The following is a 56,144-nucleotide window of genomic DNA, read 5'->3' as shown; positions in this document are numbered from 1 at the left end:
GCTGGTGGCATCAGTCTGTTTGAACCAGCGGCGCTTTGCGGTGACGTAGGTGCCGTTTTCACCCGGTGTCGAGCAATGCGTGCCCGGTTTATAATCGTCGTTCCAGCGCTGGGGCAGCTCGAAGTCCCCACCGAAATCAGCGGCGTGGGCAACAGGAGCGGCCACCAGGCTCAGCGCCGCAAGGGCGCTGGCGATGGACGTCTTGCTCATGTTTAGCCCCAATCGTTGTTATCGCGAGTGGAAACCTCGACGTGGCGTTCCTTCGGCAGAGAAGCCGTGAAGGTGCCGCCATTAGCCTGCCACTTGTGGTCGGAGCCACACACGGTCTTCTGACCTTCGAAATCAGAAACAACCCAACCGGCGCGCAGCACGGCAGTCTTGCCCGGAGCAATGTTGTACGGACCAACCTGCTCGCCTACCTCGTAGGACTGGCTATCGGTGTAGCTGGAAGAGAAGGTGAAATTAATGAGATCCAACAGCTTGAAATCGACGCCAGCAGACACGTTCCAAGTCTTTGTCTTGGTCTCCTTGATAGAACGGGTGACAGGCAATGGCTCATCGTTGTAGTTGGACACAGTCCAGGAACCGGCGGAGCCATCAAAATAGGTGCGCTTGATCTTTACGGTCTGGCCGGTGTCACCTGGGTTGGAGCAGCGCTCGCCGATGGTGGTCGGGTTAGCTGGGCCTAGGTCGCGCTGTGGTAGGGCGTTAGCGGCCGGAGCGAAGATCAGGCCGGAGGCAACGGCGAGAGCCGCGGTGGTAGAAGCAATCTTGGATTTGAACATGGAACTTTCTCCTTGTGTAGGTGTGGTGGGGTTTAGTAGATGGTCTGGGTCGGAACCGGCAGGTCGCGGAATTCGTCCGGAGTGACGTCCTCAGTACGGGTATTGCCGGCCTTATCGGTGATCTTGGCCTCTGCCCAGAACCCACTCGGGGCGGAGGTCTGCTTGTAGTTAGAGGTGAGGTCGTAGTTTCCGCTCTTGCCGCAGTGAATCTCGCGGTAGTTGATGCGGGTCATGGTGGTGCCATACTCCACGCGCACGCGCTCGCCTGGCTTGAGGTCAACGTGCTTGAGCTCGGTGCCGACCGGCATGTAGGCGCGCTTTACGGCACCGACGGACTCAAGCCAGCCCTTCGGAATATCGCCGCGGTTGCCCTGCCAGTTGGTGTACGGGGCGTGCTCGGCGCCAACAACGAAGTCAGTCACCGGGGCGAATTCATAATCGCCCTTAGACCAGTTGAGGAAGTCGGTGGAGTAGCCGGCCTTGCGGTAGGTCGGCTTTACAGCGGTGATGTCCAGCGGGTACCAGGAGGTATCGCCAGCTTCACACTTATCGCCTTCCTTTGGCCAGGATGGATCGCGCTGCAGTTCCGCGGCCGGCTGCATGATCTCATCCTTTTTAGGATCGGCAATCTTTTCTAGGCTCGGGCCGGATACGGAGGTGTAGTTACCCTCGATCGGCTTGGAGTTTGCCCCCGGAGAGCGGGAAGGAATTTCCATGGCCAGATCGGACACGGAGCCATCTGCCTTAATGATGTAGGCAAAGGCGTAACGCTCGGCCGGGCCCTTACCGCGGATGACGTTGGCACCCGGGATGTTTTCCAGGCGGTCATCATTGCAGCCCACGAACATGGAGATGAAGTCCTTTTCGATGACCCCGTACTCGACGCGGAAGGACTCACCCGGCTTCAGCTTCACTGGGCCGAAAGTTTCTTTATCGCGCCAACCATTGGTCATCTTCAGACCAATATCGGACTTGGCGGTGGTGTCCCAACCAGAAGGCAGCTTGGCCTTAGAATTGGCATCAATCTCGTGATTGGTACCGGTTTCTACCTCGGCGGTGTAGGGCACTTCTTGATTGGTGGTGTTTTTGAACTGCAGGGTGCCATCGCTCATGTAGCGGCGGCCGGTTTCTGCAAAGCGCCATTCGCGCTCGACATTGTCGCCAGCGGCACTGCAGCTCTTATAGAGGTTGGAAATGGGATATGCCTGCGGCATCGGGGGAATATCTCCCGCGTGCGCCACTGGCGTGAAGAGAGTCGCTACGGCGAGCGGTGCGAGCAAGCGCAGTCCCTTTTTAATCACCAGAAGACCGTCCTTAATAGATCGTTAAAAAACAGGGGAAACATTCATGAAGACTCAGATAATAATAAGGGATTACAAGACTCACATCAATAGTTGAATGAAAACTTTTCTAATCTTTTTACCTCCCTTGAGGTGCAACAATTAGCGCTCACCTGCCCAGCGCCCTAAAATGTTTACACTGGTCACCACCCCCACAATAGGGTAAGCGAGCGGGGTGCCATTCAAGGAATTCCCAGGTTTAATGCTTAGTCCACGGTGCGGTGGCAAGTACCACATAAACGATTTTCACTCCTCGCTCTTGCTGCCTTTCATTCCGCATTGACCGGGGTGCGCTAGTAGTGTGGGGGCCTATGACTGACCTGAAAACCACCGCCGGCAAGATCGAGGACCTGGACGCCAAGCTTGCCGAGTCCCGCGCACCGCTGGGAGAAGGCGAGCCGGCCGCCCGCACCCGCGTGACGCAGCTGCTCGATGAGGGCTCCTTTGTGGAAACGGACGCACTGGCCCGCCACCGTTCCACCGACTTCGGCCGCGAGCATGACCGCCCCTATACAGATGGCGTGGTTACCGGCTACGGCACCATCGATGGCCGCCGCGTATGCGTCTTTAGCCAGGACGGAGAAATCTTCGATGGAACGATGGGTGAGGTTTATGCCGAAAAGCTCACCAAGATTTATGACCTCGCCATCAAGACCGGTGTTCCCGTTATCGGCATTTATGAATCCACCGGCCCGCGTGTACAAGAAGGCATCGTCACCATGGCTGGATACGCCCGCCTCATGGCGCGTGTCTCCCAAGCCTCGGGCCTCATTCCGCAGATCTCCGTTATCGCGGGCAATACCAGCGGCATTGCGGCGTTCGCGCCGACGTTTGCTGATGTCCTCATAGTGACCCAAGGCACCGCCCTCCACCAGGCTGCCAGCCACGTGGCCGGCGCGGAGCCAGAGACCTTTGGCGGCGCCGCAGCCCACGCAGAGTCCGGCACCGCTCACCTGGTGGCCAGCGACGACAAGCAGGCTTTGTCCCTCGTGCGCGACGTTTTGGCTTACTTCCCCGCCAATAACCGCGCGGAGGCGCCGCGTGTGGATGCCGGTAGCGTCGCGGACTTTGATCTCAATAGCGTCATTCCGGATACCGCCGCGCAGGCCTATGACATAAACGATGTCATTAAGGCTGTAGTCGATGAGGGGTCATTCTTCGAACTCTCTGCAGAAGCGGCCCAAAATATCGTCACTGGCTTTGCCTACATCGATGGCCGCACCGTCGGCATCGTTGCCAACCAGCCGCTAGCATTGGCCGGTGCACTGGATTCCGCCGCCGCAGAAAAAGCCGCGCGCTTCGTGCGCACGTGCGATGCCTTCAATACTCCCATCGTGGAATTCGTGGACTCCCCAGGCTTTGTGCCTACCCCGGAAGAGGAAAAGGCAGGCCTGCTTCGCAGGGCGTCGAAGTTTGCCTATGCGCAGGCCGAAGCGAGCGTCGGCAAGCTCACTGTAATTACCCGCAAGGCTATTGGCCCGGCCTACGTATTTATGGGTGCAAAAGACCTGGGGGCGGACCTGGTCTACGCGTGGCCCACCGCAGAAATTGCCGTCACCCAAGCCTCCCAGGCTTCCCTGGCCATCTATGGCTCTGAGGAAAAGGAAGAAGAGATGGACGAGCTCTTCTTGCACCCGTATGCCGCTGCGGAGCGCGGGCTGGCCGATAATGTCATCGAGCCTTCCGCCACCCGCCACTACCTGGTGGAAGGCCTGCGTCTGCTAGAGCGCAAGGCCGTGGCGCAGGTACCCAAGAAGCACGGAACTGTTTAGGAGGCGAGATGTCTACGCCTGAAATCAAGGTAGTAAAGGGCAATCCCACTGAAGACGAGCTCGCGGCCCTGCGCACGGTGTTGGCGCAGATGAGTGCAAAGCACTCGGGTGCTACCGGCGAGCGCAATGAATGGGGCAACCCGGCTGAGCGCTTCGAGCGCTTTGGGACGCAGCGCATTTATAATCCCTCCGCTTTCCATACAGTGCGGTACTTCTAATGCGGCTTATCCTCGCCTCCCAATCGCCCTCGCGTGCGTCCATCTTGCGCGGCGCGGGCGTAGAACCTGTCTTGGAACCGGCCGACATTGATGAACGCTCCCTTGAAGCCTCGCTCGCCGGCCGCCCACCGGCCGATATCGTGGCGGCCCTAGCGACAGCCAAGGCCGAAAAGGTGGCCGAGCGCTACCCCACCGAGCCCGTCATCGGCGGCGATTCTATGCTGTTGCTCGGCGGCGAGTTACAAGGCAAACCGCACACCGAGGAAGCCACCATCGAACGCTGGCACCAGCAAGCCGGCCGCACGGCCGAGCTGCTTACCGGCCACTGCCTCCTCTTTGGCGATAGGCGCCATGTGGAAACATCTACCACCACGGTTCACTTTGCCCACGCCAGCGAAGCCGATATCGCAGCGTATGCCCGATCCGGTGAGCCACTCCAGTGCGCCGGTGCTTTTACTTTGGAGGCAATGGGCGGCTGGTTCATTGACCGCATCGAAGGCGATCCTTCCTCCGTTATTGGGCTTTCCCTGCCGGTGGTGCGCCGCGCGCTGTATTCATTTGACCTTAACGTCTCCGATTTCTGGTAGCTGCGCGCCGGCGTCGCTACAGTGGGGTGGCATGGAAATGAAAGACATGCTTGCCCCGAAACCCATTGAGCTGCCTGCCGATCCCGGTGCGGACTCCACCTCGGATCTCGCCGCCGGCATCGTTGCCCATCCGGATTCTCCGCTGCTGTGGGCCTTGCTTGCTGAGCAAGAGCTTAAGCAGCAGGAGGGCGCTGAGCCAGCCGCTTTCATCACCGCCTACGCCTACGCGCGCACGGGCTACCACCGTAGCCTGGACCGCCTGCGCGGGAATGGGTGGAAGGGCTGGGGCCCGGTCCCCTTCTCCCACGAACCGAACCAGGGCGTGCTGCGCGCCATCGCCGCCCTCGGCCATGCCGCTAAGGCCATCGGCGAGGACGATGAGTACGACCGCATTCGCCAAATGCTTTCCGACGCCGACCCGGACAGCGTCGCCACCCTCCTCGACTAGAGTTGGAGAGCCGCCATGCCTGCCGTGCCTCCTCGCCGCTTACGGCGATTCTCTGCCGCCCTACTACTTGCCACCTCCCTGCCACTAGCGCTTAGCGCCTGCAGTTCCCAAGAAGATTCTTCTTCCTCCGAACAGCCAGTCTTTTCCAGCCAAGCACCGGCCGAGACTGAAGCATCCGCAGGAGACGAGGCCGCTGCTACTAAGGCGTCATCCCCGTCAGACTCAACCGACAAAGGTGAAAAGGCCACCACGCAGCAACAGGAAAAAGGCAAAGACCGCACATGCACAGAACTGCCCAACGACCCGCGCACGGTCTATGCCTCTGGCACCGCACCTGGGCGCATGCCCGCTGACGATGGCAGCGATTTCAACTTTTGGATCGGCGATATCGAGAACTCCTACGACCCCTGCGCGACGATTAGCTGGATTATTTTCCGCGGTTCAATGGGCGACGTGGAAGGCCCGGCAGGCACCGGCGCCTCGATTGCTGATGGGCTAGCTCTCTATGTCAATGGCGCCCCGGCCAAGGACATGTCCGCCTTCGACAGGGTAGAGAGCGTCACCCCAGTCTCCGACAACCAAGTCGATTTCACCTGGGGAGAGCGCAGCCGCTCCACCGCGGAGGGCATTACCGCGCACCACACCGTGCGCCTACAGGCACAAGGCGACACCATTGAACCAATTTCTGGTGAAGTCGAGGAATTCAACAAGATGTGGGTCAATCATCACAGCTATCAGCTGGGTACATACGATTAGCCTTTAGCCAGCCCGCAAAAGGCCTCGGACTCTACGACAAACGCCCCAGCACAATCTGCTGGGGCGCTCCTCATTTCTCGCATTGCTACTCGCCTTGTTCAGCGAGCCACTCATCGCAAAAGATTAGTCCATTTTGTCGAGGATATCGCCGGTGTTTTGGGCGATCCTCACGTTTGCCACCATGGCTTCTAGAAACAGCCTGATAGCCACCATAAAGGCGTAGTAGATAATGGTGCACAGGACTGCTAAGAAGATGAACGCGAAGATGCTTCCGAAGATGGCGGAGGCGGAATCCTCCTGGATGCCATAAATGCCCATGCCGGTAGCGAATAAGAAGGCCCCGAGAAGGTGCAGAATCCACATGATCCCGCCAAGAATCAAGGCGACCTTATAGATTTCCTTCACGTGGGTGATGGTCAAGAAGTGCTTGAACTCGAATTCAAAAAGTCCACCCAAGAGCCCATCCTTTTTGCCCAAGCTCTTGAGAGCACCGCTCATGCGACTGTTCTTATTACCCAGATCTTGGCCAGAATCGGCAGGAGCAGCGCTAACCGAAGGGAACTCTCCGAATCCTTGGCCCGTGCTCTGCTGTTGAGCGTAATCGCCAAAAGCCGGTTGCTCGTTCGTGGACTGGACGGAACCGAATTGGTTGCCGTTCGCAGCAGCGTCCGTTGATGCCGAATCCGTGAATGGGTTATGTGCACGGGAGGCAGCGCCCTGACCTGCGGCGGAGGACTGCATGGCCCAGAAATCGGAGTTGCCGGTACTTGGAGATGCCGCAGAAGCAGCCGAAGCATCCTCCTCGGCTGGCTTCTGAGAGGACAGATCCCGCGGGTTTCCAAAATCACCAGACGGATCAGTGTGACCGAATGACTTCGTTTCATCTACATCGAAAGAGCCAAACTCCTTGGTCTCATTCACCTCGGCAGCGCTGGCTCCCTCAGCGTTTTCCGCAGCATCCCCAGCGCGGTGGTGCGGAGTTTCGGAAAAATCGCGCGGGGAAAAATCCTTCGGGAAACCGGCGGAATTGAAATCATTATCAGCCATTATGCGGTCCTCAAAATGTTTTAGGGATGGTAGGAAAATGCCCCACGGTCTCCCGTGGGGCTACTTGGCAGGATACAGCGTGCGCTAGGCGTTCGCGTCCTGCACGCGACGAATCGCCTCGGCGGCAACCTTTTCTTGGATTCCCATGTCCAGCTCGGAAGTGAAGCCAACGCAGGAGCAGTTGATCTCGCCGAGGACGTAGTTGTCGGTGCCATCGGGGGCGTCGTCAAGCATGAAGTCCGCTGTCCAAATCAGCGGAACATCCTTGGTATCGCCGAGCTTCTCTGCGATAACGGGACGCGCCTTATCGAACATCTCCAGCAGCTCCGGCCACGATTCCGGCTTATCGTAGGTGTACTTGGCACCGGAGAAGAGCGTAGCGGAGAAGTTATCGCCGCCCTCCGCCGGCTTCTTGTGCACGATAAATACTGGCTCATTGCCCACGAGCAGGATGCGGATTTCGCCCTCTACAATGCGCGGCATAAAGCGCATATCCACCAGCATGCCGTTATCGCCCACAATGTACTGGTCACAGAAGTCCATGAAAGCGCCCAGCTTGTAGTCATGGGTCTGGTTATCCACTGCCTCAGTGCACTTCAAAGCGGTATCGAGCGGAAGTGCGGTCCCCGGTTCAACGGACTGGGCAAGATCCTGGTCCGCGAGGCGCACGCGCCAGATGCCTTCACCCGTGGAACCGCGGTTTTGCTTGAGCACGCGCTCGCCATAGGACAAGGAGGTGGGGAAGGTATTATGCAGCTCTTCTACCTCGTAGTACGCCGCAGTATCGTCCGGCACTAGCGGGGTGTCATTGAGCTTGACCAGTGCGTCCTTGGCGCCATAGGCCATCATATCCGCCGGAGTGGACATACCTACCAGGCCGGCATCTGCCAGCTTGCTCAGCAATTCGAAGTAGCCCTTCTCACCGCCGGGGATATTGCCGGGGTTGACGCGGGAAATATAGGCATCAAAGTTTTCAGAAACCTGAGTGTAGATCTCTTCAGACTTGTCCGGATGGAAGTAGATTACCTCTGCCTCCCAGCCTTGTTCCTTGATCGCATTGACGATTGGCATGGTGTCCTTGCGGTGGCCATCTGCGCCTTTATCCGAGCCGCCTTCTACCTCAAATACAACAATTGCCTTGTGCACTTGCAGTTCCCTTCATAGGTGGTGTTCATAGCACGTTGTCGCACCATATTCCGAGTTTATCCCAGCTTTTCTTCCTCCGCGCGCCCAACTGCCCCCTCCCTTTAACCCCGCCGGCCGGCGGCCCCAATCACCGGTTAAAACCTGTATCTCAGGCCACAGGAATAATGCCCGAGTGATCATCACGGGAAAAATCGGGTTAAAGTGGTAGGAACGAATTATTAACCCTTATATGAAAGGCAGGCGGACAGTGGCTGACGTTGATCCCTATCCCCCATTTCAGGAATACGCACACCCCGAGCGCCTCGTGTCTGCACCGTGGCTGTCCGCACGCCTAGGCATCAAAGGCCTGCGCGTTATTGAGGTGGATGAAGACTCGCTCCTCTATGACATTGGCCATATCCCCACTGCCACCCGCATTAACTTCCGCACGGAACTACTTAGCCCACTTACCCGTGATTTCATCGACGGAGAAGAATTCACTTCCCTAATGCGAGAGAAGGGCATTAACGCCGACGATACGATTGTTCTTTACGGCGACAAGTCCAATTGGTGGGCTGCCTACGCCCTGTGGGTATTTACCCTCTTCGGGCACAAGGACGTTCGCCTGCTCGATGGCGGCCGCAATGCGTGGATGGCCGAGGAACGCGATACCTCTTTCATGGTTCCAGACTTCCCAGCATCCGAATATCCCGAAGTAAGCCGCGATGACTCTATGCTGCGCGCCTTCGTAGATCAGGTGCGCGAGACCGAAGGCACGCTCGTAGACACCCGCAGCCCAGAAGAGTTTGCGGGCGAGGCCACCGAACACGATCCCAATGGCGATTCCGCCTACGGCACCACCATGCGCCACGGCCATATCCCTAGCGCGATCAACCTCGAGTGGGATCGTTCCACCTACCCCAACTCCTGCTTCCGCTCGGCCGAAGAGCTTCAGGTCAATTACGGAATGTTGGAGCCTGAATCTGCCACAATCCTCTATTCCCACGTGGGCGCCCAAGCCGCGCATACGTGGTTTGTGCTCACGCATCTTTTGGGATTCACAAAGGCGCAGGTCTACGATGGTTCGTGGTCTGAGTGGGGCAATATGGTGAAAATGCCGATTGAGCGTTAGTTTTTCGGTTTAGCCGTATAAGCCCATGTCCACACTGGATGTGGGTTTATTTTTGTTCAAAAATGTCCCCCTTGCGTGCGTGAAAATTAACTCATGCTTTTGTGTGCAAGAATAGATTGCGTATTCAACCTAATGTGTTCAGGAGGTTGCTGCCGTGGCAGTAGAAACCAAAAAGATCTCAAAGGTTCTCGTAGCGAACCGCGGTGAGATCGCCGTTCGCGTGATCCGCGCGGCCCGCGACGCTGGCATTGCTTCCGTCGCCGTCTACGCCGAGCCAGACGCCCAGGCACCCTTTGCCTCGCTTGCCGACGAAGCCTTTGCACTCGGGGGCACCACTTCTGCCGAGTCCTACCTCGTCTTTGACAAGATTCTGGAGGCCGCAGAAAAATCCGGCGCGGATGCCATCCACCCGGGCTACGGTTTCCTATCCGAAAACGCCGACTTTGCTCAGGCCGTCATTGATGCCGGATTGACCTGGATTGGCCCCTCTCCTGAGTCCATCCGCAACTTGGGCGATAAGGTAACCGCGCGGCACATCGCCGAGCGCGCCGAAGCCCCTATGGCCCCGGGTACTAAGGATCCGGTGGCTGGCGCCGATGAGGTGCAGTCCTTCGCCATGGAATACGGCCTTCCCGTTGCCATCAAGGCTGCCTTTGGCGGCGGCGGCCGCGGCATGAAGGTGGCCTACTCCGCAGAGGAAATCCCCGAGCTCTTTGAATCCGCTACCCGTGAGGCAACCTCCGCCTTCGGCCGCGGCGAGTGCTTCGTAGAGCGCTACCTGGATCGGGCCCGCCACGTCGAGGCCCAGGTGCTGGCAGATAAGCACGGAAACGTAGTGGTCGTCGGCACGCGCGATTGCTCCCTGCAGCGCCGCTTCCAAAAGCTAGTCGAGGAAGCCCCCGCGCCTTTCCTTACCGATGAGCAACGCACCTCCATCCACGAGTCTGCCAAGCGCATCTGCCGCGAGGCCGGCTACTACGGCGCCGGCACCGTTGAGTACCTGGTGGGCGCCGATGGCCTCATTTCCTTCCTGGAGGTCAATACTCGCCTGCAGGTGGAGCACCCCGTATCCGAGGAAACTACCGGCCTCGATCTCGTGCGCGAGCAGTTCCGTATCGCTGAGGGCCACGAGCTCTCCCTGCAGGAAGACCCCACCCCGCGCGGCCATGCCTTCGAGTTCCGCATCAACGGTGAGGATGCCGCCGCAAACTTCATGCCAGCCCCCGGCACCATCGTGAAGTACTCCGAACCAGCTGGTCCGGGCGTGCGCGTAGATTCCGGCGTCGTCCAGGGGTCCGTCATTGGTGGACAGTTCGATTCCATGCTGGCCAAGCTCATCGTCTGGGGGCCAGACCGCGAGACCGCACTGCGTCGCTCCGCCCGCGCCCTATCCGAGTACACGGTTGAGGGCCTGCCCACCGTTATCCCGTTTGACCAGGCTATCGTTGCTGACCCAGCTTTCACTGCAGTAGATGGCAACTTCGGCGTCTACACCAAGTGGATCGAAGAGGAATGGGATAACCAGCTTCCCGCCCACGATGATTCCACTGATGCCGAAGCCGCCGAGGCAGAACCTTCCCAGGTACACACCGTGGAGATCGACGGCCGACGTATCGAGGTAGCCCTCCCCGCGTCCTTCAGTGCCAACGGCACCCCACGTAAAAAGAAAAAGCGCAAGGGTTCCGGCGCCAAGGCCGCCGTTTCCGGCGATGCGGTTACCTCCCCAATGCAGGGCACGGTCATCAAGGTCAATGTGGAAGAGGGCCAGGAGGTCGCCGAAGGTGAGGTCCTCCTCGTTCTCGAGGCCATGAAGATGGAAAATCCCGTCAAGGCGCATAAGGCCGGCACCGTTACCGGTCTGGCAGTAGAAGCAGGCGCTTCTACCACCAAGGGCAGCGTGCTGCTGGAAATCAAGTAGCCTACCCCGCTAGCCTTGGAAGAATGACTGCTTCTTCCCTCGGCGTACGCTTGGCCAAGGAAGAGGATCGTGATTATCTCGCGGTCCTCTTCCCTTCTTATATCTCTGAGTGGTCCCCCATCGTGGACGGCGGTGTCCTCGCCTTGCCCATGTCCGCGAACGAGGATCCCACCACTGCTCCCCGCGGCGCCGCGCTTTTGCGCTACTACCCCGCCGCTGACAAAGGCCCAGCTTTCTTGGGCGATCCCTTAGCCCACCCGCTTGACGACGCCGCCTGGCTCACCCCCTTCGATCCCGAGGAAATCCCCGAGCTCGTCGTCGCCACCGACGATCCAGCCGCCCGCACCCTGCTCATTAGCAACGCCATCGACCTCGCGGCCGAGCAGACCGCTCCTGGTATCTCGTCGGCCACGCCCCTACCTGGTTTCGAGGAGCTTGCCCCAGGTAAATTCTTCCGCCGCTTTTAGCCCCCCAGGGTCCAGCCGCCTGTCTGCTAGCCTGGCAACAATGTTGACAATAGATGCAGACTACGGACATTCCGCCGCCTTGGGGCACCTAAATCGCAGCTTTGATGTCGGTCGCGTATACGGCCTGAAAGGCCCGAATGGTGCGGGTAAATCTACGCTGCTGCAGACGTTGAGCGGCGAGATTGCCCCACTAAATGGCACCGTTTTCATCGACGGTGCCGCGCCCGGTAGCGCTGCGGCGGCCGGTTCCGTCATCTCCGTCGGGGACCCAGTCTTTCTCCCCGACCTCACCGTGGGTGAGCACTTTAGTGTGCTATCCCGCCGGACCGGCGTGGACTTTACCGAGATCCATGAGCTCTGGGCCCTCGACCAAGCCATCCTGAATTCTGCGGTCAGCGATCTTTCCTCGGGCCAGCGCCAGCGCGTCTACCTCGCAGCCCAGCTCTATCAGCCGGCCAAAGCCCTGCTTATCGACGAGCCCGAACGCCACCTCGACCACACCTGGATCGACTTTTTGGCCGAGGAGCTACGCCACCTCGCAGCCGATGGCCGCTGTGTTGTACTTGCTTCCCATTCTCCAGCCATCTTCGATGCCTGCGACGAGGTGGTGGAGATTTCATGAAACTTCTCTCCACAGCCTCCTCAGCCATCTATTACACTTTCATCGCGGCACTTATCGCGAGCGTCAGCGTCTACGCCTGGCACAATGCTGCAGCGCTTCTGCCCTCGCTAACACAGCGCACGGCCGCTGCTCTGCCCGCAACCGCGACCATTGGCGCCGGGCTCGGCTCGATCGCCCTCATCGTTCTCCTCGAGGCGCTCTATCCGCTGCGCAGCCTTTCGCTCGGGCGTTGGGTCTATGCGGATAGGCCGCGGGGGCGCATGGGAGGCGTCGATAAGCTGTCTATTGCGCAGCTCGCCGGCGTAAGCCTCCTTGGCCTCGCCCTGTGCACGTCACTGCATCTTCCGCTCTATGCGGCGATAACCCTACCCCTGCTGCGGTTTGTCATCGGCTGGCGGTCCTTCGATCTCGCCTCGCTCCTTCACGCGGGCCGTACCCGTGCCATCGGCTCGTCCTCCTTTGGGCTACTGGATTCTGAGGTTTCTGCCGATGCCATCGCCTCCCAATCCGCGCGCCTGCGCCCGCGCTCGCATACCACGGCTTCGCTCAGTCTCCTCTTTGCTCGGCGCCTGTATCGCCGGTGGTACATCCCCCTCGGTGCGGTCGCCGTCATGGGGCTGACCCTAGCGCTTGCCCCACAACTCGGCAGCTTGGCGCTCATAGGATTCGCTGCCGCATGGTCAATTGTCGGCGCCGCCACCGGCCGCGCTGCATCCTTTGGCCGCATCACCGACGGCACCTGGCCCGACTGGGGGCTACCCTTGGCTGCTTCCGCAGGTGCCGCAGTTCTTGGCACCACCTTCATCGCCTTGGTGTGGAAGCTGTCTTTGATCACGCTCGCAGCGTGTTGTTTAGGGCTTACCTACGCCGCCTTTAAACGTTCCCGCCCCGCACGTGTGACCACCATGAATATCATCGATACCGGCGGCTTCGGCGCCTCCTTCTCTCCCGAGGTCTTCGGTTACTTCATGCGCGGGAGCTACGGTATTGCTGCCATCGCAGTAGCCCTTTTCCTCTAGTCTCCTCGCCTCAACGCCCCAGGTATATCACTGCTTTAAGTCACACATACCTGGGGTTTCTTTGTGATCTTATTTTGTATTACACTAAGCAATACAGATTGTGTTACTGTAAGTGATACAAAAGAGATTGGAGGTGACACATGTTTATTAACCTCAACCCCGAATCTGACGTCCCCGTATTTCAACAAATTCACGATGAAATCGTCGTGGCTATCGCTCGCGGACAACTTTCCGATGGCGACAAGCTAGATCCCGTCCGCCGCGTTGCCAAGGATATAGGCATTAACCCCGCCACCGTGAAGAAGGCCTACGACCTCTTGGTTTCCGATGGCCTCGTAAAAACCGCCGGCCGGTCCGGATCCATCGTCAGGCCTGGTTCTCGCACCGCCTCACAAGAAAAACAACTGAATGAGCAATTAAGCCGCGTAGTCGCACTCGCCCGCGCCCAAGGCTTTAGCCCAGATGAGCTCCACGCTCGACTCAGCTCCACCCTTAATGACCTGGAAGTATCACCATGATTTTCACACTTTTAATGGCCGCCACCACCCTTGCTATCACTTGGATTATGGCCCAAACGCCCTCCCTGGCCTCACCTGGCACACCGCTCGGCGTCCGCGTACCCAAGGCTTATCTTTCCGATCCTGCCGTTACCTCCGCCCTTGCCGGATTCAAGGTACGAACGTGGACCTGTGGCATTGCGGCGACGGTCCTGTCCCTCTTTGCCTGGAAACTACCGCTATTAGCCGCCGTACCTTCCCTCGTGGTAGCGCTCGGTGGCATGTGGGCTTATCTATCCCAGCGCCGCCGCATCATCGCCGCTAAAAAAGCGGGCGGCTGGTTCGACGAGGTGGAAACCACCATCGCTGCCCGTGTTTCCCACAAATCCATTGGCACGCCCAACTTCGACGGCTTCCCTACGCCGACTTTTCCATGGGTAACCATGCTCTCTTCCCTGTTGTGCATCGCGGCCGGTGCAATCATCGTCGCTTCCCACTGGTCCGCCATTCCGGACCCCGTTCCCGTGCATTGGAATGGCTCCATGGAAGCCGACAATTGGAGCGACAAATCAATCGGGAGCGTGTTTTTCTCCTCATTCGTGGCTCTAGGCGAGCTCTGCCTATTTGCCATTATCTGCTCTTTTATCGCGCATAGTGAGGTGTCCCCACGCTCTGAGCGCAGCATTAAAGCGCGGCTGCGTAACGAAGCCAACCTCGCTGTCACGAACACCGGAATGGGAGTACTTACTCTGCTCATCAGCGCCGGGATGGCCTTCATACAGGTAACCGGCCCTATCCCGCACTATCAACGCTTCCACAGCGCCGCGATCATCACAATGTTGATTCTCGCCATTGGTGGCAGCATCGGTCTAGTTGTATTTCTTCTCTACAAGCAATCCCGGTTATCCGAGCAATTGCGCGGCATTCCCTTTTCCGATGAAGACAAAGAATCACCGGACAATGACCACCTCTATAAATGGGGCGTAATGTATTACAACCCGGATGACCCAGCGGTACTGGTAGATAAGCGCTTCGGTACGGGAATGTCGTTTAATTATGCCCGGTGGCAGGCCAAGGTCTTTTTCGGCCTCGTGATACTCATCCTGGTCGGCTCGTTAGCATTGCCCGTCCTCCTTGGCTAAGGCAAACCTCCGCTATCATCGCGAATCAACGATTTCGTCCATCTAAAGCAAGGATTTCGTCGACGGATCTGGTCATTTGGATGGGCGAAATCGTTGATTTCTACCGCTGCTAGACACCAAGGCGCCCCGCTGCCTCGAGATAAATCGAGGGAAGCGGGGCGCTTGAGTGTGCAGACTAGTTGATTACAGCAATGAGGTCGCCGCCTTCAACCTTGGTGGCCTGGCCGATGGCCACGCGTTCGACCACGCCATCCTTAGTGGCGGAGATGGAAGCTTCCATCTTCATTGCCTCAATGACGGCAATTTGGTCGCCGGCCTTCACCTCGTCGCCAGGCTTGGCGGTGGGATTGACCACGCCGGCGAATGGTGCGGCGACATGTCCCTCGTTGGAAGGGTCAGCCTTTTCTACGGTGGCGACGGTGGACTCGGCGTTTTCGTCGCGAACCTTCATCGGGCGAATCTGACCGTTGACATTGAGCACGACGTTACGCATGCCCTTTTCATCCGGCTCACCCACGGCGTCGAGACGCACCACGACCTGCTTGAGATCGGCGCGATCGGTGGAGCCTTCTGGGAAGTAGTGGACTACCTTTTCTTCGCCTTCAGTCAGACCGTAGAAGAAGGTGGTATCCGTCAGCGCCTCGGTATTGCCGTACTTACGGCGGAACTCGTTGAACTCCTCGAACTGCTTGGGAAAGAGCAGGCGGTTCAAGCTGGCACGGCGTTCATCCGAATTATCGGACTCGAGGTGCGGCTGCTCCTCAGCAGGAACTTCGCTGATTTGGGCGCCGGTCGCCTCGCGACCGTCGAGCACCTTATCGCGCAGTTCCGGCCAACCACCAGGAGGGGTACCGAGCTGTCCGCGGAGGAACTGGTTAACCGAGTCCGGAATATCAAACTTCGTCGGGTTAGCGGCGAAGTCTGCAGGATCTACGCCCGCGCCAACAAGGTGCAGGGCAAGATCGCCCACGACCTTGGAAGATGGGGTGACCTTGGTCGGACGCCCCAGCATCTCATTGACCGCTGCATAGGTGTCCTCGATGACCTCGAAGCGATCCGCCAAGCCAAGAGCAACGGCTTGGGCACGCAGGTTGGAGAGCTGACCGCCTGGAATCTCGTGTTTGTACACGCGACCGGTCGGGCCAGGGATGCCGTTCTCAAACGGAGCGTAGAGCTGGCGCACGGCCTCCCAGTACGGCTCGAGATCGGAAACTGCCTGCAGGTCGATGCCGGTGTCGCGCTTGGATTGGGAGAAGGCCGCAATAAGCGCCGACAGCGATGGCTGCGAGGTGGTTCCTGCCAGCGGCGCGGAGGCGCCGTCGACAATGTCGGCACCAGAGAGCGCAGCCGCATAGTAAGTGGCCATCTGTCCACCGGCGGTATCGTGCGTGTGCACGTGCACCGGCAGATCGAATTCCTTGCGCAGCGCCATGACCAGCTTGGAAGCAGCCTCTGGGCGAAGCAGACCCGCCATATCCTTGATGGCGAGGATATGGGCGCCGGACTCCACAATCTGCTCGGCCAGCTTGAGGTAGTAATCCAGCGTGTACAGGTTCTCCTTCGGTGAGGAAAGGTCGCCGGAGTACGCCATGGCCACCTCAGCAACGGTGGTATTGGTCTCGAGGACGGCATCGATGGCGGGGCGCATCTGGGAGACGTCGTTAAGAGCATCAAAGATACGGAAGACGTCTACGCCGGACTTGGCTGCTTCTTGGACGAAACCGCGGCAGACCGAATCCGGGTATGGGGTATAGCCCACGGTATTGCGGCCGCGCAGGAGCATCTGGATATTTTGGTTCGGCATAGCCTCGCGCAGCATGTCTAGACGCACCCAGGGGTCCTCGTGGAGGAAGCGCATGGCGACGTCATAGGTAGCACCACCCCATGCCTCCACGGAGAAGAGATTCGGAGTCATGCGCGCAACGGCCTCGGCCGCAGAAACCAAGGCGGTACTACGCACGCGGGTGGCCAGCAGGGACTGGTGGGCGTCACGGAAGGTGGTGTCCGTAACCATGAGTGCGTGCTGCTTACGGATCTTTTCTGCCCACTTCTGTGGACCAAACTCGAGCAGATCATCGCGGGAACCGCGCGGTAGCGGCTCAGAAGAGTCCAGCTCGGGGAGCTTGTCAAAGGGACGCAGCGCCGTCGGGCGCTTGCCGTTGGGTTTATTAACGGTGGTCTCCGCAATGTACTCGAGGATTCGACCAGACTCATCGACGGCGGGCGGCGCCTTGAGCAGGTGCGGGTGCGCGTTGATAAAGCCAGTGTCCACACGGGTCTGAGTGAAGTCCGGCTCGCGCAGCAGGGCGCGCAAAAAGCCGATATTGGTGGCCACACCGGAGACGTGGAACTCGTTGAGCGCGCGTTGGGCGCGCTGCACGGCCTGCTCGAAATTGACGCCGCGGCAGGTCATCTTTACCAGCAAAGAGTCAAAGTTCGGCGATACTTCTGCACCCACAGAGGTTGCACCGTCCAAACGCACGCCAGCGCCGCCCGGCGAACGATACGCGGTCAGCGTACCGGTATCCGGGCGGAAACCATTATTCGGATCTTCAGTGGTAATGCGGCACTGAAGGGCAGACCCGGTGATGGAAATCTTGTCTTGGGCGAGGTGAATATCCTCCAGCGAGGCACCGGCCGCGATATTCATCTGGGCCTTCACGATGTCGACGCCGGTGATTTCCTCGGTCACGGTGTGCTCCACCTGCACACGCGGGTTCATCTCGATAAAGACGTGGTTGCCGCGCTCATCCACGAGGAATTCCACGGTACCTGCACCCTCATAGTTGATGTGTTCGCAGAACTTTACCGCATCTTGGCAGATGCGGTCACGCAGCTCTGGGTCTAACGTCGGCGCTGGGGCGATTTCCACTACCTTCTGGTGGCGGCGCTGGACGGAGCAGTCACGCTCAAAGAGGTGAATAACGTTGCCTTGGCTATCAGCCAGAATCTGCACCTCGATGTGCTGTGGCTTGATTACTGCGGTTTCAAGGTAGACGCTGCCATCGCCGAATGCGGCTTCCGCTTCGCGGGAGGCCTCGGCAGCCTTCTCGCGCAGCTGATCTTCGGATTCTACGAAGCGCATTCCGCGCCCGCCGCCACCGGCAACGGCCTTAACGAATACGGGGAAATTGAAATCCTTGGAGTATTCCACCAGCTTATCGACGTCCGTCGATGGTTCTGAATCCTGCAACGTCGGCAGCCCAGCTTCCTTCGCGGCGCTTACCGCTGCAGCCTTATCACCAGTCAAATCCAGCGTGGAGGGGGTCGGGCCAATGAACTTAATTCCATTGTCCTCACAGGCACGAGCAAGATCCGCCCGCTCCGAAAGGAAACCGTAGCCGGGGTAAATAGCATCCGCTTCCGCTTTCTTCGCGGCGCGAATGATTTCATCGATATCGAGATAAGCCTTTACCGGCTGCCCCTCGGTACCAATACGGACGGCCTCATCCGCAAACGCACGATGGAAGGAGTTACGGTCTTCACGAGGGTAGACCGCTACGGTCTTTGCCCCAGTTTCAAAGGCAGCGCGAAATGCACGCACGGCGATTTCGCCGCGGTTGGCTACCAGAATCTTTTTGAACGATGGAAGCGCGGGATTAGCCACTTCTGTGTTCCTTTCAGCTCGGAAGACGCCGCGATGCAACGCCTCCTGTTGGGTGATCCGCATCTCAGTCTAGAGGGCCACTCCTCAAATGTCTGCCCTTTTTAACGCCGAATTCGCCACACTTACCAGCCACGGAGCCACCTTGCGGACATTTCTACAGGTCGACCAGTAATAACAAGGTTGGCGATTCTGTAAATGTTGCAAATTTTTAATTCAACAACTTACACAGCGGGGACACCCGCTTTTACACCGCAGCTCCACCCCATATCACTCCTACCGTTGACCGCGGGCACCTTTCGTTATATGGTTACCCACATAAATGGTTAACCCATACACCGGAAAGGGAATCATATGCCACGAATCAGAGGGGCCGCAGGATGAGTGACACCCGGCCTATTTACCAGCAACTGGCAGGAGGGATTAGGGACATGATCATCAGTGGCGAACTGCCAGAGGGCGAACGCGCCCCCAGCACCAACGAGCTTTCCGCATTCCACTCCGTCAACCCGACCACCTCTGCCAAGGCGCTCACCGTCCTCTTCGAGGAAGGGCTGCTGGAAAAGCGCCGCGGCTTGGGCATGTTTGTACGCGAAGGCGCTCGCGAGAAGGTTCGCCATCAACGCCAAGAATCACTTAGGGAAGACTTCATCGTTCCCCTCCTGAAAGAAGGGGCCGCATTGGGATTAAGCGCCAGCGACATCGCCGACCTCATCGAAGCCGAAGGAGACCATCATGACGCACCTTAAGTTGAAAAACGTCACCTGCAAGCACCGCCTGCACGTGCCGCATCTCGATCTCAACTCCGGCATGTACGGATTGATCGGGCCCAATGGCGCCGGCAAGACCACGCTTTTGCGCACGGTAGCGGGGTTCCTGCCTACCAAGGGCAGCATCGATACCCCACTGGTGGCGATCGCGCGCACCGGCGCCGATATCTTGCTTTCCGGTTCTACTGTGGCCCAACACCTGCGGGCCGCAGAGCACGTCCGCGAAAGATTCGACGTGGGGTATGCGGAGGAGCTTTTGGATAGTTTGGGCGTCGATAAGCGCTACAAGAACCGTTCTTTAAGCACCGGTCAGCGCCAGCTAGTTGCCTGTGCCACTGCCCTGGCAGCGCGCACTCCGGTTGCCCTCCTCGATGAGCCTTTCAATGGCCTAGACGCACCGACGCGGACGCGCCTGCGAGAGCTCATCATCGCCCATGCCGCGGCCACCCCGGATTGGCTGCTCGTACTTTCTTCCCACCGAGCGGAAGACCTCGTAGGTTTGGTTGACCAGGTCATTACCGTGCAGGAAGGCACAGTCAATAAGCCCACAGATCTTGAATCTCAGCGGCCGCATTACCCCGTGCTCACAGGCAGCGCAAAGAACGTTGAGCAAGCACTCGCGCTTGCCGACGCCCTCCCCCTCCACCAATCCTCCCTCGGCTCCACCGCCAAGGTTCATGCCTGGTCCCCAGTACCGTTTCCAGCTGATACCGCAGCCGCCGCCCACGTCACTGTTTCCTACCTCGACGATGGTCAACTCATTGATTCCCTTGTCTCCCGCGCCCATGAATCCACCCGCACATCACAAGAGGAGTCCTAGTCATGAAGCTATTGAAGTCCTTCAACCTCAACGCCACCAAAGCGCTCATCGTTATTAGCATCATCGTCATTTTGCTGTGGGTTCTCCCGTATGCCGTCCCCAGCGATCCCTCTGCCATCGGTGCCAATCCGACTGGCTGGGGAATCTTCGCAGTCTTTATATGGGGTCTCTACTGCGCCTTCGCCGCAACCGAATACCGTTCCTTGCGTGGCCTGGGGATGCGACCCCGGCAATGGCTTAGCAGCATGCACGCGACACTGTGGCTAGCCGCGCTCATTTTTGGAGCCGTCGCCTGGACCGCTTACTACATCGCGCTGCAATCGGGTGCGTACGCGAATTCTTCGTGGGCAATCACCCCCGGCGCAGTAGAAGCCAGCCTTCCGTTTTGCTACGCGGCAACCTTCGGTAGCTTCGCCTGTGGTCACCTCATAACCGGATACATTGGCGCACTCATCGGTGTGGTAGTAAGTAGCGCAAACCAAAGCTCCCTATTCGTTCGGCTCCTGCTAATCGCCGGCATCATCATCGGCTTATTCCTAGCGGATGGCATCGTGATTACTCTCGCTGAATCATTTGGAGCTGTAGAAATCGGCGCCCCATGGCCCGGCATGTTTTTCTTCGCTGGTTTAGCTGTCCTTATCTGCACCGCAGCAATTCACATCCTGGCGCGGCGTATCCAGCCATAGCCCGACTGCAGAAAAACCACGACAGAAATGTCGGCTCCCCCCGCTCCGGCCAACTTGACGGTGCCGGAGTCTGGGGGAGCTGACACGTTTTAGAAGGACTTCGGTGGAACCGAACGCTGCTCCTCGCCGTTATAGGCGGAAAGCGGACGGATAAGCGAGTTATTCTCGTTCTGCTCTACGATGTGCGCAGTCCAGCCGGTAATGCGGGCCATGACAAAGATTGGCGTGAAGAATTCAATGTCAAAGCCCAGGATGTGATAGGCAGGTCCAGCCGGGAAGTCGAGGTTCGGTTTGATCTTGATGGAGGTGTTTTCCTCCATCGTCTTGGCCATGATGTCATACATCTCAACCCACTGGGTCTGGTCGTGCTGTTCGGCCAGCTCCTTAAACGCTGCCTCCATTGTTGGCACGCGGGAGTCGCCTTTTTTGTAGACACGGTGACCAAATCCCATGACCAATTCCTTGTTCGCCAGCTTCTTCTTGGTCCACTCTTCTGCCTTGGCAGGATCGGCAATCTCCAGGAAGTTTTTCATCACGGCCTCGTTGGCGCCGCCATGCAGGGGCCCCTTGAGCGCGCCGATGGCCGCGACGATGGCGGAATAAGTATCGGACATGGTCGAGGTCACCACGCGGGCTGCGAAGGTGGAGGCGTTAAAGGAGTGCTCCGCATAGAGGATGAGGGACTTATCAAAGGCCTCGATATCGGCTCGGTTGGTAGCTGGGGAGCCTTCCTCATCACCGAAGACCATCCAAAGGAAGTTCTCCGCAAAGCCCTTCTTGCGGGAGGGTTGGATGTAGCCTTCGCCGCGGCGACGTCGAATATCAAGCGCAATGATGGTGGGAATCTTGGCCATAAGCTCCAGCGCGGTGCGGCGGATATGCTCGGAATCCTTGGTGTATTCTTCTGGGTCTTGGGAACCGATATAGGAAATGGCGGTACGCAGTACATCCATCGGGTGGCACGATAGCGGCATGGACATGATGAGGTCGATGACGTGGCGCTCCAAGTGGCGCAGGGCCTTCTCGCGGGCGGAGAATCGAATAAGCGATTCTTGGCCTGGTAGTTTGCCGTTCCACAGCAGGTAGGCCACTTCCTCAAAGGAGCAGTAACGAGCCAGCTCTTGGACGGGATAACCGCGGTAGGTCAACGAGTTGGTTTCAGGAACGACCTTGGAAACGGCAGTTTCATCGACGACGACGCCGTATAGGCCCTTGCGGATTTCGGGGGTGTGGTTCTTATCAGACATGGTGGGAAATCTCCTTAGCTTTCAAAAGTGGGCTGGTAGGTGTCTTTGGAGTAGGTGAATACGGATTTATCGAAGTCGTTGTATTCCTCGTAGCGCACCAGTTCATAAAGGCGGGAGCGGTGTTGCATGCGCTCAAGCCAATCGGTTTGAATCCCGGTTTCTTGCATATCGCGCAGGAAGTCTTCGGTCGCCCCCATAGCCACGCGGAAAGAGGAAACGGGCCAAATAACCGCGTTATAGCCGAGGTCTTCTAGCTGTTGCGCCGAAAGCAGCTCGGTTTTGCCGAACTCGGTCATATTTGCCAGCAGTGGGGTATCCACCGCGGCGCGGAATTTCTCAAAGTCTTCCGGACGGTACAACGCTTCGGTAAAGATGAGGTCTGCTCCGGCATCGGCGTAGGCCTTGGCGCGGTCGATGGCATCATCGATGCCGTTTACTCCTGCGGCGTCGGTGCGGGCGCAGATAATGAAATTCGGGTCGCGCCGCTCGTTGACCGCGGCGCTAATGCGGCGGACCATGATGTCTTTATCCACTACTTCTTTACCATCGAGATGCCCGCAGCGCTTCGGGTTGACCTGGTCCTCAAGGTGGCAGCCAGCAAGACCAGCGTCCTCGAGTGCGGCGATGGTGCGGGCGGCGGACATGGGTTCGCCGAAGCCAGTGTCGGCGTCGACAAGCACGGGCAAATCCGTCGCACGAGCAATCTGCCCGGAGCGCTGCGCCACCTCGCTCAAGGTGGTCAGGCCAATATCGGGAAGACCCAAATCATTAGCCAGCACCGCACCGGAGACATAAACGCCGCCGAAACCACCGATATCCTGGATTAGGCGCGCGGTCAGGGGATTGAACGCGCCCGGCAGACGGGTAATGGTGCTGGATTCAAGGTGAGCGCGGAAATCCTGGCGCTTTTCCGCGGCAGTTTTCAAAGAGCCAAATAGTCCTGCCATTAGAAGATTCCTTCCGGTTTCTTAGGCGCGCTGGCCAGGTGAGCATCAGTCACCCGAACGTTGAGTTCGGTCAGGTCAGTGAGGTTTTCCAAGTTCTGTACGGCATTCAGGAAACGTTCTTGTTCGGCCTCCTCCACGATGCCGGCCGCCAGCTTGGTGAATTTCTCTACGTACTGCTCGCGGGCAAAAGGGCGCGCGCCCAGCGGGTGGGCATCTGCAACTGCGCGCTCATCTTCTACCACGGTGCCGTCTTTGAAGTTGATAACCGCCTTGCCGCCAAAGGCCTTTTCAGACAGGTCGTTGGAGTGATAGCGGTGGGTCCACTCGGGGTCTTCGACAGTGGAAATCTTGTGCCACAGCTCGATGGTCTCCGGGCGGTTGGCGCGCTCGGGTGCGTAGGAAGCCTCGTGGTCCCACTCGCCATCCTCGAGGGCTACGGCAAAGATGTACATGATGGAGTGATCCAGCGTCTCGCGAGAAGCGGAGGGATCCATCTTTTGCGGATCGTTGGCACCGGTACCGATGACATAGTGCGTATGGTGCGAGGTGTGCAGAACGATGGACTCGATGTCCAAAGTCTTCAGGCCCTTTTCCGCCAGAGTTTTCTTTAGCGCAAAGGCCATATCGATGGGCGCTTGGGCCTGGTATTCAGCCGAGTGTTCCTTGGTATAGGTATCCAAGATGGCACGCTTTTCCTCGCCAGGTTCAGGCAGGGGAACCGTATAGGTGCGCTCCGGCGAATGCAGCATCCATGCGATGAATCCATCCTCGCCTTCCCAGATGGGCGCCGGCGCACCTTCACCGCGCATCGCCCGGTCGACGGCTTCAATGGCCATCTTTCCCGCGAAGGCTGGGGCGTAGGCTTTCCAAGAGGAAATCAGGCCCTTACGGGATTGCCGGGTGGCGGTAGTGGTGTGCAGCGCCTGGCCCACCGCCTGGTAGATGGTGTCCCTATTTAGTCCAAGCATGGTGCCGATGCCGGCGGCTACGGAGGGGCCAAGGTGTGCCACGTGGTCAATCTTGTGCTCGTGCAGGCACATGCCTTTCACGAGGTTGACCTGGATTTCATAGCCGGTAGCGATGCCCCGGATAAGGTCTCGACCGTTAAGCCCCTTATGCTGGGCGGTAGCAAGCAGCGGCGGGATATTATCCCCGGGGTGCGAGTATTCGGCGGCCAGGAAAGTATCGTGATAATCCAGCTCGCGGACTGCGGTGCCGTTGGCAAGCGCGGCCCATTCGGCCGAGTAGGTACCATCCACGCCAAATACCGTGGCCCCTCCCTTACTTACCTGGTGCGCCTGGGCCATGACTCGGGCGGAGGTTACGGGACCGCGCGCCACGGAAGCCATGGCCACGGCCGCATTATCGATAATGCGGTTGATAATCATGTCGGTGGTCTCGGCGGGAACCTCTACGGGATCCGCGGCCACTTCTGCAACTTTGTACGCCAAGTGTTCCTCATAAGGGAAATCCTCGGCGGATTTATGGGTTCTTACCTCGTGATTCTTCACTAGATGGGTCCTCCTCCACTCTGTAAATGCGTTGTAGATCACACTAAATGCTTGAATGTGCCATGCGCTATAAGTATGGTGTGTGTAATCTAGCGGAATGAGTCAGTGAAATCTGCAAAGTTTGTGGTTTCTACTGCTCATAGCGGCGAAAGGCGGCACAGCAACCGATGACCAAGCATTATGCGGGGGCACGAATCCATGCACTGCGCAAGCAACGGGGACTCACACAGGTAGCGATGGCCAAACAGTTAGGGCTGTCCACCAGCTACCTCAACCAGCTCGAAAACGACCAGCGCCCGCTTACCGTCACCGTGCTTATGCAATTAGCCCAGCGTTTTAACCTAGACCCCGGCTATTTTGCGAACGACCGCGATGCACGCACCATTACCGACCTGCGCCGAATCTTTCCCGAGGCCACCGAAGACTCCCTGGCCGACCTCGCCTCACGCTTTCCGGAGCTCATGCCCCGCTTCGTCGATGTCGCCACCCGCGCTCCGGCGCGCGAGCGCTCCCCCTTTGAGCTCGTGCGAGATTTTTTCTACGACGCCCATAACTACATTCACGAGCTCGATGTGCTGGCAGAAGAGCTCGCCGGCCAGCTCGGTGACCGGGTGCTACGCCGTGGCCGCCTAGCTTCCCGCATGCACGAGGACCTTGGCGTTACCGTCCGCTTTTCCCGGCCGGGCCCACGCCGCAGCTTCAACCCTGACACCCGAGAGCTTGCGCTTCGCGACGGCCTCTCCGAAGCCCAGCTAGTCTTTGAAATGGCGCTCCAATATTGCCTGCTTGCCTACCGCGATGTCTGCGATAACCTCGTCTCCGAACTTCCGGCAGGCGAAGCCCAAGAACTAGCTACTTTAGGTCTCGCGCAATACTTCGCTGCTGCGGTCACCATGCCCTATCAACCGTTCCTCTCGATGGCTGAGGAAACCCGCTACGATATCGACCTTTTGTGCAACTACTTTGGCACCGGTTTCGAAACCACCGCGCAACGCTTGGCTACTCTCCAGCGCCCAGGCCTTAACGGCGTGCCCTTTTCCTTCATCCGCACTGACCGCGCTGGGAATATCTCCAAGCGCCAATCCTCCACCGCCTTCCACTTCGCCCGCTCAGGAGGCTCTTGCCCGCTGTGGATAGTCCACCGCGCCTTTGAAACGCCCAACCGCATCACTCGCCAGGTAGCCGCCATGCCAGATGGCCATGCCTACCTGTGGATAGGCCGCTTTGTGCAAGGAACCGCAAAATCCTGGGGCACCCCACGCAAGGAATTCGCCGTGGGCTTAGGCTGCGATATCTCTGAGGCCGACCGCATCGTCTACGCCGATGCTCTTAATCTAGATGTATCCGCCGCCACCCCTATCGGCCCTGGTTGCACCGCGTGCCCGCGTGAACATTGTCCCCAGCGTGCCCTTCCACAAGCAGATCGCCCCATCCAGGTTTCGCTCAATCGCACCGCCGAGCATTCCTACTCCACCTTCTAGCAGCGCATGCAAAAGCGCCCGCCCTAGGCTGGTTACCAAGGCGGGCGCAAAAGAAAGGAACCGAAAGAAACTTTACTCCAGATCGTCGTGAGCCACGAGGCGTCGCGCGGCCTCGGTAATGGTGCCGGACAGAGACGGGTAAACGGCGAAGGAATCGGCCAGCTGATTTACGGTGAGCTGGTTGGTCACGGCCATGGCGATGGGCAGAATGAGCTCGGAGGCGGTCGGTGCAACGATGACGCCACCGATAACGCGGCCGGAGGTCGCGCGGCAGAAGAGCTTGACAAAGCCGTGCTGGAGCGAGCGCATCTTGGCGCGCGGGTTGGTATTCAGCGGCATGGTGATGGTGCGGGCGGCTACCTCCCCGGCCTCGATTTCTGCCTGGGTAAAGCCTACAGCGGCAATCTCTGGGCGGGTAAAGACGGCGTTAGCCACGGTCTTCAGACGCAGAGGGGACACACCCTCACCGAGGGCGTGATACATGGCTACGCGGCCCTGCATTGCAGCAACGGAAGCCAACGGGAAGAGGTCAGAGCAATCGCCAGCGGCGTAGATGCCCGCGATATTAGTGCGGGAGACGCGGTCAACCTGAATGTGGCCAGACTTGGCGGTTTCCACGCCAACGTTCTCCAGCTTCAAGTCTTTGGTATTCGGGATGGAGCCAATAGACATGATGACATGGGAACCGGTAATTTCGCGGCCGTCTTGAGTGGTCACCAGCACATTGCCGTCCTCGGTGCGATTGACGGTTTCCACGCGGCAATTCTTTTCCAGCTCAACGCCGCGCTCGCTAAGCACGGTCTCGAGGACGTCGGCCGCGTCGGCGTCGTCATGCGGCAAAATGCGGTCGCGGGAGGCAACCATGGTGACCTTGACGCCGAGCTCCGCAAAGGCGGAGACGAACTCGGCACCGGTGACGCCGGAACCGACGACGATGAGGTGCTCCGGCAGCTCGGTGAGGTTATAAACCTGCTGCCAGGTAAGGATGCGCTCGCCATCCGGCTGAGCGCCAGGTAGCACGCGCGGGGTGGCGCCGGTAGCTACCAAGACGAGATCTGCGTTAATGGTTTCTTCGTGACCATCCTCGTTAAAGACGGCGGTGACCTTGTGACCGCCAAAGGCATCGGCTTCCTGATCCTCTGGGAAGTAGCCGCGGCCATCGATAACGCGTGCGCCCAGGGACTCCACAGTGGCGCGGATATCGGCGGACTGCTTGCTTGCCAGATCCTGCACGCGCTTATTCAGTGCGGTCAAGGAAAGGTGGGCCTGGCCAATGCCCTGGTTAAGTTCCATATCTTCGGCGCGGCGCAGGTCAGTCTTGATATTGGCACCAGCGATGAAGGACTTGGAAGGAACACAGTCCAAGATAACGCTGTTGCCGCCCATGCCTTGGTCTTCAATAATGGTGATTTCTGCACCATATTTCGCACCTGCCAGCGCGGCCTCATAGCCGGCTGGGCCGCCGCCGATGATGACGATTCGCTTGGTCTGGTTCAACACGCACTTGCTCCTTTATCGGCTCCACTTTAAAAGTCGCTTACGAGTCTAACGTGTGGGACCTTAAAGCGCGTTAGTCTGTCTCCGCATTCTCCCCTATGAACTGCTCAACCACGGCGCCGAAGAGTTTGATGCCCACGCCGATGGCTCGCTCGTCCACGATGAGATCGCCCATGTGCAGGTCATGCTGTTCGCCTTCGCCGGACCAGCAGCCCAGCCGCGCCATGGAACCGGGGACCTTTTCCAGATACCAGGAAAAGTCCTCGCCACCGGAGGATTGCGGGGCTTGGACCACGGCCTGCGGATCGATGGATTGGGCCGCGGAGGCAAGCAGGGCGGTTGCGACGTCGTCGTTAAGCACCGGTGGTACGCCGCGGTTATAGGTCAGCTCATGTTCTACGCCTACCGGCGCGAGGATTTGATCCACCAGTTCGGTAAAGAGGCTTTGCATATCGCGCCAGATGCCAATATCGGCCGTGCGCATGGTGCCAGTCAGGCTGCCGGTCTCTGGAATGGCATTGGGTGCATACCCCGAGTTGACCTGGCCAAAGACCAAAACGGTGCCGGTGCGCGGGTCAACGCGGCGCGAGAGCAGCGCGGGCAGTTCGGTGATGACCTTGCCCAGGGCATAGATGACGTCGGCGGACAGGTGCGGACGGGAGGTATGCCCACCTGGGCCCTTGATATTTAGCTCCACGACGTCGGTAGCAGAAGTGATAGCTCCGGCGCGGATACCGATGCGCCCCACGCGCAGCTTGGGCTCGGCGTGGATGGCAAAAATGGAATGCACGCCTTCCAACGCGCCCCATTCAATAACGTCGGTCGCACCGCCGACCCATACTTCTTCGGCGGGTTGGAAGATGACTCGAATACCCAGCGGCAGGTCGTGGACGCGCTGAAAATCCGCCAACGCGCAGGCCAAGCCGAGCGCCACGGTGGTGTGTACATCGTGGCCGCAAGCATGCATCTTGCCGGGCACCTCAGAGGTATATTCCAGGCCGGTGACCTCGGTGACTGGCAGGGCATCAATATCCGCGCGGAAAGCTAATCGGCCTAATTCCGTATCGGGGCCAATGTCTACCATGAGGCCGGTCTGTGGGAAACGCTGGGGCACCAGACCGTAGTCCTGCAGGATTGAGGCGAGAAAGTTGGTGGTTTCTACCTCTTGGTTCGCGGTTTCCGGGTGGCGGTGGATATGGCGCCGCCACGCGATGACCTCCGCACGGTGGGCATTGAACCACTCGTTGATGAATTCCGAGATCATCCGCGTGCCTTCCCTGTCGTTGAAATACGTCTGGGTGCAAAGTCTACAACTAGACCATGCGGTTCAGTAACTCAGGTGGTGATACGGGGTGCGCTAGGTCAGAGCTCCATTCCACGTAGCGGCAAACCGACGCTGATCCACATAGCCTTGTGGGAAGGGCGCGACATCCTCGGCGGCCGCCACCGCGGAATCAGCTAAGTGCCCTTCCACCACGTCTCCGCCGGCTGGCAGCAATACCGCCGGCGGGATCTCTAGGGCTAGGGCCAGCTTATATACCGTAGAAAGCTGCGGGTCGGCCATGGCATGCACGCCATTTTCATTGCGCTCCAAATTGGAAATTTGGCTGCGGGAGACCCCAGAAATCTCCGCGAGCGCCTGTTGCGAAATCCCCCTACGTTTCCGCACGCGCCGCAATTGCTGTGAAAATCCGTGGCCATAACTCGACCACATTAAATGAATGAAACTCATATACTCCCCCTGGAAAGTGCGGTCGCCTTTCCAGGGAGAACACTACCTTAAAGGTCGATATTGCGCGGGCCGTAGAGGCGGTCGCCAGCATCGCCCAATCCCGGCACGATATAAGCATCTTCATTCAGGGAAGGATCGATGGCGGCGGTAACCAAACGTACCGGCAGGCCGGATTCGGCCAGTGCATCCACGCCTGGCTGTGCCGAGACCATGCAAATGGCGGTGATATCGGTGGCGCCGCGGTCAGCAAGTAGGCGCAATGCGTGCAGCAGAGAACCACCGGTAGCCAGCATCGGATCCACCACAAACACAGTGCGGCCGGTGAGATCTTCCGGCAGTGCTTCCAAGTACGGCACCGGTTCGTGTGTCTCTTCATTGCGGGCCATGCCGATAAAGCCGACCTGTGCATCCGGAATCATGGACAGGGCCGGATCCACCATGCCCAGCCCGGCGCGGATGATCGGCACGATAATGGGCGGGTCCTGCAGGCGGGTGCCTTGTGCGGTAGAAACCGGGGTGGCGCAGTCGAAGTTCTCCACGGCAAGATCGCGGGATGCCTCGTACACGAGCATGGCGCCCAAGTCTTTCAGGGCGGCGCGGAAAGCGGAGTTATCGCTGCGCGCATCGCGCATGAGTGTCAGGCGGGCGGCGGCTAGCGGGTGGTCTACTACGTGGATGTCCATGACCACCACTTTAAACTTTTTGGGAACCAAATGGGCCATTGGGCAGTCCAATAGGGCATGAGACCTTTCACGATCGATACCGACTATGCCCGCCACCTTGCCCGCGACCTGCATGCCCAGTCCCAAGGGGAGAATCCGCCCCATCCCGTTTTGCCTGAAGATTCCGCTTTCACTGCTTTTAATGAGGCCGTGCATGCCGCGCTCGATAATGTGGGCGCGCGCATGAGCGTGCTACGCAACGATATGGGGCAGGTAGCCCACTCCGGTTTCCAGATGTCGCGCGAGGCAGAAGATACCGATGCCGCGCTAGGCCAGCATCTTGGGGCGGCGATGTAGATGCTCGATTCCGCGCTCAAGCAGATCGCCACTATGCAACCGGCGCAGCTTCCGGAGGTAGAGCTTCCCCGCGTGCCGGACCTTTCCGCCGCCGCGCCTTTGGCAGCCATCGCCCACGGCAATCCCGCTCCTTTACTCGAGTCAGCCAAAAACATCGACCTCGATAAGGAAACCATCTCGGCTGCGCTCGGCCAGGCCCGCGCCTTAGTGACAGGCACCATCCGGGATCTGGTGGGCATCGCGACACAATTGCTGCGCCAGGGACTTCCCACCGCGCTGGGTCTTCTTTCGCTGGATCCGTCCACGCGTGCCGCCGCCATGGCCAAGCTGCGCGCGCTTGTCTCCCAGCACCTGGGCATGGCTACTGCTCGCGTGCAACGCCTGATGGGTGATCTCAGCGCTGCCGCTCAATCTTTACAACCGGTGGCGCAGCGGCCGGTGCACTCCGCGCTTGCCGACGCCCCCGCGCACCCCACCAGCTCCCCACATCCCACTACCCTTCCGGAACAACCTGCCCCAGGCGCTGGCTCCGACGCCACGGCACACGAGGTTCCCTCTCCTTCGCCCGCACCAGAGCCCGCGGCCGAAGGTGGTTCTGCCGCGGGACAAGCTGCCGTCGCCGCCGCGAAGAGCCAAGTGGGCCAGCCCTATGTATGGGGAGGTACCGGAAACGGCGGCTTTGATTGTTCGGGGCTTACCCAATGGGCCTACTCCCAGGCCGGGGTGGAGTTACCGCGCACTGCGGACCAGCAAGCCATCGGTCAGCAGGTCAGCGCGGATCAATTGCAGCCCGGTGACCTAGTGGTCTGGGATGGGCACGTAGCCATGTATTCCGGCAATGGCGAAATAGTAGAGGCTGGAGATCCGGTGCAAACCAACCCGCTGCGCACTACAAATATGGGCATGCAATTCAAAGGATTTTGGCGCCCCACGGCCTAAGGCCGATGCGCTCTCGCGCGGTACTTGAGGCGTTGGGTAGACTAAAACGCCATGAGCACCCGCGCAATTGTACCTGTAAAGCTCTCGCTAACCGAGGGCGATTTTTATACCCTCTGGGCACCCAAGTGGCGCCAAAGTGGCTCCGAGTGGCAGGCCTTTCTAGGCGATGATGAGGCTGTCTTAGCTTTTAACTCGCCGGCCGAGCTGCTGTGCTTCGTGGAGTCTGGCACCAAGCACGATTTGCTGGATCACCCGCAGTGGGACCAGTTTGCCGGCCGCGATGCCGACCGCGTTACCCCAGCCGGGCGCGATGAGTATGACCTCATCGGCATGCCGGAGGCACTGGCTGGTCGCCCGAGCCACCAGAACGTGTCCACCGTGGCCCGCAACCTGGAGATTGCCTCCGCGCTTGCTGACGTCGCCGGTGCAGAACACACCACCATCTTCTTCGCTTCCCACTCCATTCTGCGCAATGTCTCCCGCGGCGCCGACCACTACTCCGGCGAGCAGGGCATGAGCGAGTGGTCCGGCGTGGGCCACGTCATCGCCGGCAATTGGAAGGGAGTCATCGAGGATCTGGATCAGCACGTTCGCGTGGTCTCCACCGATGACTTTGACGCGGCCAAGGTTTCCGATGCCAAGGAGCGCATCTCTTCTGCTGCCGCCGCCTCCGCCGCTGCGGCCAAGGAAGCCGAGGAAAAGCGCAAGGCCGCCGCCGAGGCAGCCGACCCGTACGATAATTCCCCGTGGGCCGCCGCCGGCATCGATCCCATCAAGATCACCGCGCAATCCAAGTCCGTCTACACCTTGCGCACCTACCTGGACGGCAAGCCCATTTTCTTGGGCAAGTGGGGAGAGATCTTCACCTTCGATTCCCCGAAGACCTTGGTGCGCTGGATCATGGACAACGATGACCACGACCTAGCCCGCGTATCCACCTGGGAAGAGGTTGTCTCCGCTGCCAACGCCGGCGAATTGGAGGTACAGGTCCACCCGGATAACCAGTACTCTTTCAATGGCATTGTGCGCGATATCGAAAAGGGCCCAGAGGCCGTCGATTCTGATCAGATGGCGCGTTGCTACGAAGTATGCGCCGATGCCGCCGACTGGGCGGGCGACGATTCCATTAACTCCTATATGCTGGCCAACCCCCGCCTGCAGGACTACTTGGGCTACATGCTCGGCTCTACCGAACACGCCGGCTATGTCCCCTCCAAGCCTTATACCGAGCACGCCGAGTCGTGGAAGGGCTTGGAAGACATGCTCATCAAGCGCTTCTCCAAGTTCTAAACCCGCACGTTCTGTGCCGCCTTGCTTCTTCCCCACCGCACAGCAGATGGGAGGAGAAGGGGCGGCTTTCTGCGTTTAGTGGCCTCGTTCTTCTTTTTCTTGGCATCATCGGCGCCGGCAAGGCTGGCGAAAACAACGCCCACGACACGTGCGTGTTGTAGTTCACCGCTTGACCTCCCTGAGTGTGACTTTAAAGGTGGCGGCGGAGGTGGTCAATGAGGGCGTCGATAAGCTCACGCGATTGCGGGGCCTTGGGTTTAATCTGGTCAAACCCGTGGTAGGCACCGGCCCATACATCGAGGGTGGTTTCCACGCCGGCTGCGTCGAGGGCTCGAGCAAAAGCGACGGATTCATCGCAGAAAAGATCAATGCCACCGACTCCGATCCAGGTCGGCGGCAGGCCGGAGAGATCGGCTCGCGTGGCCGGCGAAGCATAGCGCGGCAGGTCAACATCCAGGTGATCGTTTCCCAGGTACATGGACCACGCGCCGCGGTTCGAGCCGGCCGTCCAGATGAATTGGCCCACCGCGCCGGACTTATCCGTGGTGCGGTGATCGAGCATGGGATAGACCAATCCGAGCGCGCGGACCGGGTGCCCCTCGTCGAAGGCACGTTCAACTAGGCCTGCGGCGAGTCCGCCGCCTGCGCTATCACCGGCGACGGCGATGCGCGAGGTATCCCCGCCCAAGGTATCGCCGTGTTCTTGTACCCAACGCAGCGCGGCATAGCATTCATTATGGTCTGCTGGAAACGGCTCCTGGGTGGACTTGTGGTAGCGCGGGGCTACCACGATGGCGCCCAACTCGGCCGCCATGCGAGCATTTTGCGGGTCATACATAGCAGGCCCACCGATGAGATGGCCGCCGCCGTGCGTCCACACCACCACGGGGCGCGGTCCTGATGCGGCTGCCCCTGCGGTAGCGCCGCGTGGGGTAAGTACGCGGGCGCTAAAAGCGTGGCCATCGAAGGAGGCGGAAAACTCCGTAATGTCCACCGCATGCCGGATTGGTCGAGAAAAGTCGATGGTGGCGAAGAAGCGGCTGGCGTGGGCAAAGGTGGCGTCGGGAAGCACATGCATCGGCAGATATAAAACCGGGCTGCGCAACCCCGGTGCCACCTCGCGCAGGTACGGCCGGCGGCTTAGCCCATACGCCACCGCCCCCGCGGCCGCGGCAACCCCGGTTAGGGCTGCCCCGGCCTTGAGAACTCGCGGTATGTGCATTTAGAAGTCGCGCAGGATGCGCTGTGCCAACGGCTCGGAAGATGCCGGGTTCTGACCGGTATAGAGGTTGCGGTCCACGATGACGTTCGGGGACATGGGATCGGTTTCCTGGTAATCCGCGCCGAGCTCACGCAGGCGGGTCTCCAGCGCCCACTTAGCGGCGGCAACCATCTCCTCGCCTTCCTCTGCATTGCTAAAGGCGGTCATCTTGTAGCCCTTGAACGGCCAATTCTCGTTATCCACTGCCAAGAGCGCGGCCGGGGCATGGCAGACCAAGCCGAGGGCGCGGCCAGAATCCATGCGCGCCTGCAAGAGCTTAGCGGAATCCTGGTCATAGGCCAGATCCTCCATTGGTCCGTGGCCACCTGGGTAGAAGATAAGGTCATAATCTTCCTCCTTGACCTCAGCCAGGTTCATCGGGTTTTCCAGCGCTACACCCAGCTCTGCGAGGTAATTTTCCTGTGCTTCGCGCACATTATCTGGCAGAACCTCCAGGCTGTACTCGTCTACTACGGGAGCCTTTGCGCCCGGAGTAGCGAAGTGGATATCCCAGCCCGCGCCCTGGAAGACGCGGTGAGGGGCAATAAGCTCCTCGGCCCAGTAGCCGGTGGGGCGCTTAGTGCCATCAGCCAGCGTCCACTCTTCAGCGGCGGTAACAACAAAAAGTACAGAAGGCATCTAAATCTCCTCTAATCGTTTTTATTCTTCAGCGGCTTCTGCCGCATCAGCGAGGGACTCCTCCGTGTCCGGGCCGGCAAGCTCCGGATCAGATAATTCCTCGTATGCTGGCAGGATAACCGTTTCTAGCAGATGCTGCCGTAATTCCTGGTCAGCGAAGGAATTCTCTACCGCTTTGACGGTGAGATCGAAAAATTCCTCCAGCCCATACCCGAAGGCCTCGCTTAGCGCGAGGAACTGCTTGGTCAGCGTGGTCTCGCCCGAAGAAATGGCGCAGGTAAAGCCCAGCTGCTGCAGCAGCGGCAGCGGGTGGTCATTGAGGTCTTCGGCTTCCTCAAGTGGAGTAAAGACGAGCGGGATGTGACGGTCGCGGATGTATCCAGAGGCCTGGCCGGGCACAATGCCCTCAATATTCGCGCTGAAGTCATCGATCATATTGACCGGATGGATCAGGCGATTCACGCCTGCCTGGGCGGCACGTTCTACTTCTGCGAAGTCTTCTCCCACCTGGATCTGGGTGGGCAGGTAAGCCGCACGAAAATCTGCGGCCCCGCTCGCTTGGCCCTGCGGCAGGCTATAACCCACCACGGGGGCATCATCAGGCACTGCTTCCTCTGGGGCCGAGCCAGCGAGGACAAGGCGGGAGTCAAGACCAGCGATGCGGGCGGCTGCGGCGGCCTCCACCACAGCGGCAGCGTCGAGACCAAGCTCTGCGGGGTCTAGGTGCACCTCTGCGTAGACCACGCCGTCTGCGGCCAAGGCCTCGTAGCGCTCACGGATGGTCGCGGTAAGCTCCTCCGGCGTAGCGGCCGTGGAGGTAATGGTCTCAAAGAGGGAGACCTTAGGAAGCTTGGCCACCACGTCGGCGGCGGAGTCCTTATTTTCTGGGCTAATTAAAGGCGCGTCATGCATGCGTCCCATCGTAGGCACGGGCCTAAGATGTGTCATGTCATGAAAAGAATTCTCGCTAGTTCTCTCACCGCCGTCTTGCTGAGCGGCCCACCGCTCGCGCTGGCGGAAGCGCCGACTACTCCTACCACCACGCGAACCACTGCCCCGGATACCGATAGGTGCCCCCACGCCGAGCGGCCGGAAAAGGCCACTACCACCTCGGAGCGGCTCGCCCCCGGGCAAGCCTCACCCACCCCGCTGCCACCGGTGGATAGCGATGAGGCATGCGGTACTACCCTGCCTGCGGGGTTCCATGTGGACAAGGATGTAGTGGCCGCAGCATGGATGGTCTCCGATATCGATACCGGCGAGATTATCGCGATGAAGGACCCTAACGGCCGCTACCGGCCGGCCTCTATCATTAAGGCGCTGCTGGCGCTCGTGGTCATCGACGAACTGGATCTGCACAAGAAGGTCGAGGTAGGCGAAGAATCTGCACAGATTGACGGCTCTGCGGTAGGCATCGGTCCCGGTGGCAAGTACACGGTGGAGCAGCTCCTTGAGGGCTTGCTCATGGCTTCCGGCAACGATGCCGCGCACGCGCTGGCACAGGAATTGGGCGGCGACGAGGTCACTTTGCGCAAGGTCAATGACAAGGCGGCCGAGATTGGCACGAATTCCACCTTTGCGGCCAGCTACTCCGGGCTCGACGCCCCGGGGATGTCTACCTCGGCCGAGGATATTTCCCGCATTTACCGCGCGGCCTTCCATAACCCGACCTTTGCGCGCATTGTCGATACGGAGTCCGTGGATTTTCCCGGCTGGGGAGATTTTGACGGCTACCAATTAGGCAACGATAACGGGCTTTTCCTCAACGATCCGGACGGCATTGGTGGCAAGACGGGTTTTACCGATGATGCGCACCATACCTTCGTCGGTGCGCTCGATCGCCATGGTCGGCGCTTGCAGGCGGTCCTGCTCGATACCACCGTGGAGCACGGCCCGCGTGCCTGGGAACAGGCCCAAAAGCTTTTGTACGAGGCCTATAAGGTTTCCCCTGGGGATGGCGTAGGCCAGCTGCTTGCCGACGCCGACTCTCCTGCCTCCCTCGCACCCACACCTGCGCCCGATACCCAGGCACAATCTGCAAACTCCTCTTTAGCTGGGGTGCAGGGGTGGCTTGGCTGGGTCATCGCTGGCGCTGTAGCTTTGCTGGCTATTTGCGTGGGTGCTTTTTCACTACTTCGGCGTTAGCCCACTCATCGTGGGAGCCGCGGCGGTTATTTTTCTCCGTAATGGTGAAGGTGTGCACGCCGGCACCCACCCAGCTGGCGAAGGTACCAGGTCCCGGCACAATATTGACTAGGCGCCACCACTGACGCTTTGCGGACTGGGTGAGGCTAAGCCGCTCTTTGGTATCGACATCGCGCACTGTGTAGCCCATCAGCAGCTTGGCCGGGCTGGCGCCGAGCCAACACTCAGTGCCCAAAACGTAGAGCAGCAAGATGATGGCACCACCGATAAACGTCGAGAGTTCATCCACACCACCAGAAAGCAGCGCGCCGCCGAAGCTACCGCTGATGAGTGAGAAAAAGAATAGGTCCAAAATGGCCATTCCGATGCGCGCATCTTGACCGGCGCGCTGACTGATTTCAGGCGCTGGGTGTTGTAGCAGCGGTGCGGGGACGGCCGCGTTCGCCGTTGCCGGCGGGAATGGATTGTGCTGCGGGGCAAAGGGGTTGCGTGAATACGGCGACCCGTAAGGGCTAGCAGTCTGCGCAAATCGTGGTTCTTGGTGCGCTTGGTACCCCGGTCCTGCCGCCTGACCAGACTGAAAAAACTGAGCCTGCTGCGACTGTTGCGGCTGCTGCTGTTGCTGCGGCCGCGGGCTCCACTGGCCTATCGCGCCCAGCTGTCCCAAGTCACCCCACGTGGGGCGCAGACCCGCCTCACACGCCTTATCGTATTCCGCGCGCTTCGCAGCAGAGCCCAAGACGCTGGCGGCGATGCGCAGCTGCGCACGCCGCGGGTCCTCGATGTCTTGACCTTGCTGCTCTAGCGACAAATCCTTGGACTCCAGTAAAACCAAGAGTTCCCGCTCGCCATCGCGGCGGTCTAGTCCCCATTCTTCATAAAGATTCGGTGCGATGTCATTGGCGTTCATAATGTTCTATCTTAAAGCCGAATAGCAGCGGCGTCCTCACCCCTTAGGAGGAGATTTACTTGCGGCGCAGCAAGCTAAACGCACCCACGGCCGCAGCACCCAAAGCAGCACCAATGCCGAAGGTCGCGCCTGCCGGTGCGCCCTCCTTGACCTCATTGCGCACGCGAATTACGGCTGGCTCTGGGACAGGCGGGTGCGCAAACTTCAGGGACTCGGCGGTGGTGGCGGTCCACGCGGAGATATACAGCACCACGCGCCAAATCAGGTACATGACCACCATGAGCACGATGACCGGACCGAAGACCGCACCGGCGGGGCTGCCGGTAGCAGAAGACATGATGACCGTAGACAGTTGCTTGAGCAGCTCGAAAGCCACCGCACCGATGGCCGCACCGATGAGGCCAGATTTCTTCGGCACCTTGGTGCGCGGCAGGATCATAATCATCCACCACATGACGATGAAGTTAGCCAATAGGCCCACTGCCAAGCCGACAAAGAAAATCACAAAATCCATGCCCGGGAAGGACTCGATGCCGACCTTCTCAAAAATCTTCTGGGTAAGACCAGAGGAACCGGCGGCAGTCACGCCAAAGGCGATGAGGAACGCCAGGATCAGGCCGATGAGACCTACCAAGTCAGAAAGCTTCTTCTTCAGGAAGGAACCGCCTTCGTTGGCGTCGATGCCCCACATAGCCGAGATGCCGATGCGCAGGTTATTCATCCAGCCCAGTCCGGACCACAGGGTGGTCAAACCACCGATACCAAACATGGCCCCGCGCTGCTCAATGGCCGTATCGAGAATCTCGTTGACCGTATCGCCCATATCGCCATCTAGCGAGCTGGTGATCTGGGACTGCAAGTCATTGAGCAAGTCCTCGCGATTAGCCAAGACGGCGGCGACGGTAGCCACGATCAGCATCGCGAGCGGGAAGATAGACAGCACCGAGTAATAGGTGATGCCGGCGGCAAATTGGTTTCCGCCTTCTGCACCATAGCGCTCGTTCATGCGCATCAGATGATCAACGAATCCGGACTTGGCGCGGATCTTATCTACCGCACCGGGATCGTCGGCATTGGCGCGTTCGATGCCGTAGTGGTCCGTCTTCTTCGAGGAGGATTGCGTGGTGGTAGGCACGTGCTTCCCTTCTTGCTCGCACAGTATTTATCCCACCTAGAGTAACTGGCAAATGTCCTGTTGTCCCTTTGTGGGGTGGAGCACGGGGGAAGCAGCCCCCTTGCTACTTGCGCAGGCGAGGAAGGAAGCCGACCTTTTCATAGACGTCGTCGACAAGCGGCTGGGCAATTTCTTGCGCCGTTTCTGCGCCCTTGGCCAGGATGCGCTCGAGCTCGCCGCGATCCGCCATCAGCTCATCAAAGCGTGCCTTGAGCGGAGTGGTAAATTCCTGCAGCGCATCTGCGGTATCGACCTTAAGGTGGCCATAGCCTTGGCCGGCGTACTTCTCCACCAGGGAATCGATGGATTCACCGGTCAGCGCGGACTGGATGACCAATAGGTTAGACACACCCGGCTGATTTTCGCGGTCAAAGGCTACCGAGCCCAAGTCATCCGTTACGGCGGACTTAATGCGCTTGGCTGAGGTCTTCGGCGCATCCAAGAGATTGACCAAGCCCTTGGGGTTGGCACCGGACTTAGACATCTTGGAGGTCGGCTCCTGCAGGTCATAAATCTTGGCCGCGCCCTCTGGGATAAACGGCTCGGGCACCTTGAAGATATCGCCGTACTTATTGTTGAAGCGCTCGGCCAGGTTGCGGGTCAACTCCAGATGTTGGCGCTGGTCTTCGCCCACGGGCACATAATCCGGCGAGTACAGCAGAATATCTGCGGCCATGAGGATCGGGTAGGTAAATAGGCCTACCGAGGTGCGGTCCGATCCCTGCTTGGCGGATTTGTCCTTGAACTGGGTCATGCGGGAGGCCTCACCAAAACCGGTCAGGCACTGAAAGACCCAGGTCAACTCCGTGTGCGCAGGCACGTGCGACTGGACAAAGAGCGTGGACTTGTCCGGGTCAATGCCTAGGGCAATAAGCTGGGCGGCACCCGCGATGGTGCGGTTGCGCAGCTCCTCCGGATTTTGCTCTACGGTTATCGCGTGCAGGTCAGGGATGAAGTAGAAGGCATCATAGCCGTCCTGCAGGTCAATCCACTGCTTCAGCGCTCCCAGGTAATTACCCAGGTGATAGGAATCAGCGGTGGGTTGGATACCGGACAGGACGCGGGAAACGGTGGAATTGTCTGCAGTCATGGTGCTTTATCCTACCCCCTAGCTCCGGCGCGCGGTCCACATCCTTCCCCCACCGGATCGAAAAATTCCCCCCCGCCCACAGGGCAGAGGGAATGCGACGCAAAGATTTTAAATCTTGCGGGAGGTGGGGCTGACCACGTCCATCAGGATGGCCCAACCGGAAACCATCAGCGCGCCACCTACGCCCATGAGCACGATGGGGCCGAGGAAAGCGAAGGATGGTCCAACAATGGTCCACCACCAGATGCTCAGGCCGAGGATTACAGCGCCGAGGACGAAAGAAATAATTGCGCGAGCCATGAACTTTCTCCGTTGCAGATTACTGAATTTTTTGACCTACCCATAGTAGCACTACTGCTTGTGTTTAGGCGCCTTGCGCTTGCCGACGTCCCCCTTATTAAAGCTCCACTGCTGCTCCACGTTTACTCCCCTCGCCCCTGGCGAGTGCCGGCCACTCGGCCGGGTAATCGATTGTTGCTTCGGGCGGCGCGCGATGCGGTTGCTGGAAATATCGTCGTAGTCCGCCCCCTCTGCCGCAGTAGAAAAAGCTCGTGTCTTGTTCTTAAACGGGCGGCTTAAAGGCCTAGTCAACGGACGCGTGATGGGGCTGGCGTATCGCGTGGCCGCGCCTGCCTTGCGCTTGGCCTTGCGGGCGCCATCGCGCACGATGCGCGCGGACAACCGCAAACGCGGGTCCATCTGCTGTTCGGCATCACGATATTCAAAGACGGGCAAGCCCTTCTTGAAGTAGATCGCGGCCAAGCGGGCAATAAAGCACACGGAGGCGGTGATGATCGCGGCCGGTTCTTCGGCCAAGCCGCCATGGTAGAGCGCCATAAAAAGCGCCGCGGCCAGCAGGGAAATGGCGGCATAATATTCGCCGGAAAAGACCAGCGGAATGCGATCTGAAAGCAGGTCACGCAGCACGCCACCAAAAACGCCGGAAATCACCGCAGACACCGAGGCAATAATGAACCCGTGGCCCAAGTGGACTGCGATTTGGGTGCCCAGCACCGAAAAGACCGCGAGCCCTAGGGCATCCAAGATGAGGAAGAGATGGCGGAAGTAGTGCATAAGGAAGGACATGCCCACCGTCACCACGGCCGCCACGATGACAATCACCAAATAAATGGGGTGCTCTACCCAGGTAAATGGAGGATCATCGAGGATCATATCGCGCACCGTGCCGCCGCCGAGCGCCGTCATGGAGGCGATCATGGTGACACCAAATAGGTCGAGTTTTTGGCGTCCAGCGGATAATGCGGCGGTCATAGACTCGGCGGTAATGCCGACTACGTAAAGGACGCTAAATAATGGCGTCATCAGCTGTACTCCACCACTAGTGGGGAATGGTCGGACCAGCGCTGCTCCACGGTGGGGGCCTTTTCCACCCAGGTGCGCTGCGCGCGCTCCAGCATCGGACGGGTAGCCGCCTGATAATCGATGCGCCACCCGGCGTTGTTATTAAAGGCCTGGCCGCGGTAGGTCCACCAGGTATAGGGGCCGTCTTCGTCCGGGTGCAGGCGGCGGGCCACGTCGAACCACTGTGGCTGCGCGGCCGGGGCCCACGGCTCGCCGCCGGCGTAGTCGACGACGCCCTGCCATTGCCCCAGGTTCTTCTTTTCCTGCGGCTCATCATCCGGGAACGCACCAAAGACGTGGTCCATGAAGGCGCGCTCTTCGGGCAGATGGCCGGCCTTCTTTTCATTGGCCTTATTATTCTTCAGGTCCTGGGCGCGGTGGCAGATATTCCAATCGCCGCCGATCACCATTTCGGACGGGCTGCCATCGGGGTTCGTGCGCGCCGCGTTATCCGCCAGAATGTCTTGGAACTCGTCCAAGAAGCGGTACTTTTCATCCAACTTCGGCGAATCCGTATCACCGGAAGGCAGGTACAGAGAGGCAACGCGGATATCGCGGGTGGTGGCCGCAACCCAGCGGCCGGCGTCGCTAAAGGAGCCGAAGCCCACTTCGACGTCGGCAAGCGGGGTGCGAGACAAAATGCCCACGCCGGCGCGGCCCTTTGCGGCGGCGTCGGCAAGAGCCAAATGCCAGCCCGCCTCCAGGGCCGGGGCCAAGGCCTTTTCGGCCTGCTGCGGGGTAGCGCGCACCTCTTGCATGAGCACGATATCGGCCGAAGTCGCCTCTAACCAGGCATTCATGCCGGGATTATTTTCATTGCGCTGCTTACACGCAGCGCGGATTCCGTTGACGTTAACGCTCGCGATGGTAAGGGTCATGCAACCAGCATATCGGTCCGTTTATGAATGGCGAGCAAGGCGCTTTTTATCCCACATCGTCGCAGCCCACACCAGGCAACCCGCAGCCGCCAGGCCGGCACCCGCCAGTGCCGGAGCGGAGTAGCCCCAGCCGGCACCCACCACGGCGCCACCAATGGTCGCACCCGCTGCATTCGCAATGTTCAACGCGGACTGGTTGAGTGCGGCGGCCAAAGTCTGGGCGTCGCCAGCCACATGCACCAAGCGCAGCTGCAGCGAAGGCACCAAGGTGGAGCCCATAAACGCTACGCAGCCAAAGCAAATCGTGGCCGGGATGGCGTGTCCGGAGAGGAAATAAAAGGCCGTCAAAATAACGATCAGGCAGGCCAAGGCAAAAATGATGCCAAACTCCAGGTTGCGGTCCGCCAGCCAGCCGCCGAAGGCATTGCCGATGGTCATGCCGATGCCATAGGCCATGAGCACGACCCAGATGAGGCTCTGATCCATGCCGGCAACCTCGGTCATGGTCCAAGAAATATAGGTATAGACGGAGAACATGCCGCCAAAGCCCACCACGCCCATGATGACGGTGAACCACACCTGGCTATTTTTAAACGCCCCAAACTCCGTGCGGATATCGGTCTGTTTCATCTCCGTCATGTGCGGCATCAGGAAAAACAACGCAATGGCGGTGATAATGCCCAGCGCCACAACCACAAGGTAGGCCGCCTGCCAGCCTAACGCGGAGCCAAGCGCCTGCGCGGCCGGCACCCCAATGACCGTGGCGATGGCCAGACCCATGCCTACGTAGGCCATGGCCTTGCCGCGGCCGCCTGGAGGCGCCATGGATGCGGCCGAAAGGTTCGCCACGGAGAAATAAGCACCGTGCGGCATACCCGCAATGAAGCGCGCCACCATGAGGATGGCGTAATTCGGTGCCACCACCGATAGCAGGTTTCCCACCACGAGGAATCCAATGAGCAGCAGGATCAAGCGACGGCGTGGGAGCTTGCCGGTAAAGGCCGCAATCAGCGGGGCACCGACCACCACGCCCATCGCGTAAATGGTGATGAGAGTCGAGGCGTTTTCTTCCGAAATGCCAAAATCATCCGCGATAAGCGGCAGCAGGCCCATCGACACGAACTCCGTAGTGCCAATGGCAAAGGCACCAAGCGCCATCGCCACCATGACAATAGCGCGGCGACCAGCGGTAATCTCCGTTTGTAAAGGCAACGGACGACGCCGAATGCGGGGTTCATGGGCGCTGCGCGGGCTTAGCTCGTCGATGATTTTCATGGAGAGTGAGGGTACACCCCGCGTTTATCTGCAGCATGCCCGCAGCGGGCGGCCGTGAATATCTCCACCCCGCCAGCCAGTGGGTGATGCTAGCCACGCAACCCTTTTCAAGGGGCGCAAATGGGGGATCACTATCAGCAAACTGGCCCACATGCCGCCCACAAAATCGGTACTCTGGGCACTTGAGCAATTTTCCAACGTTAATTAGGAGAATCATGGCAAAGATTACGTGGACCCGTACCGATGAGGCGCCGCTGCTGGCGACCTACTCCCTCAAGCCCATCGTGGAGGCCTTCGCTTCTACTGCGGGCATTGACGTAGAAACCCGAGATATTTCGCTGGCCGCCCGCATCGCCGCGCAGTTCCCAGAGCGCCTGACCGAAGAGCAGAAGGTCGAAGACGCCTTGGCAGAGCTGGGCAAGATGGCCAAGACTCCGGAAGCAAATATCATCAAGCTGCCGAATATTTCCGCTTCCCTGGTGCAGCTGAAGAAGGCCATCGCGGAGCTGCAGGCTGCCGGCTACGACCTGCCTGATTACCCGGATAACCCTTCCACCGAGGAAGAAAAGGACATCGCTACCCGCTACGATTCCGTCAAGGGCTCCGCTGTTAACCCGGTGCTGCGTGAGGGCAACTCCGACCGCCGCGCACCGGAGGCCGTGAAGAACTTCGTCAAGAAGCACCCGCACCGCATGGGTGAGTGGTCCAAGGACTCCAAGACCAACGTTGCCACCATGGCGGACAACGACTTCCGCCACAATGAAAAGTCCGTCATCCTGGAAAACGAGGACACCTTGTCCATCGTCCTTAAGACCGCCGACGGCGAGCAGACCCTGCTGCCGGAGTTGCCGGTTCTCAAGGGCGAGGTCATCGACGGCACCTTCATGTCCGCCAAGGCTCTGGATGAGTTCCTCATCGCACAGGTCAAGCGCGCCAAGGAAGAGGGCGTGCTCTTTTCCACCCATCTGAAGGCCACCATGATGAAGGTCTCTGACCCCATCCTCTTCGGCCACGTCGTCCGCGCTTTCTTTGCTGATGTATATGACAAGTATGGCGAGGAGCTGCTGGCTGCCGGCCTCAACGGCGAGAACGGCTTGGGCGCTATCTACGAGGGCCTGAAGAACCTGGACAATGGCGAAGAACTCAAGGCCGCTTTCGATGCCGCGCTTTCCGACGGCCCCGACCTTGCCATGGTCAACTCCCACAAGGGCATCACCAACCTGCACGTGCCTTCCGACGTCATTATTGACGCCTCCATGCCCGCCATGATCCGTACCTCCGGCCACATGTGGAATAAGAACGACGAGGAGCAGGACACCCTCGCCGTCATTCCGGATTCCTCCTACGCTGGCGTGTACCAGGCTGTTATCGAGGACTGCAAGGAAAATGGTGCCTTCGACCCGACCACCATGGGTACCGTGCCGAACGTTGGCCTGATGGCGCAGAAGGCCGAGGAGTACGGCTCCCACAATAAGACCTTCAAGATCCCGGCCGCGGGCACTGTTGAGGTTCGCAACTCCCAGGGCGAGGTCCTCATCTCCCACGATGTGGAGGAAGGCGATATCTGGCGCGCCTGCCAGACCAAGGACGCCCCGATCCAGGACTGGGTCAAGCTCGCCGTCAACCGCGCTCGCCTGTCCGGTATGAAGACCATCTTCTGGCTCGACCCGGAGCGCGGCCACGACCGCAATATCCAGTCCCTGGTGGAGAAGTACCTTAAGGACCACGACACCGAGGGCCTAGACATCTCCATCGAGGACCCGGTAACCGCTACCAAGACCTCCATCGAGCGCATCCGCCGCGGCGAGGACACCATCTCCGTTACCGGCAACGTGCTGCGTGACTACAACACGGACCTCTTCCCCATCCTCGAGCTGGGCACCTCCGCCAAGATGCTATCTGTGGTTCCACTCATGGCAGGTGGCGGCCTCTTCGAGACCGGTGCCGGCGGCTCCGCCCCGAAGCACGTCCAGCAGGTAGAAGAAGAAAACCACCTGCGCTGGGATTCCCTCGGCGAGTTCCTGGCCTTGGCTGAGTCCTTCCGCCACGAAAAGCAGACCAACGGCAACGAGAAGGCCGGCGTCCTGGCCGCTACCTTGGACAAGGCCACCGAGCGCCTGCTCAATGAGGGCAAGTCCCCGTCCCGCAAGGTAGGCGAAATCGATAACCGCGGTTCCCACTTCTTCCTGGCCACCTTCTGGGCCGAAGAGCTGGCTAACCAGACCGATGACGCCGATCTCGCCGCCGCCTTCAAGGACGTAGCTTCCCAGCTGTCCTCCCAGGCAGACGAGATTGCCCAGGCGCTTGTCGACGCCCAGGGCAACCCCGCAGACCTCGGCGGCTACTACTGGCCAAATGACGAGAAGACCTCTGCCGTCATGCGCCCGGTAGCAAAGTTCAACGAGATTATCGACGGCCTGAAGAAGTAATTCTTCCCAAAAAGCCGCCCCGCAGCGTTCATTGCTTCGCTGCGGGGCGGCTTTAGTGTGCGCGCGGGTTTAGAAGCTATCGAGCCAGGCGGCGTGCACGCGGGCGTCGCCATTTTCTTCTGGGTGGAAGCTCAGCGCTGTCACGCGGCCCTGTCGCACGCCGACCACTGCGTCGCCGCCCTCTCCCGGCACCGTCGCGATGACCTCGACGCCCTCGCCTAGGCGGGTAACCAGCGGCGCGCGGATAAAGCTCGCCTCAATGTCGAGCGTTTCCTCCCCCATCGCGACCGGCACGGTACGTTCCTCGGAAAAGCGCTGGTTGCCAAAGGCATTGCGGCGCACGGTCACGTCCACTAGCTCCAGGGTTTGCTGCCCCGGCGCGGGGTTATCGAGCTCGCGGGCGCAGTAGATGAGTCCCGCGCAGGTCGCGAGCACCGGCAGGCCTGCAGCTGCGGCGTCGCGCAGCGGCTCGGCCAGATCGAAGCTGCGCGCCAGCTTGTCGATGACACTCGACTCGCCGCCCGGAATCACCAGCCCGTCGAGCCCGTCCAGGTCCCGCGGCACCCGCACCCGGCGAGTAACAACACCGAGCTCATCAAGAATGCGCAGGTGCTCCTCGACGCCACCTTGCAGCGCCAGCACCCCAACGGTGGCTACCATCCGCGCTCGGCCAGGCGGTGCGGCGCAGGCACGTCGTTGACATTGATGCCCACCATGGCCCCGCCCAGGCCGCGGGAAAGCTTGGCTAGTTCGGCCGGCTGGTCGTAGAGGGTCGCCGCCTTGACGATGGCCTCCGCACGCTTGGCGGGCTCGCCGGACTTGAAGATGCCGGAGCCGACGAAGACACCTTCGGCGCCCATCTGGCGGACAAGGGCGGCGTCGGCAGGCGTGGCCACGCCACCGGCAACAAAAAGCACAACCGGGAGCTTGCCGGTCTCCGCAACCTCTGCGACCAGGCCATACGGCGCCTGCAGCTCCTTGGCCGCGACGTAGAGCTCATCGCGATCCAGGTGGCGCAGGCGGGCAATCTCGGCCTTAATCGTGCGCAGGTGCTTCACTGCCTCAGAGACATCGCCCGTGCCGGCCTCGCCCTTGGAGCGAATCATGGCCGCGCCCTCGGTGATGCGGCGCAGGGCCTCACCCAGGTTGGTCGCGCCACACACGAACGGCACGTCGAAGTCCCACTTATTGATGTGGTTGACATAATCGGCCGGGCTGAGCACCTCGGACTCATCGATGAAGTCCACGCCCAACTCGCCGAGGATCTGAGCCTCCACAAAGTGGCCGATGCGGGCCTTGGCCATGACCGGGATGTCCACAGCCTCAACAATGCCCTCAATTAGTTCTGGGTCCGACATGCGGGCTACCCCGCCCTGCGCACGAATATCGGCCGGCACGCGCTCCAACGCCATAACTGCCGACGCACCTGCGTCCTCCGCAATGCGCGCCTGCTCCGGCGTGACGACGTCCATGATGACGCCGCCTTTCAACATATCGGCTAGTCCTCGCTTCACGCGCGTAGTGGCGCGTCCTTGTTCATTTACCTGTTCAGTCATAGGTCACATAGTGGCCCACACAATTGGTACAAGACAAGAGCCATTTTCAGCGTGTTGGATTAGACCACTTATGATGAGGGAATGCCTCTCCGCCTCGATCCCTCCGATACGCGGCCGCTACCCGTGCAAATCGCCGCAGCCCTCCGCGCCCAGGCTGCTGCCGGCGTCCTCCTGCCCGGAGAGCGCGTTCCCTCTACCCGCACCTTGGCCGCCCAGCTCGGCGTTTCCCGAGGCAGCGTAGTCACCGCCTACGAGCAACTCACGGCCGAGGGATACCTCACGGCCGAGGTTGGCTCCGGCACCGTCATCAACCCGCTGCTCCCCCACGCACGCGCCCCGCGCCCGGAGCCGGCCCCCATACCGGCCGCCGAGCCCGAGCTGGTGTCCCTGACGCCCGGACTGCCCGACACCGCGGGAATCCTCACCCCTGAATGGAGGGCCGCGTGGCGCGCTGCGGCCGTCGACCCCTCCGGAGACCTCCCCCGCGAGGTCGCCGCGCACCTGCGCCACATGCGCGGGCTTAACGTCGACCCAACCTGCGTCCTCATCACGGCCGGCGCCCGCGATGGCCTTTCGGTACTCCTGCGCGCCCTCGGCCGCCAGCTGCAGGTGGGCGTGGAATCACCCGGTTACCCCAGCCTGCGCCGGGTCCCCCAGGCTCTCGGCCACACGCTGCTGGAAATCCCCACCGGCCCCGACGGCGTCACCGTTCCCACCGCCAACCTCGACGCCCTCATCGTCACCCCCAGCCATCAATATCCCTACGGCGGCTCCCTGCCTGCAGCCCGGCGCGCGGAGCTCGTCGAATGGGCCCGCGCGCACGATGCCCTCCTCATCGAGGACGACTTCGACTCCGAGCTGCGCTACGTCGGCCAGCCGCTGCCTGCCCTGGCCGCACTCGCCCCAGAACACACCGTGCTACTCGGGACCTTTTCTTCCGTCATTTCCCCCTCGATTGCCTGCGGTTACCTCGTCCTCCCGCCACGCTTGCGCCCGGCCGTGGACCGCGTGCGCGATATCTTCGGCCAACCCGTCGGCTCCATCCCCCAGGCCGCGCTCGCCCACTACCTTGCCAGCGGCGCTTTACGACGCCACACCGGCCGCATGCGCCGCACCTATAAACACCGCCGCAACCTAGTGGCCGAAGCGCTTGGCTCCATCGATGGCACCCAGCTCCTTCCCATCCACGGTGGTCTCCACGCAGTCCTACTGTGCGATCCGGCCGTTGTCCCCCGCGCTGCCGCCCGCGGCATCAAACTCACCCCGCTGCGCGATTATTGGGGCGGCGCCGATGCTGAAGACGGCGTCGTACTCGGCTTCGGCCACCTCAGCGATGCCGAGCTACGCGAAAGCCTTTCTGCAGTCGCGGCCGCTTTACGGCAGTGATACCTTAATTCCAACGATCATAAACGAAAGGTACTAGATGTCTTTAGGTCCGATTGAGCTCCTTCTCATCCTCGTTTTCGTCCTTATCCTCGCTGGAATTATCGCCCTCGTGGTCAAGCTCGTGCGCAATAGCAATGACACCCGCGCGAATACTAGCCGCATTGCTAATCAGCTCGAGGAGCACGACCGCCGCAGCTAAGAAAGACACCCCACCAGACCAAGCGCCACACCGACCGCTTGGTCTATTTTTATTCTCGCGTCTGCCAGCGCGTTTCCACAAACTCGTTCGCCATATATACCGCTTGGTCTAGTCTTGCCAAACATGACGACGAAATACGATAACTCCAATTCCAACTGGTCCTTCGCTACCCGCTCTGTACACGCAGGCCAAAACCTCGACGGGCACCACAACGCCCGCAATGTGCCGATTTACCAGACCACCTCCTACGTTTTTAACGACGCCGAGCACGCGGCCAACCGCTTCAATCTTTCCGACGCCGGCCCCATCTACACCCGCCTCACCAACCCCACCCAGGACGCACTGGAAGAACGCCTCGCTTCCCTCGAGGGCGGCGTCGCCGCCGTCGCTTTCGCCTCCGGCCAGGCCGCTGAAACCGCAGCCATTTTGAACCTCGCCTCGGCAGGCGACCACATCGTGACTTCCCCGCGCCTCTACGGCGGCACCTCCACCCTCTTTACCGTCACGCTCAAGCGCCTAGGCATCGACGTCACCCTCGTCGAGGACCCGGACGACCCGGCCTCCTGGCAAGACGCCGTGCAGCCAAATACCAAGACCTTCTATGGCGAGACCTTCGGCAACCCCGTGGCCGATGTGCTCGATATCCCGGCCATCGCCGAGGTCGCCCACAATAACCAGGTCCCACTCATCGTGGATAACACCATCGCCACCGCCGCCCTCGCCCGGCCGCTGGACCTCGGCGCAGATATCGTCGTGGTCTCCACCACCAAGTTCTACACCGGCAATGGTTCGGCCATCGGCGGCGCGATTATCGACGGCGGCTCCTTCGACTGGACCGTCACCCGCAACGGCGAGCCCGTATTCCCCTATTTCGTCACCCCGGATGAGGCCTACCACGGACTCAAGTACGCCGATCTCGGCGCCCCAGCCTTCGCGCTCAAGGCCCGCGCCGGCCTGCTGCGCGATACCGGCGCCGCCATCTCCCCCTTCAACGCCTGGCTGACGCTGAATGGAATTGAGACGGTAGGGCTGCGCGTCGAAAAGCACAATGCCAACGCCCAAGCCGTCGCCGAGTACCTGGAAGGCCACGCCAAGGTCACCAAGGTCAACTACGCCGGCCTCGACTCCTCGCCGTATAAGGCCACCAAGGAAAAGCTCGGCTATGCCTATACCGGCTCCGTGCTCTCCTTCGACATCGACGGCGGCCGCGAAGAAGCCTGGGCGTTTATCGACGCCCTCAAGCTCCACTCCAACCTCGCCAATATCGGCGATACCCGCTCCCTGGCCGTGCATCCGGCAACCACCACGCACTCGCAATCCGATGAACCTGCGCTGGCAGCGGCCGGCATTACTCAATCCACTATCCGCCTGTCCGTGGGCATCGAGTACATCGATGACATCATCGCGGACCTCGAGCTGGGCTTTAACGCGCTGGTATGAAGCTAGTTAGCATCGGCGATTTCCACACCGAAGCCGGCGCCACGCTTGCCGACGCCCACATTGCCTACCACCGCTTCGGCCACCTTCTCGGCGATCCCCATGGCGCCAATAACGTCATCCTGGTCGAACACGCGCTAACCGGGGACTCGAATGTGGCCGAGTGGTGGGCCGACCTAGTAGGCCCCGGCAAGGCGCTGGATACGACGAAGTGGTGCATTATCGCTACCAATGCACTGGGCGGCTGCGCAGGCTCTACCGGCCCGGCTTCTCCGCACCCAGACGATGGCCGTGCTTGGGGTTCGCGTTTTCCCGCGCTTTCCGTGCGCGACCTCGTTGCGGCCGAGCGTGCCGCTTTGCATGAACTTGGCATCACCCACGTGCATGCCGTCATCGGCGGCTCAATGGGTGGCGCGCGCACGCTGGAGTGGACACTGATGCACCCCGATTTCCTCGACGCAGCCTGCGTCATTGCCGTTTCGGCCCGCGCCTCTGCTTGGCAGATTGGCATCCAGTCGGCGCAAATCGCGGCCATCGAGCAAGATTCGTTCTGGCACGGCGGCGATTATTACGCTTCCGCCCAGCGCCCGCGCGAGGGGCTGGCGGCCGCGCGCCGCATTGCGCACCTGACCTACCGCGGCGAACAGGAGATTGACGAGCGCTTCGGCGTTCAGGCACAGACCGGCGAGAACCCGCTCGGGCCTTACCGCCGCCGTGATAATCGCTTTGCCGTTAACTCCTACCTGGATTATCAAGGCATCAAGCTGGCCGACCGCTTCGATGCCGGCTCCTATGTCACTCTCACCGAGGCGCTCAACCGCCACGATATCGGCCGTGACCGCGGTGGGCTCAACCGCGCGCTGGGATCATCTAAGGTACCTACAATGGTCGTAGGTGTAGACACGGACATCTTGTACCCGTATCACCAGCAAGAACATATCTCGCGCAATCTGGGAAATCTATTGGCTATGGCCAAGGTGGTCTCCCCGGTAGGCCACGACGCCTTCCTTACCGAGTCACGCCAAATGGATCGCATACTGCGCAACTTCCTTAGACTTTCCCAGCCGGACCCGCGCATTGATGCAGCGGCAGGCGATCCCACCGAGTACTCGATTTAAAAAGCTCGCGGCAGCAAGGATCGCCAAAGCCGGGCAGCGCGCACTATGCGCTGCGCTGGGGCGGCGAAGGGACGAAGCGGCTCAGCGATCGTCGGGTGGCTTCGCCCAAGGCGGGCGCCACACGATGCCTTCTCCAGGACGACGCTCGAGCCGGCCGCGACGCGGCGGTGCATTCGGGTCATCGTCGTTCACAGCATTGTGATACTTGCACGCAATGGTGAGGTTTTCGGGATTCGTATCGCCGCCCAGCAGCCACGGGGTGAGATGGTGGACTTGGCATTCATCCGCCGGCGTGTGGCAGTCGGGCCACGGGCACACCGGGTTTTCTGCCATCGCCATTTGGCGTTGCTTCCATGTAGCCAAGCGCCGCGATTGATAAAGGTTGACGGGGCCGGTGACGGGGTGAATGAGGGTGATAAGGCCGACGTCGGCAAGCGCGCGGCGGACAAGATCCGCACCAGATATCTGGGCGCCGTTGGTCAGCTGCAAGGTGACGTCCTCGCCGTGGGTGACCTTCACCATCTCATTCAGGTTGAGCACCACATTGGTGGTGATTGTGGAGGTAGAGGCGCCCTCGGCAAAGACGCGACGAGCATCGGCGACGGTGGAGACGTGGTTATTAATTTCTGCAACCAACTCGGACTCGGCGGTAATTGTCAGGGTCCACAGGTCATCGCGGCGGCGGGTCAGGCGCACGCCTTCGGAGCGCTTGGTGGTACGCTCCTCGCGCACTAGGCGACGGGCGTGCTTATCAATTTCGCTGGTGGAAAGGCGCAGGGCACATAGTTCCTCGCGCAATGCCCAGGCCGCCCGCTGGGTTTTCATCTTCTGTGCGAAGTGCTCGATAATTTTCAGCGCGTCGAGCGGCAGCGAAGTGCGGCGGGCGGCGCGCTGTTTAGCACCAAAGGCGGTGCGGCCGAAGTAAGTATCGGCCAGGCGGGCAAACTCGGCGGCCTCGCGATCACTAAAGCCCTTATCGACGAGCTCTTCTACCGACAGCCCAACGCACTCCTCGATGAGCACCATCGGGGAGTTCACGGCAGCCAGGTAGTTCGAAATCATGGCACCGAACCTAAGCCGGCCGTGCATAACGGCGCGCGGTGGTGGCCCAGAGCCTGTGGATAACCGCCCGAACCACACCCTTTCGGGCCGAGTTAGGTGAAGGCTCTACAAAAACCTGTGGATAACTAGCTACCGAGCGCGTCCACAGAAAAGGCCAGAAAGGCCATCGTGGCGCCGAGCAGGCCGGTAAAGCAGGCGTCAAAGCGGCGCGAGCGTACGGCCAGCACGCCGACGCGGCTGGAATCACACGTCAGTCGGACCACGGTGAGCCACAGCAGGGCCAGGCCGAGGAGGAACGTGGCCCGGCGCCAGTATTCGAAGACAGCATAGCCGCCGGAGATAACCACGCCGGCCACGAAGATGCCAATTGCTGCCCACTGCGCGGCAGGCGGCAGTGGGGAGGGCGCGAGCTCGGCGTCGTGCGGATTATCTAGATTCACGCCAACTTTTCCGCGCGTTCGACGATATTGCGTACCAGGAAGGCACGGGTCAGCGGGCCGACGCCACCTGGGTTCGGAGAGACGAACCCGGCCTTATCCCAGCAATCTGGGTGAATGTCGCCGGTGAGCTTGCCGTCGACGCGGGAGACTCCGACGTCGAGAAGCGCGGCGCCTTCCTTAATCATGTCCGCGGTGAGCATGTGGGGCTGGCCGGCGGCGGCAATGACGATATCGGCCTCGCGGGTCTCAGCGGCCAAGTCCTTGGTGCCGGTGTGGCACAGCGTGACGGTGGAGTTCTCGCTGCGGCGGGTAAGCATCAGGCCGATGGGGCGGCCTACGGTAACACCACGGCCGATGACCACGGTCTTGGCGCCGTTGAGCTCGACGCCGAAGCGGCGCAGCAGATGCAGGCAGCCGTTCGGGGTGCACGGCAAGGGCGCCTCCTCGTTGAGCACGAGCTTGCCCAGGTTGACTGGGTGCAGGCCATCGGCATCCTTGGCGGGGTCAATGCGCTCGAGGATGGCGTTTTCATCCAGGTGCTTAGGCAGCGGCAACTGGACGATGTAGCCGGTGCAGGCATCATCGGCGTTGAGCTCATCGATGACGGCTTCTAGTTCTTCCTGGGTGATATCGGCCGGCAGGTCCTTGCGGATGGAGTTGATGCCAAGCTTTTCACAGTCACGATGTTTCATCTTCACATAGGATTGGGAGCCCGGATCCTCACCTACGAGGACGGTCGCCAGGCCAGGGGTAATCCCCTTCTCCTTCAGCGCGGACACGCGCTGGGCAAGGTCGGAAAAAATCTCGTCGCGGTACAGTGTGCCATCTAGTTTGGTAGCGCTCATAGCCACCATCCTAGACTGAAGGCATGAGCCAGCTGCACATTGTCTTTGATAACCCAGTCATCCCTACTAATACGGGCAACGCGATTCGCACGGCCGCGGTGACGGGCGCGAGCCTGCACCTGATTGAGCCGCTGGGTTTCAATTTCGACGATAAGCACTTAAAGCGCGCCGGTCTGGATTATCACGATTTGGCCGATGTGCAGATTCACAAGGACTTCCAGGCCTGCATGGATGCGCTGCCGGGCGCGCGCGTCTTCGCTTTTACCACGCATACGGATAAGTGGTTTACGGATATCGAATACCAAGAAGGCGATGTCCTACTCTTTGGCACGGAGCCGACCGGCCTGCCAGAGGAGCACATCAATCATCCGCGCGTAACGGACCACGTGCGCATTCCGATGGTGCCGGCCAGGCGCTCAATGAACTTGTCGAATTCGGCCTCGACGGCCGTATTTGAGGCGTGGCGCCAATTGGGATTTAACGGGGCGGTTTAAGCTCCGGCAGTTGGCGGGAGCGTAGCTGGGTAAGGAGTGCGGTGGCGTCGGCAAGCGTGAGGTTGCGCGCGTCCATGCGCACGGGCCCCTGGACTAGGTCGAGGCCGACGGTGGCTAGGCCGAGCGCCTGCGAAATCGGTCCGCGGCGATAGGTCAACTCCTGGATATGGGAGGTGTGGATGGCCTTGACGCGGCGATTGAGCCGGCCGTTGCGCACTATGACGTAGCCGCCGGTAAGCGCCACGGTTTGTTGGCGGTAGTCCAGCGGGGAAACCCACTTGGCGCGGGTTGGCGAGGCGTAGGTAGGTGCGGCGTCGGCCGGCAGGAATTGCCGGGCTTGGGCGAGGGTGCCCACCGGCAGGATGCGGGTGGAACCAGAAGCCTTCCCGCTTGCCGACGCCCCATACCCCGCCACCGAAACCCGTACCTCGTACCAGCCCAGCGGCCGCCAGAGGAAGGGCTGGGTGATCTGCACGGCGTGGATGCGGTCGAGGCGAATGCTTTGGCGGCGGCGATCGGCCAGGCCGTAGGTGATATTGAGTACCTCGCCGTCGGTGCGGGCGGTATAACGCCAGGAAGAATCGAGCACGTTCCAGGCGTTGGGCAGCGCGCCGACGAGGATGGGCAGCGCGGCCGAGAGCGGCAGCCGCGTAACCACAACGAGGATAAGGAAGCCGACGAGGAAAAGCGTGGACGTGCGCAACGCGGCCGCAATCAGGGAGCGGGCGATGGGGATCTCGGGCACGAGAGCTGGTTCCTCGGCCGGTTCTTCAGCCGATTCCTCGGCCGGCGCCTCGGTTTGGGAGGTGGGAGCGCCGTGAACGCGGGCGAGGATGTCATCGCGTAGGGCCTCAGCGTCGGACTTTTTGAGGTAGGCGATTTCGATGACAGAAGATTGGCCGCCCGCGGTTTCCACCCGCACGGCCGCGAGACGAAAGAGGCGGGCGATGACGGGTTCCACGACGTCAACGGCCTGGGTGCGGTCATAGCGCGCGGTGCGCAATTGGACAGATAAGAGGCCGCGGCGCAGGGAAAGCTCTTCCGCGCCGAGCTGATAGCCCATGCGGCGCCACCATAGGCCGGAGGCGAGCCACACCACCGCGCAGACCGCGATGAAACCAGCGAGGGCGAGGGCGGTATCACGCAAGGCCTCGCCGCGGTGTTCGCCGGTAATAAAGGCGAAGATATCGCGCAGGGCCTCCATGTTGACGTTGAGGGCGAAAGCTGCGATGAGGGCCAGGATGACCGACCACAGACGCAGCAGCGGGGTGAGGCGGTGGACGCGACGGAAGTTCGGCTGGGGGCTCATAGGCCGCTCATCCGTTCGCGGGCTTGGTGGGCAAGGCGGGTGCGGAGGGCGTCGGCAAGCGGGGCTTCCAAGCCTTTGATGGTGGCATCCGTGCTGGCAGAGGCCGTGTGGAGCTGCAGCTTTTTCAGGCCAAGGGCGCGGTCGATGGGCCCGGAGGTCACGTCGACGAACTGGATGCGGCCGTAGGGCACCACGGTGAAGGAATGCCAGAGCTTGCCGCGAGTGATAAGTAACTCATCGTCGGTCTCGAGCCAGCCCATATTGCGCACTTGAGCGGGAATGAGCCAGAGCAGCCAGAAGAAAAGACCGACGAAGATGCCGGCCGCCCAGTAGAACCACGGGGTCCACCAGAAGCCTGCCGCAGCGGCGGCCGCGGCGAGCAGAAACATCCAGCTCAGGTGGTGGATATAGCGCGAGGTCACAAGGCGCGGCGAGACGGGATTCATTTCTTCGCTCATAGTTATTGACAGTATCAATCGGGCCCACCCCTTGCGCAACTTATCGTTACTCGATATTATCGAATTACGACAACATCGAAAGTCGATAAGTTATCGACAGAAAGGATTGTCATGACCACCCCACAGCCCACCTCCAAGGCCGAGCGCCGCGAAATTAATGCGGCAGCCGGTCTCGCCCTCCTTACGATCATCATCCTCGGCCCGACTTACCTGCGCGACCTTGCCACCGGAAGGTTTTCCACCGCCCTGAGCGCGGCCG

At 60.3% G+C, this 56,144-nt stretch carries 56 protein-coding genes and 1 pseudogene (2 of these 57 only partly in view); 27 read left to right on the top strand and 30 right to left on the bottom strand.

Annotation, left to right across the window (positions count from 1 at the left end; translation table 11 throughout):
• The 3 genes in view from WMQ00_RS00890 to WMQ00_RS00880 are tightly spaced (at most 32 nt apart) and all read right to left on the bottom strand, a layout consistent with a single transcriptional unit that may run on beyond the window.
• On the bottom strand, positions 1–210 hold the 5' portion of the coding sequence (locus WMQ00_RS00890; RefSeq protein WP_023020702.1) for a hypothetical protein. The gene continues 369 nt to the left of window position 1, outside the view; the window shows 210 of its 579 coding nt (coding positions 1–210); the start codon lies at positions 208–210; the stop codon falls past the left edge of the window.
• Between the two features lie 2 nt (positions 211–212).
• A complete protein-coding gene (locus tag WMQ00_RS00885; RefSeq protein WP_049383651.1) occupies positions 213–785 on the bottom strand; it encodes a hypothetical protein in 573 nt (190 codons plus the stop codon).
• A gap of 32 nt (positions 786–817) precedes the next feature.
• On the bottom strand, positions 818–2,086 hold the full coding sequence (locus WMQ00_RS00880; RefSeq protein WP_023020700.1) for a hypothetical protein: 1,269 nt from the start codon (positions 2,084–2,086) through the stop codon (positions 818–820).
• A 350-nt stretch (positions 2,087–2,436) separates the two neighbouring features.
• On the opposite strand from WMQ00_RS00880, the gene WMQ00_RS00875 reads away from it, so the two are divergent.
• Genes WMQ00_RS00875 through WMQ00_RS00855 form a run of 5 tightly spaced genes read left to right on the top strand, consistent with a single transcriptional unit; the run spans position 2,437 to position 5,906 of the window.
• Positions 2,437–3,897 (top strand): acyl-CoA carboxylase subunit beta, encoded by a 1,461-nt coding sequence (locus tag WMQ00_RS00875; RefSeq protein ID WP_023020699.1) that lies wholly within the window; start codon positions 2,437–2,439, stop codon positions 3,895–3,897.
• Positions 3,898–3,905: 8 nt separating this feature from the next.
• The gene (locus WMQ00_RS00870; protein WP_200288162.1) at positions 3,906–4,115 is read left to right on the top strand and encodes an acyl-CoA carboxylase subunit epsilon; all 210 of its coding nucleotides are present in this window, start codon (positions 3,906–3,908) and stop codon (positions 4,113–4,115) included.
• On the top strand, positions 4,115–4,702 hold the full coding sequence (locus WMQ00_RS00865; protein WP_023020697.1) for a Maf family protein: 588 nt from the start codon (positions 4,115–4,117) through the stop codon (positions 4,700–4,702). The genes WMQ00_RS00870 and WMQ00_RS00865 overlap by 1 nt, the downstream gene beginning before the upstream one ends.
• 31 nt (positions 4,703–4,733) lie before the next feature.
• Positions 4,734–5,150, top strand: a complete 417-nt coding sequence (locus tag WMQ00_RS00860) for a DUF3151 domain-containing protein (RefSeq protein ID WP_034655777.1) — start codon at positions 4,734–4,736, stop codon at positions 5,148–5,150.
• A gap of 15 nt (positions 5,151–5,165) precedes the next feature.
• Complete coding sequence (locus WMQ00_RS00855) at positions 5,166–5,906, top strand: hypothetical protein (protein ID WP_200288164.1); 741 nt, start codon at positions 5,166–5,168, stop codon at positions 5,904–5,906.
• 123 nt (positions 5,907–6,029) lie between these two features.
• Here the strand turns inward: WMQ00_RS00855 and WMQ00_RS00850 are convergent, their stop codons facing one another.
• The gene (locus tag WMQ00_RS00850) at positions 6,030–6,953 is read right to left on the bottom strand and encodes a DUF4282 domain-containing protein (RefSeq protein ID WP_340440579.1); all 924 of its coding nucleotides are present in this window, start codon (positions 6,951–6,953) and stop codon (positions 6,030–6,032) included.
• 84 nt (positions 6,954–7,037) lie between these two features.
• Positions 7,038–8,099 (bottom strand): Cj0069 family protein, encoded by a 1,062-nt coding sequence (locus WMQ00_RS00845; RefSeq protein ID WP_200288168.1) that lies wholly within the window; start codon positions 8,097–8,099, stop codon positions 7,038–7,040.
• Positions 8,100–8,346: 247 nt separating this feature from the next.
• Between WMQ00_RS00845 and WMQ00_RS00840 the strand changes: the two genes are divergently transcribed.
• The 7 genes and pseudogenes from WMQ00_RS00840 to WMQ00_RS00810 all read left to right on the top strand — a co-directional run.
• A complete protein-coding gene (locus tag WMQ00_RS00840) occupies positions 8,347–9,210 on the top strand; it encodes a sulfurtransferase (RefSeq protein WP_023020692.1) in 864 nt (287 codons plus the stop codon).
• 154 nt (positions 9,211–9,364) lie between these two features.
• Positions 9,365–11,128, top strand: a complete 1,764-nt coding sequence (locus WMQ00_RS00835; RefSeq protein ID WP_049383646.1) for an acetyl/propionyl/methylcrotonyl-CoA carboxylase subunit alpha — start codon at positions 9,365–9,367, stop codon at positions 11,126–11,128.
• A 23-nt stretch (positions 11,129–11,151) separates the two neighbouring features.
• Positions 11,152–11,595, top strand: a complete 444-nt coding sequence (locus WMQ00_RS00830) for a hypothetical protein (protein ID WP_023020690.1) — start codon at positions 11,152–11,154, stop codon at positions 11,593–11,595.
• Between the two features lie 40 nt (positions 11,596–11,635).
• Positions 11,636–12,217: an ABC transporter ATP-binding protein gene (locus WMQ00_RS00825; RefSeq protein ID WP_023020689.1), complete on the top strand. Its 582-nt coding sequence runs from the start codon at positions 11,636–11,638 to the stop codon at positions 12,215–12,217.
• Positions 12,214–13,236 carry an ABC transporter permease gene (locus WMQ00_RS00820; protein ID WP_301732330.1) on the top strand — a complete coding sequence of 341 codons (1,023 nt, stop codon included), beginning with the start codon at positions 12,214–12,216 and terminating at the stop codon, positions 13,234–13,236. The genes WMQ00_RS00825 and WMQ00_RS00820 overlap by 4 nt, the downstream gene beginning before the upstream one ends.
• A 140-nt stretch (positions 13,237–13,376) precedes the next feature.
• Complete coding sequence (locus tag WMQ00_RS00815) at positions 13,377–13,754, top strand: GntR family transcriptional regulator (protein WP_340440578.1); 378 nt, start codon at positions 13,377–13,379, stop codon at positions 13,752–13,754.
• Positions 13,751–14,797, top strand: a pseudogene (locus WMQ00_RS00810) (DUF1648 domain-containing protein); the annotation flags it as partial. The gene WMQ00_RS00815 and the pseudogene WMQ00_RS00810, both read left to right, overlap by 4 nt.
• 253 nt (positions 14,798–15,050) lie before the next feature.
• Here the strand turns inward: WMQ00_RS00810 and WMQ00_RS00805 are convergent.
• A complete protein-coding gene (locus WMQ00_RS00805; RefSeq protein WP_340440576.1) occupies positions 15,051–18,482 on the bottom strand; it encodes a pyruvate carboxylase in 3,432 nt (1,143 codons plus the stop codon).
• A gap of 377 nt (positions 18,483–18,859) precedes the next feature.
• Between WMQ00_RS00805 and WMQ00_RS00800 the strand changes: the two genes are divergently transcribed.
• Genes WMQ00_RS00800 through WMQ00_RS00790 form a run of 3 tightly spaced genes read left to right on the top strand, consistent with a single transcriptional unit; the run spans position 18,860 to position 20,755 of the window.
• Positions 18,860–19,228: a GntR family transcriptional regulator gene (locus WMQ00_RS00800; RefSeq protein ID WP_049359605.1), complete on the top strand. Its 369-nt coding sequence runs from the start codon at positions 18,860–18,862 to the stop codon at positions 19,226–19,228.
• Entirely contained in the window at positions 19,215–20,069 is an 855-nt protein-coding gene (locus WMQ00_RS00795; RefSeq protein WP_340440575.1) for an ATP-binding cassette domain-containing protein, read from the top strand. The genes WMQ00_RS00800 and WMQ00_RS00795 overlap by 14 nt, the downstream gene beginning before the upstream one ends.
• A gap of 2 nt (positions 20,070–20,071) precedes the next feature.
• Positions 20,072–20,755, top strand: coding sequence for a hypothetical protein (locus tag WMQ00_RS00790; RefSeq protein ID WP_023020682.1), 684 nt, complete (start codon positions 20,072–20,074; stop codon positions 20,753–20,755).
• Between the two features lie 89 nt (positions 20,756–20,844).
• Here WMQ00_RS00790 and WMQ00_RS00785 read toward each other — a convergent pair whose 3' ends face one another.
• Genes WMQ00_RS00785 through prpD form a run of 3 tightly spaced genes read right to left on the bottom strand, consistent with a single transcriptional unit; the run spans position 20,845 to position 24,460 of the window.
• Entirely contained in the window at positions 20,845–22,002 is a 1,158-nt protein-coding gene (locus WMQ00_RS00785; protein WP_340440574.1) for a bifunctional 2-methylcitrate synthase/citrate synthase, read from the bottom strand.
• 14 nt (positions 22,003–22,016) lie between these two features.
• Complete coding sequence (gene prpB / locus WMQ00_RS00780) at positions 22,017–22,949, bottom strand: methylisocitrate lyase (RefSeq protein ID WP_340440573.1); 933 nt, start codon at positions 22,947–22,949, stop codon at positions 22,017–22,019.
• A complete protein-coding gene (prpD, locus tag WMQ00_RS00775; RefSeq protein WP_340440572.1) occupies positions 22,949–24,460 on the bottom strand; it encodes a 2-methylcitrate dehydratase PrpD in 1,512 nt (503 codons plus the stop codon). The genes prpB and prpD overlap by 1 nt, the downstream gene beginning before the upstream one ends.
• 167 nt (positions 24,461–24,627) lie before the next feature.
• Between prpD and WMQ00_RS00770 the strand changes: the two genes are divergently transcribed.
• Positions 24,628–25,941: a short-chain fatty acyl-CoA regulator family protein gene (locus tag WMQ00_RS00770; RefSeq protein WP_340440571.1), complete on the top strand. Its 1,314-nt coding sequence runs from the start codon at positions 24,628–24,630 to the stop codon at positions 25,939–25,941.
• Positions 25,942–26,013: 72 nt separating this feature from the next.
• Here WMQ00_RS00770 and WMQ00_RS00765 read toward each other — a convergent pair whose 3' ends face one another.
• The 4 genes from WMQ00_RS00765 to upp form a co-directional block, all read right to left on the bottom strand.
• Positions 26,014–27,441, bottom strand: coding sequence for an NAD(P)H-quinone dehydrogenase (locus WMQ00_RS00765; RefSeq protein WP_340440570.1), 1,428 nt, complete (start codon positions 27,439–27,441; stop codon positions 26,014–26,016).
• A 70-nt stretch (positions 27,442–27,511) separates the two neighbouring features.
• Entirely contained in the window at positions 27,512–28,702 is a 1,191-nt protein-coding gene (locus tag WMQ00_RS00760; RefSeq protein ID WP_340440569.1) for a M20 family metallopeptidase, read from the bottom strand.
• Positions 28,703–28,795: 93 nt separating this feature from the next.
• The gene (locus WMQ00_RS00755) at positions 28,796–29,170 is read right to left on the bottom strand and encodes a helix-turn-helix domain-containing protein (protein ID WP_200288196.1); all 375 of its coding nucleotides are present in this window, start codon (positions 29,168–29,170) and stop codon (positions 28,796–28,798) included.
• A 47-nt stretch (positions 29,171–29,217) separates the two neighbouring features.
• Positions 29,218–29,853, bottom strand: a complete 636-nt coding sequence (gene upp / locus WMQ00_RS00750) for a uracil phosphoribosyltransferase (RefSeq protein WP_034656252.1) — start codon at positions 29,851–29,853, stop codon at positions 29,218–29,220.
• Positions 29,854–29,910: 57 nt separating this feature from the next.
• Here upp and WMQ00_RS00745 point away from each other — a divergent pair, with 57 nt between their 5' ends.
• From WMQ00_RS00745 to WMQ00_RS00735, 3 genes are read left to right on the top strand one after another with little or no spacing between them, the layout of a single operon-like run.
• The gene (locus WMQ00_RS00745; protein ID WP_049383645.1) at positions 29,911–30,189 is read left to right on the top strand and encodes a hypothetical protein; all 279 of its coding nucleotides are present in this window, start codon (positions 29,911–29,913) and stop codon (positions 30,187–30,189) included.
• A complete protein-coding gene (locus WMQ00_RS00740) occupies positions 30,190–31,128 on the top strand; it encodes a C40 family peptidase (protein ID WP_200288198.1) in 939 nt (312 codons plus the stop codon).
• Between the two features lie 51 nt (positions 31,129–31,179).
• Positions 31,180–32,418, top strand: a complete 1,239-nt coding sequence (locus WMQ00_RS00735; RefSeq protein WP_239208257.1) for a hypothetical protein — start codon at positions 31,180–31,182, stop codon at positions 32,416–32,418.
• Positions 32,419–32,608: 190 nt separating this feature from the next.
• Here WMQ00_RS00735 and WMQ00_RS00730 read toward each other — a convergent pair whose 3' ends face one another.
• The 3 genes from WMQ00_RS00730 to WMQ00_RS00720 are packed head-to-tail and all read right to left on the bottom strand — an operon-like array spanning position 32,609 to position 35,230.
• Positions 32,609–33,640 carry an alpha/beta hydrolase gene (locus tag WMQ00_RS00730; protein ID WP_200288202.1) on the bottom strand — a complete coding sequence of 344 codons (1,032 nt, stop codon included), beginning with the start codon at positions 33,638–33,640 and terminating at the stop codon, positions 32,609–32,611.
• Positions 33,641–34,318: a type 1 glutamine amidotransferase domain-containing protein gene (locus tag WMQ00_RS00725; RefSeq protein WP_049383641.1), complete on the bottom strand. Its 678-nt coding sequence runs from the start codon at positions 34,316–34,318 to the stop codon at positions 33,641–33,643.
• A gap of 21 nt (positions 34,319–34,339) precedes the next feature.
• Complete coding sequence (locus WMQ00_RS00720) at positions 34,340–35,230, bottom strand: adenosine deaminase (protein WP_234288125.1); 891 nt, start codon at positions 35,228–35,230, stop codon at positions 34,340–34,342.
• Between the two features lie 39 nt (positions 35,231–35,269).
• On the opposite strand from WMQ00_RS00720, the gene WMQ00_RS00715 reads away from it, so the two are divergent.
• Positions 35,270–36,463 carry a D-alanyl-D-alanine carboxypeptidase family protein gene (locus tag WMQ00_RS00715; protein ID WP_248099780.1) on the top strand — a complete coding sequence of 398 codons (1,194 nt, stop codon included), beginning with the start codon at positions 35,270–35,272 and terminating at the stop codon, positions 36,461–36,463.
• Here the strand turns inward: WMQ00_RS00715 and WMQ00_RS00710 are convergent.
• The 7 genes from WMQ00_RS00710 to WMQ00_RS00680 form a co-directional block, all read right to left on the bottom strand.
• The gene (locus WMQ00_RS00710; RefSeq protein WP_301716118.1) at positions 36,426–37,373 is read right to left on the bottom strand and encodes an RDD family protein; all 948 of its coding nucleotides are present in this window, start codon (positions 37,371–37,373) and stop codon (positions 36,426–36,428) included. The two genes, WMQ00_RS00715 and WMQ00_RS00710, sit on opposite strands and share 38 nt — an antisense overlap.
• 55 nt (positions 37,374–37,428) lie before the next feature.
• On the bottom strand, positions 37,429–38,508 hold the full coding sequence (locus tag WMQ00_RS00705) for a YhjD/YihY/BrkB family envelope integrity protein (RefSeq protein WP_023020664.1): 1,080 nt from the start codon (positions 38,506–38,508) through the stop codon (positions 37,429–37,431).
• A 103-nt stretch (positions 38,509–38,611) separates the two neighbouring features.
• Positions 38,612–39,637 (bottom strand): tryptophan--tRNA ligase, encoded by a 1,026-nt coding sequence (gene trpS, locus WMQ00_RS00700; protein WP_248099786.1) that lies wholly within the window; start codon positions 39,635–39,637, stop codon positions 38,612–38,614.
• Between the two features lie 108 nt (positions 39,638–39,745).
• Positions 39,746–39,937 carry a hypothetical protein gene (locus tag WMQ00_RS00695; RefSeq protein WP_023020662.1) on the bottom strand — a complete coding sequence of 64 codons (192 nt, stop codon included), beginning with the start codon at positions 39,935–39,937 and terminating at the stop codon, positions 39,746–39,748.
• Positions 39,938–39,988: 51 nt separating this feature from the next.
• Positions 39,989–40,960 (bottom strand): trimeric intracellular cation channel family protein, encoded by a 972-nt coding sequence (locus WMQ00_RS00690; protein ID WP_049378072.1) that lies wholly within the window; start codon positions 40,958–40,960, stop codon positions 39,989–39,991.
• Positions 40,960–41,877: an exodeoxyribonuclease III gene (locus WMQ00_RS00685; RefSeq protein WP_340440568.1), complete on the bottom strand. Its 918-nt coding sequence runs from the start codon at positions 41,875–41,877 to the stop codon at positions 40,960–40,962. Before WMQ00_RS00685 ends, WMQ00_RS00690 begins: the two co-directional genes overlap by 1 nt.
• A gap of 21 nt (positions 41,878–41,898) precedes the next feature.
• Positions 41,899–43,152, bottom strand: coding sequence for an MFS transporter (locus tag WMQ00_RS00680; protein WP_200288216.1), 1,254 nt, complete (start codon positions 43,150–43,152; stop codon positions 41,899–41,901).
• A 215-nt stretch (positions 43,153–43,367) separates the two neighbouring features.
• On the opposite strand from WMQ00_RS00680, the gene WMQ00_RS00675 reads away from it, so the two are divergent.
• Positions 43,368–45,581, top strand: a complete 2,214-nt coding sequence (locus tag WMQ00_RS00675) for an NADP-dependent isocitrate dehydrogenase (RefSeq protein ID WP_316360426.1) — start codon at positions 43,368–43,370, stop codon at positions 45,579–45,581.
• A gap of 69 nt (positions 45,582–45,650) precedes the next feature.
• Here the strand turns inward: WMQ00_RS00675 and pdxT are convergent, their stop codons facing one another.
• Positions 45,651–46,241, bottom strand: a complete 591-nt coding sequence (gene pdxT, locus WMQ00_RS00670; RefSeq protein WP_049383610.1) for a pyridoxal 5'-phosphate synthase glutaminase subunit PdxT — start codon at positions 46,239–46,241, stop codon at positions 45,651–45,653.
• Entirely contained in the window at positions 46,235–47,137 is a 903-nt protein-coding gene (gene pdxS / locus WMQ00_RS00665) for a pyridoxal 5'-phosphate synthase lyase subunit PdxS (RefSeq protein ID WP_340440567.1), read from the bottom strand. Before pdxS ends, pdxT begins: the two co-directional genes overlap by 7 nt.
• Positions 47,138–47,218: 81 nt before the next feature.
• Between pdxS and pdxR the strand changes: the two genes are divergently transcribed.
• The 4 genes from pdxR to metX all read left to right on the top strand — a co-directional run bounded on the left by pdxR (position 47,219) and on the right by metX (position 51,277).
• Entirely contained in the window at positions 47,219–48,523 is a 1,305-nt protein-coding gene (gene pdxR / locus WMQ00_RS00660) for a MocR-like pyridoxine biosynthesis transcription factor PdxR (protein ID WP_317001246.1), read from the top strand.
• 37 nt (positions 48,524–48,560) lie between these two features.
• The gene (locus tag WMQ00_RS00655; RefSeq protein WP_023020654.1) at positions 48,561–48,722 is read left to right on the top strand and encodes a hypothetical protein; all 162 of its coding nucleotides are present in this window, start codon (positions 48,561–48,563) and stop codon (positions 48,720–48,722) included.
• A 123-nt stretch (positions 48,723–48,845) separates the two neighbouring features.
• Positions 48,846–50,162, top strand: a complete 1,317-nt coding sequence (locus WMQ00_RS00650; RefSeq protein WP_049383607.1) for an O-acetylhomoserine/O-acetylserine sulfhydrylase — start codon at positions 48,846–48,848, stop codon at positions 50,160–50,162.
• Positions 50,159–51,277: a homoserine O-acetyltransferase MetX gene (gene metX, locus WMQ00_RS00645; protein ID WP_049383606.1), complete on the top strand. Its 1,119-nt coding sequence runs from the start codon at positions 50,159–50,161 to the stop codon at positions 51,275–51,277. Before WMQ00_RS00650 ends, metX begins: the two co-directional genes overlap by 4 nt.
• Positions 51,278–51,358: 81 nt before the next feature.
• On the opposite strand, the gene WMQ00_RS00640 is transcribed toward metX, so the two are convergent.
• From WMQ00_RS00640 to WMQ00_RS00630, 3 genes are all read right to left on the bottom strand, one after another.
• A complete protein-coding gene (locus WMQ00_RS00640; RefSeq protein WP_049383605.1) occupies positions 51,359–52,339 on the bottom strand; it encodes an HNH endonuclease signature motif containing protein in 981 nt (326 codons plus the stop codon).
• A 125-nt stretch (positions 52,340–52,464) separates the two neighbouring features.
• Positions 52,465–52,779, bottom strand: a complete 315-nt coding sequence (locus tag WMQ00_RS00635) for a DUF3017 domain-containing protein (RefSeq protein ID WP_239208246.1) — start codon at positions 52,777–52,779, stop codon at positions 52,465–52,467.
• A complete protein-coding gene (locus tag WMQ00_RS00630; RefSeq protein WP_023020649.1) occupies positions 52,776–53,624 on the bottom strand; it encodes a bifunctional methylenetetrahydrofolate dehydrogenase/methenyltetrahydrofolate cyclohydrolase in 849 nt (282 codons plus the stop codon). Before WMQ00_RS00630 ends, WMQ00_RS00635 begins: the two co-directional genes overlap by 4 nt.
• Positions 53,625–53,647: 23 nt before the next feature.
• Between WMQ00_RS00630 and WMQ00_RS00625 the strand changes: the two genes are divergently transcribed.
• The gene (locus WMQ00_RS00625; protein ID WP_049383604.1) at positions 53,648–54,118 is read left to right on the top strand and encodes a tRNA (cytidine(34)-2'-O)-methyltransferase; all 471 of its coding nucleotides are present in this window, start codon (positions 53,648–53,650) and stop codon (positions 54,116–54,118) included.
• Here WMQ00_RS00625 and WMQ00_RS00620 read toward each other — a convergent pair.
• Together WMQ00_RS00620 and WMQ00_RS00615 are read right to left on the bottom strand one after the other, a co-directional pair.
• Positions 54,102–55,427, bottom strand: a complete 1,326-nt coding sequence (locus WMQ00_RS00620) for a PH domain-containing protein (protein WP_248099797.1) — start codon at positions 55,425–55,427, stop codon at positions 54,102–54,104. The two genes, WMQ00_RS00625 and WMQ00_RS00620, sit on opposite strands and share 17 nt — an antisense overlap.
• Complete coding sequence (locus tag WMQ00_RS00615) at positions 55,424–55,885, bottom strand: PH domain-containing protein (RefSeq protein ID WP_239208244.1); 462 nt, start codon at positions 55,883–55,885, stop codon at positions 55,424–55,426. The genes WMQ00_RS00620 and WMQ00_RS00615 overlap by 4 nt, the downstream gene beginning before the upstream one ends.
• Before the next feature lie 111 nt (positions 55,886–55,996).
• Between WMQ00_RS00615 and WMQ00_RS00610 the strand changes: the two genes are divergently transcribed.
• Positions 55,997–56,144, top strand: the beginning of a protein-coding gene (locus WMQ00_RS00610; RefSeq protein ID WP_248099798.1) for a hypothetical protein. Its footprint extends 401 nt past the window's final position; only the first 148 of its 549 coding nucleotides appear in the window; the start codon lies at positions 55,997–55,999; its stop codon lies beyond the right edge, outside the window.

This window comes from Corynebacterium sp. KPL2825 (assembly GCF_037908445.1).
GTDB classification, from domain to species: Bacteria; Actinomycetota; Actinomycetes; order Mycobacteriales; family Mycobacteriaceae; genus Corynebacterium; species Corynebacterium kefirresidentii.
The sequence above is the reverse complement of the archived record's forward strand: the minus strand, read 5'-3'. Positions and strand labels throughout refer to the sequence as shown.

Bases quoted from the DNA above. Each gene is read 5' to 3' on its own strand.
- WMQ00_RS00615 (WP_239208244.1), bottom strand. From the start codon at position 55,885: ATGAGCGAAGAAATGAATCCCGTCTCGCCGCGCCTTGTGACCTCGCGC.
- WMQ00_RS00760 (WP_340440569.1), bottom strand. From the start codon at position 28,702: ATGATCTCGGAATTCATCAACGAGTGGTTCAATGCCCACCGTGCGGAG.
- WMQ00_RS00650 (WP_049383607.1), top strand. From the start codon at position 48,846: ATGACGACGAAATACGATAACTCCAATTCCAACTGGTCCTTCGCTACC.
- WMQ00_RS00625 (WP_049383604.1), top strand. From the start codon at position 53,648: ATGAGCCAGCTGCACATTGTCTTTGATAACCCAGTCATCCCTACTAAT.
- WMQ00_RS00855 (WP_200288164.1), top strand. From the start codon at position 5,166: ATGCCTGCCGTGCCTCCTCGCCGCTTACGGCGATTCTCTGCCGCCCTA.
- WMQ00_RS00850 (WP_340440579.1), bottom strand. From the start codon at position 6,953: ATGGCTGATAATGATTTCAATTCCGCCGGTTTCCCGAAGGATTTTTCC.
- WMQ00_RS00740 (WP_200288198.1), top strand. From the start codon at position 30,190: ATGCTCGATTCCGCGCTCAAGCAGATCGCCACTATGCAACCGGCGCAG.
- WMQ00_RS00870 (WP_200288162.1), top strand. From the start codon at position 3,906: ATGTCTACGCCTGAAATCAAGGTAGTAAAGGGCAATCCCACTGAAGAC.
- WMQ00_RS00745 (WP_049383645.1), top strand. From the start codon at position 29,911: ATGAGACCTTTCACGATCGATACCGACTATGCCCGCCACCTTGCCCGC.
- WMQ00_RS00825 (WP_023020689.1), top strand. From the start codon at position 11,636: ATGTTGACAATAGATGCAGACTACGGACATTCCGCCGCCTTGGGGCAC.
- WMQ00_RS00735 (WP_239208257.1), top strand. From the start codon at position 31,180: ATGAGCACCCGCGCAATTGTACCTGTAAAGCTCTCGCTAACCGAGGGC.
- WMQ00_RS00770 (WP_340440571.1), top strand. From the start codon at position 24,628: ATGACCAAGCATTATGCGGGGGCACGAATCCATGCACTGCGCAAGCAA.
- WMQ00_RS00815 (WP_340440578.1), top strand. From the start codon at position 13,377: ATGTTTATTAACCTCAACCCCGAATCTGACGTCCCCGTATTTCAACAA.
- pdxT (WP_049383610.1), bottom strand. From the start codon at position 46,241: ATGGTAGCCACCGTTGGGGTGCTGGCGCTGCAAGGTGGCGTCGAGGAG.
- WMQ00_RS00675 (WP_316360426.1), top strand. From the start codon at position 43,368: ATGGCAAAGATTACGTGGACCCGTACCGATGAGGCGCCGCTGCTGGCG.
- WMQ00_RS00785 (WP_340440574.1), bottom strand. From the start codon at position 22,002: ATGTCTGATAAGAACCACACCCCCGAAATCCGCAAGGGCCTATACGGC.
- prpB (WP_340440573.1), bottom strand. From the start codon at position 22,949: ATGGCAGGACTATTTGGCTCTTTGAAAACTGCCGCGGAAAAGCGCCAG.
- WMQ00_RS00715 (WP_248099780.1), top strand. From the start codon at position 35,270: ATGAAAAGAATTCTCGCTAGTTCTCTCACCGCCGTCTTGCTGAGCGGC.
- WMQ00_RS00725 (WP_049383641.1), bottom strand. From the start codon at position 34,318: ATGCCTTCTGTACTTTTTGTTGTTACCGCCGCTGAAGAGTGGACGCTG.
- WMQ00_RS00790 (WP_023020682.1), top strand. From the start codon at position 20,072: ATGAAGCTATTGAAGTCCTTCAACCTCAACGCCACCAAAGCGCTCATC.
- WMQ00_RS00860 (WP_034655777.1), top strand. From the start codon at position 4,734: ATGGAAATGAAAGACATGCTTGCCCCGAAACCCATTGAGCTGCCTGCC.
- WMQ00_RS00755 (WP_200288196.1), bottom strand. From the start codon at position 29,170: ATGAGTTTCATTCATTTAATGTGGTCGAGTTATGGCCACGGATTTTCA.
- WMQ00_RS00630 (WP_023020649.1), bottom strand. From the start codon at position 53,624: ATGAGCGCTACCAAACTAGATGGCACACTGTACCGCGACGAGATTTTT.
- WMQ00_RS00640 (WP_049383605.1), bottom strand. From the start codon at position 52,339: ATGATTTCGAACTACCTGGCTGCCGTGAACTCCCCGATGGTGCTCATC.
- WMQ00_RS00685 (WP_340440568.1), bottom strand. From the start codon at position 41,877: ATGACCCTTACCATCGCGAGCGTTAACGTCAACGGAATCCGCGCTGCG.
- WMQ00_RS00800 (WP_049359605.1), top strand. From the start codon at position 18,860: ATGAGTGACACCCGGCCTATTTACCAGCAACTGGCAGGAGGGATTAGG.
- WMQ00_RS00680 (WP_200288216.1), bottom strand. From the start codon at position 43,152: ATGAAAATCATCGACGAGCTAAGCCCGCGCAGCGCCCATGAACCCCGC.
- upp (WP_034656252.1), bottom strand. From the start codon at position 29,853: ATGGACATCCACGTAGTAGACCACCCGCTAGCCGCCGCCCGCCTGACA.
- WMQ00_RS00795 (WP_340440575.1), top strand. From the start codon at position 19,215: ATGACGCACCTTAAGTTGAAAAACGTCACCTGCAAGCACCGCCTGCAC.
- WMQ00_RS00695 (WP_023020662.1), bottom strand. From the start codon at position 39,937: ATGGCTCGCGCAATTATTTCTTTCGTCCTCGGCGCTGTAATCCTCGGC.
- WMQ00_RS00865 (WP_023020697.1), top strand. From the start codon at position 4,115: ATGCGGCTTATCCTCGCCTCCCAATCGCCCTCGCGTGCGTCCATCTTG.
- pdxS (WP_340440567.1), bottom strand. From the start codon at position 47,137: ATGACTGAACAGGTAAATGAACAAGGACGCGCCACTACGCGCGTGAAG.
- WMQ00_RS00830 (WP_023020690.1), top strand. From the start codon at position 11,152: ATGACTGCTTCTTCCCTCGGCGTACGCTTGGCCAAGGAAGAGGATCGT.
- pdxR (WP_317001246.1), top strand. From the start codon at position 47,219: ATGCCTCTCCGCCTCGATCCCTCCGATACGCGGCCGCTACCCGTGCAA.
- WMQ00_RS00730 (WP_200288202.1), bottom strand. From the start codon at position 33,640: ATGCACATACCGCGAGTTCTCAAGGCCGGGGCAGCCCTAACCGGGGTT.
- trpS (WP_248099786.1), bottom strand. From the start codon at position 39,637: ATGACTGCAGACAATTCCACCGTTTCCCGCGTCCTGTCCGGTATCCAA.
- WMQ00_RS00720 (WP_234288125.1), bottom strand. From the start codon at position 35,230: ATGCATGACGCGCCTTTAATTAGCCCAGAAAATAAGGACTCCGCCGCC.
- metX (WP_049383606.1), top strand. From the start codon at position 50,159: ATGAAGCTAGTTAGCATCGGCGATTTCCACACCGAAGCCGGCGCCACG.
- WMQ00_RS00885 (WP_049383651.1), bottom strand. From the start codon at position 785: ATGTTCAAATCCAAGATTGCTTCTACCACCGCGGCTCTCGCCGTTGCC.
- WMQ00_RS00620 (WP_248099797.1), bottom strand. From the start codon at position 55,427: ATGAGCCCCCAGCCGAACTTCCGTCGCGTCCACCGCCTCACCCCGCTG.
- WMQ00_RS00655 (WP_023020654.1), top strand. From the start codon at position 48,561: ATGTCTTTAGGTCCGATTGAGCTCCTTCTCATCCTCGTTTTCGTCCTT.
- WMQ00_RS00710 (WP_301716118.1), bottom strand. From the start codon at position 37,373: ATGAACGCCAATGACATCGCACCGAATCTTTATGAAGAATGGGGACTA.
- WMQ00_RS00875 (WP_023020699.1), top strand. From the start codon at position 2,437: ATGACTGACCTGAAAACCACCGCCGGCAAGATCGAGGACCTGGACGCC.
- WMQ00_RS00820 (WP_301732330.1), top strand. From the start codon at position 12,214: ATGAAACTTCTCTCCACAGCCTCCTCAGCCATCTATTACACTTTCATC.
- WMQ00_RS00690 (WP_049378072.1), bottom strand. From the start codon at position 40,960: ATGACGCCATTATTTAGCGTCCTTTACGTAGTCGGCATTACCGCCGAG.